Source organism: Kitasatospora sp. NPDC028961, assembly GCF_055564815.1.
Genome location: NZ_JBVHVO010000009.1, coordinates 136,480 through 193,193 on the forward strand (window position 1 = coordinate 136,480; position 56,714 = coordinate 193,193).

Consider the following 56,714-nt stretch of genomic DNA (forward strand, 5'->3'; position numbering starts at 1 on the left):
TGTGGGGGGGGGGGGGGTGGGTGGGGGGGGGGGGGTGGGGGGGGGGGGAGGGGGGGGGGGGGGGGGGGGGTGGGCGGGGGTGTCCCCCCCCCCCCCCCCGCGGGGACACCCGGCTGCGGGACCGGGCGTCGGCGGGGCACTCAGCCCATGTGCGGGTAGCGGTAGTCGGTCGGCGGGACGAAGGTCTCCTTGACCGAACGGGTCGAGGTCCAGCGCGCCAGGTTCTGCTTGGCGCCGGCCTTGTCGTTGGTCCCGGACGCCCGGCCGCCGCCGAAGGGCTGCTGGCCGACGACCGCGCCGGTCGGCTTGTCGTTGATGTAGAAGTTGCCGGCCGCGAACCGCAGCTTGTGCATCGCGTCCTGGGCGGCCGCGCGGTCCTGGGAGATGATCGAGCCGGTCAGGCCGTAGGGCGACACCGACTCCATCTGGGCCAGCATCTCCTCGTACTTCTCGTCCTCGTAGACGTGGACGGCGAGGATCGGGCCGAAGTACTCGTCCTTGAAGTACTCGCTCGCCGGGTCCGCGCAGACCAGCACGGTCGGGCGGACGAAGTAGCCCACCGAGTCGTCGTACGTGCCGCCGGCCAGCACCTCGACGGAGTCGTCCGCCCGGGCCCGGTCGATCGCGGCCTTGTTCTTGGCGAACGCGCGGTCGTCGATGACGGCCGACATGAAGTTCGACAGGTCGTTGACGTCGCCCATGGTGAGGCCCTCGACCTCGTCGCGGAAGGCGTCCTTGAGGCCGGCCCAGAGCGAGGCCGGGACGTACGCGCGGGAGAGCGCCGAGCACTTCTGGCCCTGGAACTCGAAGGCGCCGCGGGTCATCGCGGTCTTCAGCACGGCCGGGTCGGCGGACGGGTGGGCGACCAGGAAGTCCTTGCCGCCGGTCTCGCCGACGATCCGCGGGTAGGTGCGGTAGCCGGAGATGTTCTCGCCGACCGTGCGCCACAGGTGCTGGAAGGTCGGGGTGGAGCCGGTGAAGTGGATGCCGGCCAGCGCCGGGTGCTTCAGCGCGACGGCGGAGACGTCCAGGCCGTCGCCGGTCACCATGTTGATGACGCCCTTGGGCAGCCCGGCCTCCTCCAGCAGCTGCATCAGCAGGTGCGCGGAGAACTGCTGGGTCGGGGAGGGCTTCCAGAGCACCACGTTGCCCATCAGCGCCGGCGCGGTCGGCAGGTTGCCGGCGATGGCGGTGAAGTTGAACGGGGTGATCGCGTAGACGAAGCCCTCCAGCGGGCGGTGGTCGCTGCGGTTCCAGACCCCGTCCGAGGAGATCGGCTGCTCGGCCAGGATCTGCCGGGCGAAGTGCACGTTGAAGCGCAGGAAGTCGACCAGCTCGCAGGGGGTGTCGATCTCGGCCTGCTGCGCGGTCTTGGACTGGCCGAGCATGGTGGCCGCGGCCAGCGTCTCGCGCCAGGGGCCGGCCAGCAGGTCGGCGGCCCGGAGGAAGATCGCGGCGCGCGAGTCGAAGGAGAGCGCCTGCCAGGCCGGAGCGGCGGCCAGGGCAGCGTCGATGGCGTCCTGCGCGTCGGCCTGGGTGGCGTTGCGCAGCGTTCCGAGCCTCGCCGCGTGGTTGTGCGGCTGGACGACGTGGATCTCGGTGCCGCCGCCGAGGCGGCGCTCACCGTTGATCGTCATGGTCAGCTGGACCGGCTCCTGGCCGCCCAGCTCCTTCAGCTTGGCCTCCAGGCGGGCCCGTTCGGGGCTGCCGGGGGCGTAGCTGTGGACCGGCTCGTTCACCGGCGCGGGGACCTGGGTCACAGCATCCATGAGCGCACGCTCTCCTTCGGTTCATGCGGGGGATGCCGACGCGGGTCGCACGTCGGCCACAGGACGAACGCTATTCCTGCACCGGGCTCCACTTGATTGGCCGGGCGGCTAAAGTCCCCCGTACGGCGTTGTCCGGCCCGACGAAGGGGTCACGGCGCGGTCACGGCTACCGCCGGGCGGGCCACCGGACCGGCCGGCCGCCGGCCGGGCCGCTCGCCCACTCCCGAGGCCTGTCCGCCCCGCTAAAATCGGCGGTACGCGATGGTCCGTTCGCACGATGCGCGACGGTCCGTTCGCACCATTCGCACTGATCCGCCCCGGTTCGCACGAGCGTGAAGGAGCCTCCGGTGTCGCAGCCCGCCGGCCTCCCGCTCCGTCAGCTGCTGATGTCCCTCGGCGAACCGCTGGTCGAGCTCCAGGCCGCCCCGCTGGGCCTGGACGTCGCGGTGCGCGACGTCGCGATCCTCGACCCGGAGGACCCTCCCACCGCCGCTCCCGGCGAACTCGTGCTCGCCATCGGTGCCCGGGGCCGGGCCGCGCTCCCCGCGCTGCGCGCGGCCGGCCGGGCCGGCGCCGCCGCCGTCGCGGTGAAGCTGGACGGCCCCGGCCAGGCCGACGCCCTGCGGGAGGCGGCCACCGAGGCGGGGGTGGCGCTGCTCTCGGTCCGCCGGGAGACCCGGTGGGAGCACCTGGACTCGCTCGCCCGGGCGATCATCGCCGGCCCGGACACCGCGGACGCCGCGGGCGCCCCCGAGCACAACGCGGGCGACCTCTTCTCGCTCGCCCAGACCGTCGCCGTACTCACCCACGGCATCGTCTCGATCGAGGACACCTCCAGCCGGGTACTGGCCTACTCCCGCTCCTCGGACTCCGACGAGGTGGACGACCTGCGCCGGCTCTCCATCCTCGGCTGGCAGGGCCCCGAGCCCTACCTCTCCAAGCTGCGCGAGTGGGGGATCTTCCAGCACCTGCGCACCTCGGACTCGGCCATCGCGGTGGACCCGCACCCGGAGCTCGGCCTGCGCCGGCGTCTGGCGATCGGCATCCGGACCGGCGCCCAGCCGCTCGGGACGATCTGGGTCCAGGAGGGCGCCCAGCCGCTGGCGCCGCTCGCCGAGCAGGCGCTGGTCGGCGCGGCCCGGGTGGCGGCGGCGCAGCTGGTCCGGCGGCGGCGGGAGCTGTCGGCGGACGTCCGGCTGACCCGCACCCTGCTCACCGGCCTGCTGGAGGGCTCGACCGGGCCGCAGTCGCTCGCCACCCATCTGGGCCTGGACCTGCGCCGGCCCGCCACCGTGCTGGCGTACAGCGCGCCGACCACCGAGGCGCTGACCCGCGCCGAGGTGACCGGCCTGATCTCGGTGCACACCGCCGCCCGCCACCGCAGCGCGCTGCTCGCCCCGATCGAGTCCCGGGTCTACGTGCTGCTGCCCGAGCTGCCGGCCGGCCTGCCGATGACGACGGTCCGCGACTGGGCGCAGGAGGTGGTGGAGGCGGCCCGGGACCACCTGGGCGTCCCGCTGCGGGCGGCGATCGGCTCCACGGTGGACGGCCTGGCCCAGGTGCCCGACTCCCGGGCGCAGGCGGACCGGATCCTGGACGCCATGGGCCGGGGCGGGGTGGACCTGGAGGTCGCCGCACTGATCGACGTCCAGGCGGAGGTCCTGGTCAGCGAGATGCTGGCCCTGCTGCAGGAGCGCTCGGGCCTGCGCGACCCGCGGCTGACCGCCCTGACCGCGTACGACCGCCGGCACGGCACCCGGCTCGCGGAGTCGGTGCTGGCCTGGCTGGACGCGCTGGGCGAGGTCCGGGTCGCGGCGGACGCCCTGCACATCCACCCCAACACCCTGCGGTACCGGGTGCGCCGGGCCGAGCAGCTCACCGGTGTCGACCTCGCGCAGCCGCAGCAGCGCCTGCTGGCCATGCTCCAGCTGCGCCTGCCGGAGGAGTGACGCCCGCCTCCGGGGGCTCGGGAAAGCCGGACCAGGAAACACGATCGGGAAAGCACGACCGGGAAAGCCGGGAGGGGCCCGCCGGAGCGGGCCCCCCGGCCTCAGCCTGATCAGGCGCCGTAGCCCTGACCGCGCTTGTGCTCGTTCAGGCGGTGCCACGGGCCGGTGATGGCCAGCTGGATGCCCGGGGTCTGGATGTTGGCGAACAGCGTCTTGCCGTCGTCCGAGAAGGTGACGCCGGTGAACTCGCTGAACTCCGGCTTCTCGGCGGAGCCGATGTTGAGCTCGTTGCGGGCGATCGGGTAGGTCAGCCCGTCCTCGGTGGCACCGAACAGGTGCGAGACGCCCTCACCGTCCTCGGCGATCACGATGCCGCCGTACGGCGAGACGGTGATGTTGTCCGGGCCGTCGAAGTTGTCGTGGTCGCCCCAGACGTCGGTGTTGACGCCGAGCAGCACCTTCAGGGTGATGGTGCGGCGGACGGGGTTGAAGAACCAGACCTGGCCGTCGTGCTGGAGCGGGCTCTCCGAGCGGGCGAAGCTGGAGACGAAGTAGAAGCCGCCGTCACCCCACCACATGCCCTCCAGCTTGCGGGCGCGGGTGACCTCGCCGTCCTTGAACTGCTTGCGGACGGAGACGGTCCTGGCGTCGCGGTCCTGGACCTTGACCCAGTCCACGCCGTAGGTGGTGCCGACCTTGGTGGCGCGCGACAGGTCGTCGATGAACTTGCCCTGCGCGTCGAAGACCTTGAAGGCCTCCAGCGTGCCGGCGTCGTCGGCGAGCTTGCGCAGCTGGTAGCGCCCGTGCTTGAAGCCGGCCGGCGGGGTCCAGCGGAACAGCAGCCCGTTGGGGTTCGAGGCGTCCTCGGTCAGGTAGACGTGGCCGCGCTTCGGGTCCACCACGACGGCCTCGTGCGCGTAACGGCCGAAGGCCTTCACGGGCTTGGGGTCGAGGTTGTACTCGTCGTCGAACGGGTCGACCTCGAAGATGTAGCCGTGGTCCTTGGTGAAGCCGTTCTTGCCGGCCTTGTCCTCGGTCTCCTCGCCGGACAGCCAGGTGCCCCACGGGCTCACGCCACCGGCGCAGTTGGTGGAGGTACCGGCGATGCCGACCCACTGCTCGACCGTGCCGTTGCGCTTGGCGTGCACGATGGTGCAGCCGCCGGCCGCGCCCGGGTCGTAGACGTGGCCCTCGGTCAGCGGCACCGGGTACGCCCAGTTGGAGCGGGCGCCGCTCAGCTCGTGGTTGACGACCAGCAGGTTGCCGCCGCGCTCGTCCTCGAAGGCGGAGGTGCCGTCGTGGTTGCTGGGCGTGAACTCGCCGGTGCGCAGCTTGGTGACGCCCGCGCGGTTCACCACCTTGTAGCTGAAGCCCTTGGGCAGCGCGAGCAGGTTCTCCGGGTCCTTGACCAGCGCGCCGTAGCCGACCGCAGCACGCTCGGCGTCGGCGGTCGCGGCGTCCCGCACCTCGCCGCCGACCGGGGCGGCGATCGCGCCCGGGGCGCTGGCCAGCGCCTCGGCGCTACCGGCGATCAGCACGCCGGCCCCGACGAGGGTGGAACGGTTGACGAAGTCCCGACGGGACAGCGACATGTGAGTCACTCCTGAGAGGTGGGGCGCCGACCGGAGCGGAGCCCGGTACGTGGCGTGCGAGGTGTCGAGGTAGCTCGTCGACGCCTGCAGACTCCGCCGGTGTGATGAACGCCCGGTGAAGCGGACACCGCGTCAGGGTGTTCATTTGCCGACCGTATTCGAATCCATGACCCGTTCTTTGCCCCGTGCACCGCAGGTCACGGCCGCGCCGCAGAACAGAACCGCGGAACAGCCACGGAACAGCGCCACCCCGCGCGGTGGTCCGTCGGCGGCACTCACCGCCCCGCGCGGGCCGCCCGCCACTGCTCCCAGGCCGCGAGCCAGAGCTGCTCGCCGATCCGCTCCTCCTCCCAGCCGTCGCCCGCCGCGCCGGCACCGTCCGCCCGGTCCCGCCAGAGCTGCTCCCACGCACGCTGCGCGGGCAGGCTCGCCACCTCGCTGGCGAAGACCGTGTAGCGGATGACCTCCTCGACCGCGGCCACCCCCTCCACCGTGCCGACCACCCACTGGGTCTGCCGGGACAGCCGGTTGAGGTGGTTGACCATCGCGGTGACCGCCGCGACCGCCTCCTCCCGGCTCTCCGAGCCGAGCCGCATCTGCTGGCGGACCGCGGCCTCCCAGCGCAGCGCGCCGGTCTCGCCGCGCAGCCCCCGCGGCAGCCGCGGCGTGCGCCCGGCCCGGACCTGCGCCTCGATCGCCGCGGACTCGGCGATGCCGTGCTCGATCACCGCCCGGTGCGCCTCCAGCCCGACCGTCGGCGGGAGTTCGCGCTCCTCGACCGGGACGTACCGGGCCCGGCGGGCGGCGAGGCCGCGCAGCAGCGCCGTCCGGCCGCGCAGATGGCGCTCGACGTCCTGGATCGGGGCCAGTTCGAGGCTGCCCGGCACCACGCCGCGCCCGCAGACCGTGACGGTCAGCCCGCCCACCCGGAACCGGCCCGCCCAGACCGGGCCGGCACCGGGGGTGGCGCCGAGGCCGGGCAGCGGGGCGTCCGGCCGGTCCCAGGGGTCGCGCAGGTCCTCGTGGACCTCCACCGCGCACGGCTCGCCGTCCACGGTGATCCACTCGCGCAGCGCCCGGACCCGGCCGGGGCAGTCGCCCTCGTCGACGCCGAGCTGCTCGTAGACCCGGTCGCGCTCGTCCTCGACCACGTCCTCCAGCTCGGGCAGCGCGCCCGGCCGGTCGGCCCCGGGACGGTAGGTGCGCACGGTGACGTACGGGCCGTCGGCGGAGGTCCAGTCGCCGGAGCAGACCTCGACCCAGGACAGCCGGCCGTCACAGGTCTCGAACGCGGTCAGCGCGTCACCGCCCGGGTCGGCGCCGCGCACGACGCCGTACACCGGGAAGCCGGCCGCGGCCAGGGCGCGGCGGGAGAACTCCTCCTGGTCGGTGAAGCGGTCCTCCCGTCCGCACGGGTCCATCCATCGTGCGCCGTCCCCCCGGAGACCGTCCTGCCTGCCACCGCTCTCCCGCGTCATCCCGCGCCGCACCCCCATGTCCTCGCCGCCCGCACACCGCTTGCGGGACACGATACGTGGCCCGACCTGCCGGGTCATCAGCTCCTTTGTCCCGCCTGACGGATCGCCACCCGCGCCGCCGTGTCAGGACGCGCGTTTGTCAGTGCCGCTTCCTACGCTGTCGGGCATGACAGCAACCCAGGACTTTCCCGCCCGCATCAGCATCGTCACCCTCGGGGTGACCGATCTCGACCGCAGCGCCCGGTTCTACGAGGACCTCGGGTGGCGCCGTTCGTCGGTCTCCAGCCCGGAGATCGTCTGGTTCCGCACCGCCGACTCGGTGCTCGGCCTCTTCCCGACCGACGAGCTGGCCGCCGACGCCGGGGTCCCCGCCCTCGGCGAGCCGTCGTTCCGGGGCGTCACCCTCGCGGTGAACCTGGAGTCGACCGAGCGCGTGGACGCCGCCCTGCGGACGGCCGTCGAGGCGGGCGCCACGGTGGTCAAGCCCCCGACCGCGACCAGCTGGGGCGGTTACTCGGGCTACTTCGAGGACCCGGACGGCCACCTGTGGGAGCTGGCCCACAACCCGTTCTTCCCGTTCACCGCGGAAGGCTCACTGGACCTGCCGTGACCGGCCGGGCGTGTCCCGCCCCGGCCGGCCCGGCCCCGCACGCCCCCTGGGCCCTCAGCTCTTCGATCGCGCCTTGAAGGCCGCCTTGCGGGCCTCCTTGGCCACCGTCCGGTCGAGGTGCAGCTCGCCGACCGCCTCCAGCACGTCCGCCGTGTAGGGGTGGTCGACCCGCCAGAGCTCGCCGAAGTAGCTCGCCGGGTTGCCGGTCACCGGCAGGTCGGCGATCAGCTCGCGAAGCAGTTCGGCGTCGCCGCCGGTGTCGAGCAGCTGGGCGGCGAAGGTGTCGATCACCGTCCACAGCGCCATCCCCCGCTCCGGCGCGGGCACATCGGTGGCGCCGAGATCCACCAGCCAGGCCCGCGCGGCCCCGCCCAGCTCCGGGTCGTCCAGCACCTCCCGGACGGCGGGCTCGGCGGGCCGGCCGATCATTCCCAGCGCCAGCCGGCTGAGCATCCGGCGCATCGGGGCGTACGCGTCGTTGCCGCGCGACGCCGCGAGCAGCTCGCGGGCCGCGTCCACCGGCTCCCGGTCGGTCACCCAGACCTGCAGCTCCTCCTCGGGCAGCACGTTGGCGGCCTCGCAGATCCCGCGCAGCAGCTCGGCGGCATCCCCCTGGGCCAGCTCGCCGACCAGCGGCGCGTCGTAGCCGTCCTCCAGCAGCCACTGCCGGATGCCGTACTGGCCGAGCGGGGTGAGCCGGACCAGGCCGAAGCGGGCCGACTCCTCCTCGTCCAGCGGCTCGTCGCCGACCCCGCCGCCGAGGGGCTCCTGCCCCTCCTCCTCGTCGAACAGCTCCGGGTCGATCGGGCGGTAGTCCAGCACGCCGAGTTCGGCGAGGTCGTTCAGCATCGGGTCCAGCGCGACCATCACATCGGTGATGTCGCCGAGCAGCTCCTCGCTCGGCTCCTCGCCCTCCGGGACGACCAGCAGCGCGGCCAGCACGCCCAGCGGCACGGTCTCGGTGCCCGGGTCGGCGAAGGCGGTCGTCTCGTAGAGCACCTGGAGCGCCTCGTCGAGCAGCTCGGCGGCCTCCTCCCGGGCCTCCTCGACCCGCGCCAGCCGCTCCTCGTCGTCGTCATCCTCCGACTCCGGCTCCGGCTCCGCCACGGCCCCGGCGCGCTCGGCCGCCTCCTCGGCGGCCTCCTCCTCCGGCAGCGAGTCGGCCTCCACGGCCAGCTCTCGGACGATCCCGGCGGCGGTCAGCCAGAGCTCCAGGACGGTCTCCGCGTCCCCCCGCTCGGCCGGCTCCAGGTCCGGCCCGGGAATGGCCACGTGCTCACCGGCGGCGGTGGTGCCGATCTCGATGAGGTCCAGGTCGCAGGCCAGCGACCAGGCCCGCATCGCCTCGACCACGGCCTCCTCCGGCGCCTCCCCCTGCTCGGGCGCGAGGCCGAGCAGCCGGGCGGCGGGCGCCCGGTCCGGACCGGTGAGGTCGCCGAACTCGTCCACCTCCCGGTGCGGGGCCGTCCAGCGGGCCAGCTTCAGCGCGTACCCGAACATCGGCACGGCCTTCGCCTGGTCGGCCAGCTCGGACTCGGCCGGCAGCCGGACCGGCGGCACCAGCACGGCGGCGTCGTCCAGGTCTTCGTCGTCCAGCCCGTGCGCGGCGAACGCCCCATAGAGGTCCTGCAGCTCCAGGTCGGCGGGCAGCACAGCGCCGACCGCCCCCTCGTCCGGCGCACCCGCCGACGAAGCCCCAGCGTTCTTACGACGTCGTCCGGCCATTGTCGCGCGTTCTCCCTACAGCCAGCGGTCGGCCGATCCGTTCCGGCCGCAGTGGATCAGCTCCCTGTGCCGGTCCACTACCTCAGCGTATAGGCCGGGCACCCCCGATGCCCGGCCTCCAGGGGCGCGCGCCGCAACCGTGCGCCCACCCCTTATCCTTCGAATCGGCACCGTGCACACCCCGCCCGGGCCACCGGGCAACGAAGCCCCTCCACCCTCCTCGCCCGGCTCCGGGACGGAGGGTCCCATGCTCACCCGCTCCACCAGGAAGTCCCCGCACCGAGGCCACCACCACAGCGCCACCGGACGGGCGCGCCGGCACACCCCGCCGACCTTGGTGGTGCCCGGCCACAGGAGACCCCTGCCATGGCGGACCTCTCCCCTGCCGGCTCCGGCCTGCGCACCGCGCAGTTCGACGGACGCCGACTGTCGGAGGCCCTGCTTCCCCTGGAGCTCGCCCCGCGCGCCCAGCTCCAGCTCGCCGCGATCAGCCGATGGAACGCGCTCCGCGGCGTCCGCGTCGGCCTCGTCGCCGGCGCCCTCCTCCTCATGCTGATCGGTGCCAACCTGGCCACGCCGATCTACCCGCTGCTCCAGCAGCGGCTCTCGCTGACCGCGCTCGACACCACGGTCCTGTTCACGGTGTACGTGTTCGCGCTGGTCCCGGTGCTCGCCGCGGTCGGCCACTGGTCCGACCACCTCGGCCGGCGCGCGCTGATCCTGCCCGCCGTGGCCCTGGCCGCCGCCGGGGATGTCGTCTTCGCCACCTCGGGCAGCTTCTGGCAGCTCGCCCTCGGCCGCGCCGTCCAGGGCGTCGCGGTGGGCCTGTCCACCGGCGCCGCCGGAGCCGCCCTCGGCGACCTGCTGCCCGACCACCCCACGCTGGCGGCCAAGCTCACCCTGGCCTGTTCGGCGGGCGGCGTGGCGATCGGCCCGGTGGTCGGCGCCCTGCTGGCCGGCGGCACCGACCCGCTGATGACGCCCTTCCTGCTGCACGCCGTCGCCCTGCTCGCGCTCTGCGTGCCGCTCGCCCTGGTCCACCCCCGGATGCCCGGCCGCAGCCGCCCGCCGGCCGCCCCGCCGCGCATCACCACCCCGGCGCACCTGCGCCCGCAGCGCCTCGCCCTGCCGTCCACCGGCCGCCGGGCGTTCCTGCTGGCCTCGGCCGCCGGGTTCATCTCCTACGCGGTCTTCGGCGTCTACCTCAGCCTGGCCCCGGCCTTCTCCGCCAAGCTGCTGCACACCGACTCCCGGCTGACCGGCGCCGTGGTGGCCGCGCTGCTGCTCGGCTCCTCCGCCGTGGCCCAGCTGCTCGTCCCGCCGACCGCCGACCGGCTGGTCATCGCCCTCGGCATGACCGGTCTGGCGACCGGCCTCGGCCTGGTCGTCACCGCCCAGTACACCGGCACACCGGCGCTGCTGTTCATCGGCAGCGTCCTCGGCGGCTCCTGCCAGGGGGTCGCCTTCCGCTCGCTGTTCACCGGCGCGGTGGCCGCGATGAACCCGGAACGCCGGGGCTCCGAGCTCAGCTCCCTCTGGGTCATCGTCTACCTCGGCAGCTCGCTGCCGATCGTCGGCGTCGGCGCCCTCGTCCAGCGCTACGGCCTGCTCCCGGCCACCAGCGGCTTCGTCGGCCTCGCCGCCGTCCTCTGCGTCGCCCTGGCCGTCGCCGTCGCCCGCCGGCCCCGCACCGCCTGACCGACGGGAACGCCGCTGCCCGGTACGGATCCCGTACCGGGCAGCGGCGTTCTCGAGCCCTACTCAGCCCAGGGCTTCCAGGTCTCCGTGGACACCTCGAGCCCGAACGGCTCCGGGAGCCGCAGCGGCTCACCGAACTTCCACTCACCGAGCACCCGGTAGCTCCCCTCGCCCCGGTCCGGCTCACCGAACAGGGTGATGCCGGGCTGCCGCGGGTCACGGTCGACCAGGAGGTAGTACGGCACTCCGGTCCGCGCGTACCCGCTCCACTTGGTGGGCTTGAGTCGACGTCCGAGAACGGGACGACGGTCGCGGTACGCGTTCGCGGCGGACGTCACCTCGACGACGAGACTGATCTCGTGCGGTCCCAGGTGCAGCACGTTATCCGCGACACCGCGCCTCTCCACCTCGGCATCCACCACCACGAGGTCCGGAATGTAGCCGTCCCCGATCTCCACGAGGTCGAGATTGATCGTCTGAACCACTCGCCAAGGGCACTCCGGATCATTGAAGCGGGCGCGTTCGATGCCCCGCTGAATGTCCGAGAGAATCACCGCATGGACGAACACAGGCGCCGGTGACACGACGAACTCCCCTCCGATCACCTCGACCCGTGTGCCGTCGTCCGGAATGCGCAGGTACGCCTCCAGCTCCCCCCGGACCCACATGGCATACGGCGAGGCGGGCAACGTCCAGTGCCCGATTGCTTCCACAGCCATCCCGTCGCTCCCTTCGCGGTCGCGGCACCAGCGTGGCCGCCCGCTCGCAGATATACCACTGCCGCGCGAATGATTCCCCCGAAGGAGAGACTCGCGCGGCAGTGGATTGACGCAGGACGTCCGTCAGACGTTGAAGCCGAGGGCGCGGAGCTGCTCGCGGCCGTCGTCGGTGATCTTGTCCGGGCCCCACGGCGGCATCCAGACCCAGTTGATGCGCAGGTCCTGGACGAGGCCGTCGGTGGCGGTCTTCGCCTGGTCCTCGATGACGTCGGTCAGCGGGCAGGCCGCCGAGGTGAGCGTCATGTCGATGGTGGCCACGTCGGACTCGTCGATGTGGATGCCGTAGATCAGGCCCAGGTTGACGACGTCGATGCCCAGCTCGGGGTCGACGACGTCCATCAGGGCCTCGGTCAGGTCCTCGACGGAGACGGTGCCGGCGGTGGTGCCGACGATGACGGTCGGACCCTCCTCAGCGGAAGGGGCGGGCGTCTCGGTGTCACTCATGTGTCTGTCCTCCTCTTCTGCTTCAGTCGTTCAGGTCGTGCACGGCGGGCTGCTCGGCCAGGGCCTTGGCGGTGGCGTCCTTCCAGGCCATCCAGCTGAGCAGCGCGCACTTGACCCGGGCCGGGTACTTGGAGACGCCGGCGAACGCGACCGCGTCCTCCAGCACCTCCTCGTCCCCCTCGCCCTGGCCCTTGCTCTGCATCAGCTCCAGGAAGGCCTCCTGGACGGCCTGCGCCTCGCCGACGGTCTTGCCGACCACCAGGTCGTTCAGCACCGAGGCGCTGGCCTGGCTGATGGAACAGCCCTGCGACTCGTACGAGACGTCCACGACCGTGGCCCCGTCGAGCCGCACCCGCAGGGTGATCTCGTCCCCGCAGGTCGGGTTGACGTGGTGCACCTCGGCGTCGCCGTCCCGCAGCCCCTTGCCGTGCGGGTTGCGGTAGTGGTCCAGGATGATGTCCTGGTACATCGAGTCGAGCTTCATGTCGTGGGCCGTCCCGTCAGCCGAAGAAGTTCCGGACGTGGTGCAGGCCGTCGATCAGGGCGTCGACCTCGCCCGGCGTCGAGTACAGGTAGAACGACGCCCGCGTGGTCGCGGGAATTCCGTACCGCAGGCAGACCGGCCGCGCGCAGTGGTGGCCGACGCGCACGGCGATGCCCTGCTCGTCCAGCACCTGACCCACGTCGTGCGGGTGGATGTCGCCCAGCGTGAAGGAGATCGCGGCGCCCCGGTCGACGGCCGTGCGCGGACCGATGATCCGCAGGTCCGGGACCTCCAGCAGCCGCTCCACCGCGTACGCGGTGATGGCGTGCTCGTGCGCGGCGATCCGGTCCATGCCGATGTTCGACAGGTAGTCGATGGCCGCGCCGAGCCCGACCGCCTGGGCGATCGGCGGGGTGCCGGCCTCGAACTTGTGCGGCGCCGGGGCGTAGGTGGACGAGCCCATGGTGACGGTCTCGATCATCTCGCCGCCGCCGAGGAACGGCGGGAGGTCCTCCAGCAGCTCCTGGCGGCCCCAGAGCACGCCGATGCCGGTCGGGGCGAGCATCTTGTGGCCGGTGAAGGCGACGAAGTCGGCCTCCAGCGCCTGCACGTCCAGCACCATGTGCGGCGCGGCCTGCGAGGCGTCGATGACGACCAGCGCACCGACGTCCTGGGCCTTGCGCACGATGGCCTCGACCGGGTTCACCGTGCCGAGCAGGTTGGAGACCAGGGTGAACGAGACGACCTTGGTCTTCTCGGTGATCAGCTCGTCGATGTTGGACAGGTCGAGCCGGCCCTCGTCGGTCAGCCCGAACCACTTCAGCTTCGCGCCGGTGCGCTGCGAGAGCAGCTGCCACGGGACGATGTTGGAGTGGTGCTCCATCTCCGTGATGACGATCTCGGAGTCGGCGTCCACCCGGTACGGCTCGTCCGCCCAGGTCAGCATGTTGGCGACCAGGTTGAGCGACTCGGAGGCGTTCTTGGTGAAGACCACCTCGTTGCGGCTCGGCGCGATGACGAAGGCCGCGACCTTGTCACGGGCGCCCTCGTACAGCGCCGTGGCCTCCTCGGCGAGCACGTGGACGCCGCGGTGCACGTTGGCGTTGTGCCGCTCGTAGTAGGCGTTCAGCGCCTCCAGCACCTGGCGCGGCTTCTGCGAGGTGGCGGCGTTGTCCAGGTAGACCAGGGGCTTGTCGTCGTGCAGCAGGCGCTGCAGGACGGGGAAGTCCTTGCGGATCGCGTCGGTGTCGAGCAGACCCGGCAGGCCCGTGGCGGGGCCACTCGTCTCGGGGGTATGGATCACTCGGAAGCGCCACCCTTCACGTAGGACTCGTAGCCCTCTTCCTCCAGCTTGTCGGCGAGCTCGGCGCCGCCGGACTCGACGATGCGTCCGGCCGAGAAGACGTGGACGTAGTCGGGCTTGATGTAGCGCAGGATGCGGGTGTAGTGGGTCACCAGCAGGGTGCCGACCTCGCCGGTCGAGCGGACCCGGTTGATGCCCTCGGAGACGACCCGCAGCGCGTCGACGTCCAGACCGGAGTCGGTCTCGTCGAGGATCGCGATCTTCGGCTTGAGGAGCTCCAGCTGGAGGATCTCGTGGCGCTTCTTCTCACCGCCGGAGAAGCCCTCGTTGACGTTGCGCTCGGCGAAGGCCGGGTCCATCTGGAGGGCCGCCATCGCCGCCTTGACCTCCTTGACCCAGAGCCGCAGCTTCGGGGCCTCGCCGCGGACGGCGGTGGCGGCGGTGCGCAGGAAGTTGGAGACCGAGACGCCGGGGACCTCGACCGGGTACTGCATGGCCAGGAAGACACCGGCCCGGGCCCGCTCGTCGACGGACATCTCCAGGACGTCCTCGCCGTCCAGCAGCACCGAGCCGCTGGTGACGGTGTACTTGGGGTGTCCCGCCAGCGAGTACGCCAGGGTCGACTTGCCGGAGCCGTTCGGACCCATGATCGCGTGGGTCTCGCCCTGCTTCACGGTCAGGTCGACGCCCTTCAGGATCTCCCGGGGGCCGTTCTCCGCCTCGACGGAGACGTGCAGGTCGCGGATTTCAAGGGTTGCCATATGTACTCAGGACTCCTGGTTGACGGAGACGAGCACATCGTCCCCTTCGATCTTTACGGGGTAGACAGCGACCGGCTTGGTGGCGGGCAGTCCGGAGGGCTTGCCGGTGCGCAGGTCGAAGCTGGAGCCGTGCAGCCAGCACTCGATCATGCAGTCCTCGACCTCGCCCTCGGACAGCGAGACGTTCGCGTGCGAGCAGGTGTCGTTGATCGCGAACACCCCCTCGTCGGTGCGGACGACGGAGACGGGCACGCCGTTGAGGTCGACGCGCCGGGGCACGTCCTCCTGGAGCTCGCTCAGCGCGCAGGCACGGAGAAAACTCATCGGCCTCAGACCGCCGCTTCCAGCTCGGCCTCGATCTTCTCCATGAGCTGCTCCTGGATCTCGGCGACGCCGATCTGCTGGACCAGTTCGGCGAAGAAGCCGCGCACCACCAGGCGGCGGGCCTCGTCGGCCGGGATGCCGCGGGCCCGCAGGTAGAACAGCTGCTCGTCGTCGAAGCGGCCGGTCGCGGAGGCGTGGCCGGCACCGACGATCTCGCCGGTCTCGATCTCCAGGTTGGGGATCGAGTCGACCCGGGCACCGTCGGTGAGCACCAGGTTGCGGTTGAGCTCGTAGGTGTCGGTGCCCTCGGCGGCGGCGCGGATCAGCACGTCGCCGACCCAGACGGCGTGCGCGTCCTGGCCCTGCAGCGCGCCCTTGTAGACGACGTTGGAGCGGCAGTGCGGGGTGTCGTGGTCGATGACCAGACGGTGCTCCAGGTGCTGGCCGGCGTCGGCGAAGTACAGACCGAACAGCTCGGCCTCGCCGCCGGGAGCGGAGTAGGAGACCCGCGGGTGGATGCGGACCACGTCGCCGCCGAAGGTGACCACGACGGACTTCAGCGAGGCGTCCCGGCCGACCAGGGCGGTCTGCTGGGCGGTGTGCACCGCGTCGCGGTCCCAGTCCTGGACGGAGACGAAGGTCAGCTTGGCGCCGTCGCCGAGCAGCAGCTCGACGTTGGCCGCGCGGGTGCCCGTCCCGGTGTGGTTGATCACCACGACGGCCTCGGCGAACGGCTTGACGTCGATCACCACGTGGGCGAAGCGGGTGCCGCCCTCGCCGTGCACGTCGATCTTGACCGGCTCGGTGAGCACCGTCTCCTTGGGCACGGTGACCACGAGCGCCTGCTCGAAGGCGCTGAACGCCTGGGCGGCGACCCGGTCGACCGGCTTGCCGGCCTTGCCCAGGCGCGCGTCGTCGCGGCCGACGGTCTCGGCGGTGACGCCGTCCGGCAGGCTCAGCTCGACCTTGTCCGCGCCCTTCTCCGCCTCGGCGGCGCTGCCGTCGTGCAGGCCCTTCAGGCGGTGCAGCGGGGTGAACCGCCAGTCCTCCTCGCGGCCGGTCGGCACCGGGAAGTCGCCGACCTCGAAGGAGGGCTGGACGGCGACGCGGGCGTCGATCGGCTGCTGGACGGTCGCGCGGCCGGTGCCGGGGCCGGCGAGCTGCGCGCCCGCCCCGGCGGTGCCGACCTCGATCGAACCGGCGGTGGTGGAACCGGCGGTGGTCCCAGCGACATTCAAAGGCGTGTCAGCCATGGCTGTCGTAGTGCTCTCTTCCTCAAAGTTGGTGGCTGGACTGCGTGCGGCTGTGCGTCAGCCGACGGAGCCCTCCATCTGCAGCTCGATCAGCCGGTTCAGCTCCAGCGCGTACTCCATCGGCAGCTCGCGCGCGATCGGCTCGACGAAGCCGCGGACGATCATGGCCATCGCCTCGAACTCGGTCATGCCCCGGCTCATCAGGTAGAAGAGCTGGTCCTCGCTGACCTTGGAGACGGTCGCCTCGTGGCCCATCGACACGTCGTCCTCGCGGACGTCCACGTACGGGTAGGTGTCCGAGCGGGAGATGGTGTCGACCAGCAGGGCGTCGCAGAGCACGTTGGACTTCGCGCCCTTGGAGCCCTCGCCGATCTCGATCAGACCGCGGTAGGAGGTGCGGCCGCCGCCTCGCGCCACCGACTTGGAGACGATGTTGGAGGAGGTGTTCGGCGCCATGTGGACCATCTTGGCGCCGGCGTCCTGGTGCTGGCCCTCACCGGCGAAGGCGATCGACAGGGTCTCGCCCTTGGCGTGCTCGCCCATCAGGTAGACAGCCGGGTACTTCATGGTGACCTTGGACCCGATGTTGCCGTCGATCCACTCCATGGTCGCGCCCTCGTACGCCACGGCGCGCTTGGTGACCAGGTTGTAGACGTTGTTCGACCAGTTCTGGATCGTCGTGTAGCGGCAGCGGCCGCCCTTCTTGACGATGATCTCCACGACCGCGGAGTGCAGCGAGTCCGAGGAGTAGATCGGCGCGGTGCAGCCCTCGACGTAGTGGACGTAGGCGTCCTCGTCGACGATGATCAGCGTCCGCTCGAACTGGCCCATGTTCTCGGTGTTGATCCGGAAGTAGGCCTGCAGCGGGATGTCGACGTGGACACCCTTGGGCACGTAGATGAAGGAGCCGCCCGACCACACCGCCGTGTTCAGCGCGGCGAACTTGTTGTCGCCGGCCGGGATGACGGTGCCGAAGTACTCCTCGAAGATCTCCGGGTGCTGCTTCAGCGCGGTGTCGGTGTCCAGGAAGATGACACCCTGCTCCTCCAGGTCCTCACGGATCTGGTGGTAGACCACCTCGGACTCGTACTGCGCGGCCACACCGGCCACCAGCCGCTGCTTCTCCGCCTCCGGGATGCCGAGCCGGTCGTACGTCGCCTTGATGTCGGCGGGCAGGTCCTCCCAGGACTCGGCCTGCTTCTCGGTCGAGCGCACGAAGTACTTGATGTTGTCGAAGTCGATGCCGGTGAGGTCCGAGCCCCAGGTGGGCATGGGCTTCTTGCCGAACAGCTTGAGGCCCTTGAGCCGCAGGTTCAGCATCCACTCGGACTCGCTCTTCTTCGCCGAGATGTCGCGGACGACGTCCTCGCTGAGCCCGCGCTTGGCGACGGAGCCGGCGGCATCCGGGTCCGCCCAGCCGTACTCGTAGGTGCCCAGGCCTTCGAGCTCCGGGTGCGAAACGGTGTCAGTCATGCGAGCTTCCTAACGCGCGGACGCTGAATCTTCGGTGGACGTACCGGCAGTCGGCACTGCACCGGAACCCGGACCCGCGCTGCGCAGGGAGGGCGACGATGCGGCACCGGGTGCCGGCACATAGGTGGTGCAGACCCCGTCGCCGTGGGCGATGGTGGCCAGCCGTTGCACATGGGTGCCCAGCAGTTGGGAGAAGACCTCGGTCTCCGCCTCGCAGAGCTGCGGGAACTGCTCGGCGATGTGCGCGACCGGGCAGTGGTGCTGGCAGAGCTGGGCGCCCGCCGGGGCTTTCGCCGCGGCTGACGGAACCCGCCGCACCGTGGCAGCGTACCCGTCGGCGCTGAGCGCCCGGGCGAGTGCCTCGGTCCGCTCACCGGCCTCGGCCTGGCGCAGGGCGTCCAGGTACTTCTCACCCTGCTTGCCGAACCGGGCGCGGGCAAAGGCGGCGACCGCCTCCTCGCCCGCCGCGCCGCCGCCCACCGCGTCGGAGATCCAGCGCAGCGCGTCGGCCGCGAGCTGGTCGTACGCCTGGTAGAAGGCGTCCCGACCGGACTCGGTGAGGGCGAAGACCTTGGCCGGGCGACCCCGGCTGCGGCTGCCGTAGACCCGCTGTTCACGGGCGTCGACCAGTCCTGCGGCGGCTAGGCCGTCCAGGTGACGGCGGACGGCGGCGGTCGTCAGACCGAGCCGGTTCGCCAGGTCGGCGGCGGAGGACGGACCGTGGTCGAGGATCGACCGGGCCACCCGGTCCCGGGTCGCGCGGTGACCGTCGAGCAGCACCTCGGTCGCGTTCGCGGGCACGGCGCAGCCGGGGGCCGACTCGGCCTCCTGCTGCGGGGAGTGCTCGCGCATGTTTTTCACAACACGATTGTTGCGTAATTACTTCCGCCGGGACAAGCCGTGATGCAGGCCTCACTCGTGTCATCTGTCACGCAGGTAAGCCTTACCTGACCTGCGAAAACGATCACCGGGCACCGGTTCCGGCGGTCGTTCCGGCCCTCCTCGCCCCCCGGCGGACCCCCGGACGGCCCGCCGTCCAGGCCATCGACCCGCTCCACCCACCACCCCTTCGGCCGCCCGTCCGGTGCCGCGTCCGGCCCCGGCGCGGCCTCCCGCTCCGGGCCGCCGTGTTCGCGCCTCATACACTCGCCGGTATGCATTCCGAACCCGCGGTCCGGGTCACCGGGCTGGTCAAGCGCTACGGCACCAAGACGGCGGTGGACGGTCTCGACCTGACCCTCGCGCGCGGCGCCGTCACCGCCGTGCTCGGTCCCAACGGCGCCGGCAAGACCACCACCATCGAGATCTGCGAGGGCTACCGCCGCCCGGACGCCGGCACCGTCCGCGTCCTCGGCCTCGACCCGGTCGCCCAGGGCGCCGAGCTCCGCCCGCGGATCGGCGTGATGCTGCAGTCCGGCGGCGTGTACGCGGGAGCGCGCGCCGTCGAAATGCTCCGGCACACCGCCAAGCTGCACGCCCACCCGCTGGACGTGGACGCCCTGGTCGAACGCCTCGGCCTCGGCTCCTGCGGCCGGACCACCTACCGCCGGCTCTCCGGTGGCCAGCAGCAGCGGCTCGCCCTGGCGATGGCCGTGGTCGGCCGGCCCGAGCTGGTCTTCCTGGACGAGCCGACCGCCGGCCTCGACCCGCAGGCCCGCCGCGCCACCTGGGAGCTGGTCCGCGACCTCCGCCGGGACGGCGTCACCGTGGTCGTCACCACCCACCACATGGACGAGGCCGAGCAGCTCGCCGACCGGGTCGCCGTCGTCGACCGGGGCAAGGTCATCGCCGAGGGCACCCCGGACGAGCTCTGCCGCGGCGGCGCCGAGTCCTCGCTGCGCTTCGACGGCCCGCCCGGGCTCGACCTCGCCCCGCTGCTCAAGGAGCTGCCCGACGGCGCCACCGCCACCGAGGCCTCCCCCGGCAGCTACCGCATCGAGGCGCCCGTCGATCCGCAGCTGCTGGCCACCGTCACCGGTTGGTGCGCGGCCTCCGGCATCCTCCCCGAGCGGCTCGCCGTGCAGCGCCGCAGCCTCGAAGACGTCTTCCTCGACCTGACCGGACGGGACCTCCGCTCGTGACGACCACCGACTACTCGCCCGCGCCCGGCGCCGCCCCGGTCGGCCGGATGCTGCTCGCGCAGACCGCCTTCGAGACGAAGATGCTGCTGCGCAACGGCGAACAGCTGCTGCTGACCGTCATCATCCCGACGGTGCTGCTCGTGCTCTTCTCCGCCGTCGACATCGTCGCCGTCGAGGGCCCCGGCAAGCGCGTCGACTTCCTGGCACCCGGCCTGCTGGCGCTGGCCGTGATGTCCACCGCGTTCACCGGGCAGGCCATCGCCACCGGCTTCGAACGCCGCTACGGCGTGCTGAAGCGGCTCGGCGCCAGCCCGCTGCCGCGCTGGGCGCTGCTCACCGCCAAGACCGGCTGCGTGCTGGTCACCGAGGCGCTCCAGGTCGCCCTGCTGAGCGTGATCGCGCTCGCCCTCGGCTGGTCCCCGCACGGCGACCCGTTCAGCGTCGTCGCCCTGCTCGTCCTCGGCACCGCCGCCTTCTCCGGCCTCGGGCTGCTGATGGCCGGCACCCTCAGGGCGGAGGCCACGCTGGCCGCCGCCAACCTGGTCTTCGTCCTGCTGCTGCTGGCCGGCGGCGTGATCGTGCCGCTGAGCAGGTTCCCGGCCGCCGTCCAGTCGGTGCTGGAGCTGCTCCCGATCGCCGCGCTGTCGGACGGCCTCCGCTCGGTCCTCCAGACCGGCGCCGGTGTGCCCTGGGCCGACCTCGGCATCCTGGGCGCCTGGGCGGTCGTGGCCCTGGCCGCCGCCGCCCGCTTCTTCCGCTGGGAGTGACCCTCGGGGCGCGCCCCGAGGGTCAGGGCCCGCCCGGCTCGTCCGGGTCCTTGGACCGGCGGTAGCGGGCGATCTGCCGCCGGGTGGTGTGCCACCGCGACCGCGCCTGCTCGATCACGGTGTGCCACTCGCGGCGGATCTCGTCGTCGGGCGGACGCTCACCCCGGGCGATACCGACGAGCTCGTCGCGCACCTCCCGCCCGAGCGCGGCCGAGCCGACGGTGACGAGCATGGCGCCGAAGAGTCCCGAGAGCGTCGCGAAGACGGCGCCCACGGCGCCGTACCGGGCGGCCGAGGAACTGAACAGGTGCGGCAGGTAGACCGTCGCGCCCACCGAGTAGACCGCCGCCAGGACGCCCCCGACGACACCGAACGGGAGCAGGGCCCGCCAGGCGACCCGCCGCGCGGTGAGGATCCAGCCGCCCCAGACGAGGAAGGCCGCGGTCACCGGTGCCTCGGCCGCGGCCGCCCCCAGCTGCAGGCGCCCCCGGCCGAGGAAGCCGTAGACCAGACCGGTGGCCATCAGGTAGCCGGTGAGACCGGCCACCCACCACAGGTCGTTCAGCGTGTTGCGCACACTGAGCGGTCTGAGCTCCCAGGTCTGCTCGAACAGGCGCTGGACCGCCCGGGCGAAGCTCAGCACCGAGATCACGAGGAACACCGCTCCGAAGACACCGATGGTCGCGGCCGTGCCGGACGAGGGCGCGAACACCTGCCGGATGGCGTCGGCGCCCTCACCGGTGAGCTGGTAGCGGCCGATGATCCGCTCCGCCGTGTCCGCGTGCCCCGTGCGCGCCAGGACGCCACCGGTGAGGATCGAGAGCGGGACGGTCGCCGCCAGCGCGCCGGCGGCGAGGGCCATCGAGCGGTCGAAGCCCACGAGCTTCTGGAAACGGCTGACGCAGCGCAGGGCGAAGGCCGGGCGAAGCCAGAACGTCAGCGTTCTGATGACGCGTTCGCGGCTGGTCCGGGCCGTCGCGCCCTCCTCGGTTCTCCTCGGTCCCGTGCTGGCTGCGAGCGTAGCCCGCCCGGCCGTCGGCGGGAGCCCGCGACGCGGCCGTACCGGCGGGTCCCGCCCTACGGGGCGAAGCCGGTCCCGCGTTCGGCGAAGACGCCCATCGCCTCCCCCAGGAACTCCACCATCCTGGGGTGGTAGGAGTTGTGGAAGTCCCTCATGTCGTCGTTCTCCGCGTAGAAGAGCGCCATGCCGACGTAGGCCTTCCTGGTGGGGACGTAGAACCGGCAGGCGATGTCGAAGTGCCTGCCGACCAACTCCTGGATCTGCGGGTCCCCGGGCAGGGAGCCCTCCAGAACGGCCGCGATCTCCTTGTACAGCCCGTCCCAGTCCTGGTGGACCCGGTCCCGGTCCACGTGCTCCCAGTGGTCGGTCTCGGCAAGGCTCTTCGCCTGCTCCCCGGCCAACGCCCGGCGACACTCGTCTTCGTACTGATTCCCCATGGCACCGATTCCCGTGATTCCCGTGCCCCGTCGGCGAATTCCCCGGGGCCCGACCGACCTGCCGACGTTGATCAACTGCTCGGTCCCGGCCGAACAGTGGCACACCCCCGCAGGGGCGGCAATCCGTTTTGTTCAGCCCGGCGCCGAGCGCCCGGCCCGGTTCGGCACCGCCCCCGCCCGCGCCGGGTGATGCCGTCCGATACGTTCGACCGCATCCCGTGGCAGGACGGGGCCGGATCTACGCGCGAGGGAAGTCATGGCCGCCATCCACCGCACCACCATGAAGCCCACCAAACTGGAGCTGCTCACCGGCTGGCTGCCGAAGCAGAGCTGGTACCTGGGCACCGCAGGCACCCCGGAACTGACGACGGCCGGCGGGTTCCGGCTGGACGATCCGGAGGGCGAGGTCGGGATCGAGTTCATGGTCGTGGTGGACACCTCCGCGCCGGAACCGGTCGCGTACCTGGTGCCGCTGGCCTACCGGGGTACGGCGCTGGCGGACGCCCCAGCCGAGGCGCTGATCGGCACCTCCGAGCACGGGGTGCTCGGCACCCGGTGGATCTACGACGGCGCCCACGACCCGGTGGTGTCGGCGCAGTCGCGCGCGCTCCTGCGCGGCGGGGCCGTCCCGCAGCACCAGAGCCTGAGCGACACCCCCGACCCCGGCGTCACCGTGCACGGCGCACCGGCCGCCGAGGCGTTCGACGTCCGGCTCAACCGCGTCCTGCGGCCCACGGAGGCCGCGGATGCCGCGGAGGGCCCTGCCGCGCGCCTGGTCGCCGGGTGGACCTGGCCGGACGGCACACCCGCCCGGGGCGTCTTCGCGACCGTCACCCCGGGCTAGCAGGCCGCGCGGGGCCTCGGCACAGAGCACGGTGGCCCCCGCTCGTCGTGCGAGCGGGGGCCACGGTGCGATCGGCGTGGGCGTCAGCTCTCGCTGCCGCCGCTGCGGCGCTTGCGGGCCAGCAGGACGAGCGCGCCGCCGAGCAGGACGACGCCGCCACCGGCCGCGGCGATGATCGGGGTGGCGTCACTGCCACCGGTCTGGGCGAGCACCGGGCCCGGGGTGGCGGTGCTCGGCGCCGGGGTGGGCGTCCGGGTCGGGGTGGGCGTCGCCGTGGGGGTCTTGGTGGGGGTCGGCGTCGGGCTCGACGTCGGGGTGCTGGTGGGCGTAGGGGTCAGGGTGGGCGTCGGCGTCGGGGTCGCCGTGGGGGTGGGGGTGGGAGTCGGGGTCTTGGTGGGCGTGGGGGTCGGGGTGGGCGTCGGGGTCTGGCAGACCTCGATCGTCTTGGTCTCCGTCTTGTTCCAGTCGGCGTTCTTCGGGTCCTCGGTGGTGGTGACCACGAAGGTCGCGCTGACCGGCTTGGCGTGGTCCTTCACCGGGAACGTCCCGTGGAACTCCTTGCCGAACGGCTTCTGGTCGAGCACCTTCTCGCCGTCGACGGTCAGGCTGACGACGTTCTTCACACCGCTCGCGTCGCTGTAGTTGGTCAGATCGATCACGATCTTGTCGCAGGTCACCTGCCACTTGGGCGCGTGCGCCGAGGCGCTGGTCGCCAGTGCCAAGGGCAGCAGGACGGCGGCTGCCGCCGTCCCCGCCAGTGCCGCGTTCCTGATGCCGATCTGCCGCCGCTGTCGCGCCATTTCGTTGTCCCCTCCGAACGGTCTTGCGCAGCAGGCTTGTTGAAAGGCTCGCGGTGGCCCGCCACGACTGTCCGGGGGACTCTACCGGCACACCCTCACCTCCCCACACCCCGCCGTACGACCGGATTTCGACTGTCCGTCCGGCCTCGGTTGTGCAAGGAGCAGCCCATCACGGCGGCGACCTCGCACGACACCCGTTCGGCGAACTTGAACGTATTCCGTCACAGTGGCGCAAACGCACTGCCCCCGGCGGTCGAATCCGACCACCGGGGGCAGCACTACGGTCGCCCGGCGGGCCGTCAGGCCTTCCTGGCCGCCCGGCGACGGGTGGCCACCACGATCGCGCCACCGGCGGCGATCACGACGGCGCCGGCGATCGTCAGCGGGACGACCGGGCCGGAGCCGGTGTGGGCGAGGCCGCCTCCGGTGGTCGCCTCCGCTGACGGGGCGGCCGAGGCGCTCGGCACCACCGCCGCCGACGGGGAGGCGGAGGCCGCCGGGCTGCCCGTGGCGCCCGGGCCCGGGGTGCCGGTCGTCGGGGCGGACGGGCTGCCGGAGCCGCCCGGGGTCACCGAGGCGCCGGGCGTCGCCGGCGTGCTCGGGGTCACCGACGCGCTCGGCGTGGAGGACGGCGACGGCGAACCGCTCGGCACCACCGGCGGCACGGTCGGCGCGGTGGTCGGCGGCACCTCGGTGTTCAGGCAGCCGGTGAACGGGTAGTGGTGCGTCTCCGCGCCGCCCTTGCCGGTCAGCGACTTGGCGATCACCGAGCCGTTGACCGGTCCGCCGCTGCCGAGGTCGAAGGCGGCGTTCGGCGCCAGCACGGTGCCGGCCCAGGCGGCCTGGCTGTTCTTGACCACCTTGGTGGCGGTCGGGAAGTTCCAGAGGAGCTTGGCCCGGACCGCCCCGCCCGACGCGCTCTGCAGCTTGTCGTCCAGGACGTAGGCCTTCTTGCCCTCGTCCCACAGGTGGAAGCCCGTGGTCCGGGCGGCGGCCATGTCGTAACTGTCGCCGGTCACGGTGACGACGGTGACCGAACCGACCGGCACCTTCACGAAGACGTCGGTGGCGCCCTGGAGCGTCGCCGCGCTGACGGTGAAGCTGTTGAGCGTGGCGTCGGCGCTGCTCAGGTAGAGCTGCGCGCCCTTCGCCTCGACCTTGGCGCCGGCGGTCTGCGCCCCGGCCGCGAGGGCGGTGGCGGCCGAGCGGAGCTTGGCGAACTCGGCCTTGAAGTCGATCGGGGAGGCGCCCTGGCTGATCTTGCCCTGGTGGGCGTCCACCACGGCGCCGGGGGCCTTCGAGCCGTAGACGCCGTTGCCCTTCATCACCTGGGTGTTGTGCCCGGTGATCTTGCCGGCGACGACCAGCGCGTTGCCGCCGGGAAGCGCCGCGACCTGGTCCGCGGTCAGTTCCTGGCCGACCGAGAAGCCGCCGGTGAAGTCCGCGTTGCCGCCGACCGCCACCGCGCCCTCGGCGTCCGGCGTGTGGGTGTCGTCGCCCTCGATGAACTCCCCGTAGAGATTGGCGACGCCGAGGCTCTGGCACTGCCGGCCGGGCTCGGCCGCGTGCGCGGCCGGGGCGACCAGACCGGCCAGGGCGAGGGATCCGCCGAGAGCGAGCGCTGCGGCGGGTGTGGGTATGCGCATGTGCAGGATCTCCGCTTACGTGCGGGGGTGGGAGCGGTCCCGGAAAAAGGTATGGACCAAGCCGCACTCTTTCGGCCAACCGAGTGATTGGTCAAGACCAATGTCCGCCTTGCCCGAACAGTCCCGTTCGGGCCGAACGGCCTGCCCCGGGGCCCGCCGGACGGCCCCCGGGGCGACGGACCGGCGACGGGCCGGACGGCGCCCGCCCGGCGCGACCCCGCCCCGCCCCAAGATCGGCTGTAAGGCCGCCTACGATTGACCCCGTGCCTACCCCCTTCTCCCTGCTCGCCGACCGCTGGCAGCCGTCCGCCGCCATGGTCCGGCGCGCCGCGTTCGCCGCGCTGGTGATGAGCGTGGTGATCGTCGTGACCGGCGGAGCCGTCCGGCTCACCGCCTCCGGCCTCGGCTGCACCACCTGGCCCCGCTGCACCGGCGAGAGCATCACGCCGACGCCCGAAATGGGCCTCCACGGCATCATCGAGTTCACCAACCGGATGCTGACCTACGTGCTGAGCGCCGCGGTCGGCTGGGCGATCCTCGCCGCCCGCTGCCACCGGCCCTGGCGGCGCGGTCTGAGCAGGCTCGGCTGGGCCCAGTTCTGGCTGGTGATGAGCAACGCCGTGATCGGCGGCATCACCGTGCTGACCGGCCTCAACCCCTACACGGTCGCCGTCCACCTGATCTCCGCGATGGCCCTGGTCTGGGTCGCGCTGCTGATGTGGGAGCGCTCGCGCGAGGGCGACGGCCCGCCGCGGCCGGCGGTGGCCGGTCCGATCGTCCGGCTCTCCTACGTCCTGGTCACCGTGATCGGCCTGCTGGTGGCGGCCGGGACGCTGGTGACCGGCGCCGGGCACCACCCCGGGACGCCCAAGGACAACAAGCTGGTGCCGCGGATCCCCCTCGACTACGACCGCCTCGCCCAGGTGCACGCCGACCTGGCGTTCGTCTCGGTCGGCCTGGCGGTCGCGGTGCTCTTCGTGTTCGCCGCCGTGAAGGCCCCGCCGGCCGCCCGCGCGCGGGCCCGCGAGCTGCTCGCGGTGCTGCTGCTCCAGGGCGTGCTCGGCTTCGTCCAGTACTTCACGGACGTCCCGGAGCTGCTGGTCGGCATCCACATGCTGGGCGCCACGCTCACCTGGATCGCCGTCCTGCGCATCCCGCTGGCGCTGCGCGTGCGCGAGGGCGCCGCGCCCACCGCGCCGCTGCCCGCCCAGGCGCCGCGGACCGCCGCGGTCTGAGCGTGCGAGAGGGGCCCCGGGGAGACCCGGGGCCCCTCTCGCGTGCTCGTCGCGGCCTCAGCCGCCGATCTGGATACCGGCCATCCGCTTCCACTCGTACGGGCCGGTCCTGACCTTCAGGCCCAGCTCGCCCTCGAAGCTGTCGTGCAGGGTAACCCCGGCCAGCTCGGCGGCCCGGCGGCCGACGGCGTAGCTCGGGGCGACCTGGTCGCCCCAGGCGCCGTCCGCGCCGACCACGACGATCCGGGTGGCGACGGTGCCCACGTACTCGACGACGCCGTCGGCGCTGCCGCCGTGCTGCTCGGCGAAGGCGGTCAGGTGCTTGGCGATGCGCTTGGCGCGGCGCTCGACGCGGGCGTCCGGCGCGGCGGGGGTGGCGGTCTCTGCGCTGCTCATGCCCGCATGCTACCGATCGGTAGCCGAGCTGGCGACGGGACCGGGCTGTGCACCGGACCACATACTGGAGCGGTGACCTTCCAAGGCTGGCCGGCCGAGGCCCTAGAGTTCTACGAGCACCTGGAGACCGACAACTCCAGGACCTTCTGGCAGTCCCACAAGGACCGGTACGAGCACGCCGTCCGGGAGCCGATGGAGCGACTGCTCGCCGAGCTGGAGCCCGGGTTCGGGCCGGGCAGGATCTTCCGCCCCAACCGGGACGTCCGGTTCAGCGCCGACAAGTCCCCGTACAAGACGCACATCGGCGCCCACCTGGAGAGCGGCGGCTACATCCAGCTCTCCGCCGACGGCCTGGCCTGCGGCAACGGGCTGTACCGGCTCGCCCCGGACCAGCTGGCGCGCTACCGGGCCGCCGTCGCCGAGGAGGTCGGCGGCGCCGAGCTGGAGCGGGTGATCGCCCGGGTCCGCGCGGCCGGGCCGGAGGTGGTCGGCCGGGACAGCCTCAGGTCCGCCCCGCGCGGCTACCCCCGGGACCACCCGCGGATCGAGCTGCTCCGCCACAAGGGGCTGGTCGCCTGGCAGGAGTGGCCGCCGGCGGCGTGGCTCGGCACCCGGGCCGCCCACGACCGGATCACCGGCTTCCTGCGGGCCTCCCAGCCCCTGCGGGACTGGCTGGACGACCGGGTGGGACCCTCCGAACTGCCCCCGCGCTGAGACGCGGAAGGGGCCCCGGTCCGAAGACCGGGGCCCCTTCTCCACGTCGGCGGCTACTTCACGAACGGATCCACCGCGATCACCACGAACAGCAGCGTCAGATAGGTGATCGACCAGTGGAAGAGGCGCATCTCCTTGAGCTTCGCGCCGACCACCCCGGCCTTGGCGCGGGCGTACAGTCCGTGCGCCTCCTTCAGCCAGGCCACACCCAGCACGACCGCCGAGACGGGGTACAGCCAGCTGGTCTCCGCCAGCGGCCAGAGCGCCAGCGAGACGGCGACCATCACCCAGGAGTAGAGGACGATCTGCTTGGCGACCGCCAGGTTGCCCTTGACCACCGGGAGCATCGGCACGCCGGCCCGCTCGTAGTCCTCGCGCACCTTCATCGACAGCGGCCAGTAGTGCGGCGGCGTCCAGAAGAAGATGACCAGGAAGAGCACCAGCGCCGACCAGGACACCGAACCGGTGACCGCCGCCCAGCCGACGAAGACCGGCATGCAGCCGGCGATCCCGCCCCAGACGATGTTCTGCGCGGTGCGCCGCTTCAGCCCCAGCGTGTAGACGAACACGTAGAACAGCAGGGCCGACAGCGCCAGCAGCGAGGAGAGCGCGTTGACCAGGAAGCCGAGCCAGAGCGTGGAGCCGACCGCCAGCGCGATGCCGAAGACCAGCGCCTCGCGCGGTGACACCATCCCGGTGACGAGCGGCCGCCGCTCGGTGCGCGACATCACCGCGTCGATGTCGCGGTCGATGTACATGTTGAGGGCGTTGGCGCCACCGGCCGACAGGTAGCCGCCGATGACCACCTTGAGGACCAGCAGCGGATCCGGGACACCGCGCTGCGCCAGGAACATCACCGGGACGGTGGTGATCAGCAGCAGTTCGATGATCCGAGGCTTGGTCAGTGCGACGAATGCGCCGACACGGGCCCCGAACGGCCGGTGCGCAGGCGTCGCCCCGGTGACCCCGGCGGGACGGGATTCGACGGCGGTCACTAACACCCCAACTGAAGATGAATCTTCGCAGGCGTCCACCGGAACGATGTTCCCGAATCGTCCGCTCTGCGCGTACCACGCCACCTTAGACGCTCCATATCTCCCCACCGGCTCCGGGGTCCCCCGGGCGGGGCGGAACGCACACCCCTGGGTGAACCCCTGGGCGAACACACGAAGCCGACCTGCTGCGATACCTGTCCCCCGTCCCGGCCCCCGAACGGGCAGAGGCCGTGAAACCGGGAGAGGCTGGGACAAAAGAACCCTTCGAACCCTCGTGGGAATCGCCATACGGAAATGCCCGTTGTCTCAGCACGGAGGGTGATCCCCGACCCGGACGGTAGGCTCGCACCGAGAAGCGGGATCTACCCTCCGTGACCGGCACCACCCAGCGTCCGGCCCCATCGACGTGGCCGACCCGGTCCCCTTCACGGGGTCACTCTTCACAACGGAAGGAGCCCTGAGACAGGGTGAGCACGACGCCGACGAATGCATTCGAGTGGTCCGAGCTGGACGAGCGGACGGTCGACACCGCCCGCGTCCTGGCCATGGACGCGGTCCAGAAGGTCGGCAACGGACACCCCGGGACGGCCATGTCGCTGGCCCCGGCGGCGTACCTGATCTTCCAGCGCTTCCTGCGCCACGACCCGACCGACCCGGCCTGGGTGGGCCGCGACCGTTTCGTCCTCTCTCCCGGGCACACCAGCCTGACCCTCTACACGCAGCTCTACTTCTCGGGCTACGGCCTGGAGCTGGACGACCTCAAGGCGTTCCGGGTCGCGGGCAGCCGCACCCCGGGCCACCCCGAGCACGGTCACACCGCGGGTGTCGAGACCACCACCGGCCCGCTCGGCCAGGGCATCGGCAACGCCGTGGGCATGGCGATGGCCGCCCGCTTCGAGCGCGGTCTGTTCGACCCGGACGCCCCCGCCGGCGAGTCGCCGTTCGACCACACCATCTGGGCCATCGTCTCCGACGGCGACCTGGAGGAGGGCATCTCCGCCGAGGCGTCCTCGCTGGCCGGCCACCAGAAGCTGGGCAACCTGGTCGCGCTCTACGACGACAACCACATCTCGATCGAGGGCGACACCGAGACCGCCTTCTCCGAGGACGTGCTCAAGCGCTACGAGGCGTACGGCTGGCACGTGCAGCGGGTCGCCCCGAAGTCCAACGGCGACATCGACGTGGCCCTCGTGGCCGAGGCGCTGGCCGCGGCCAAGGCCGAGACCTCCCGCCCGTCGATCATCGCGATGCGCACCATCATCGCCTGGCCGGCCCCGGACGCGCAGAACACCGCCAAGGCGCACGGTTCCGCGCTCGGCGCCGCCGAGATCGCCGCCACCAAGAAGGTCCTGGGCTTCGACCCGGAGAAGACCTTCGAGGTCAGCGACAAGGTCATCGAGCACGCCCGCCAGGTGATCAAGCGCGGCAAGGCCGCCCGCGACGAGTGGCAGCGCTCCCTCGACGCCTGGCGCGCCGCCCACCCGCACCGCGCCGCCGAGTTCGACCGCATCCAGGCCGGCGAGCTCCCCGACGGCTGGAAGAAGGCCGTCCCGGTCTTCGCGGCCGGCAAGGACGTCGCCACCCGCAAGGCCTCCGGCGAGACCCTCAAGGCGCTCGGCGCGGTGATCCCGGAGCTGTGGGGCGGCTCGGCCGACCTCGCGGAGTCCAACCTCACCACCATCGACGAGGACAGCTCCTTCCTCCCCGAGGGCAACCCGCTGAAGTCGGCCAGCCCCTACGGCCGGACGATCCACTTCGGCATCCGCGAGCACGCCATGGGCTCGACCATGAACGGCATCGCGCTGCACGGCGGGACCCGGGTCTTCGGCGGCACCTTCCTGGTCTTCGCCGACTACATGCGCCCGGCCGTCCGCCTGGCCGCGCTGATGAAGCTGCCGGTCACCTACGTCTGGACGCACGACTCGATCGGCCTCGGCGAGGACGGCCCGACCCACCAGCCCGTCGAGCACCTCGCCTCGCTGCGCGCCATCCCGGGCCTGTCGATGGTCCGCCCGGCCGACGCCAACGAGACGGCCGTCGCCTGGCGCACGATCGTCGAGCGGCACAGCAGCCACCCGGGCCCGGTCGGCCTGGCGCTCACCCGCCAGAACGTCCCGACCTACGACCGCGAGGTCTTCGGCTCCGCGGAGGGCACCGCGAAGGGCGGCTACGTCCTGGCCGAGGCGTCGACCGGCGACCCGCAGCTGATCCTGCTCGCCACCGGCTCCGAGGTCCAGCTGGCCGTCAGGGCCCGCGAGGTCCTGGAGGCCGAGGGCGTCGCGACCCGCGTGGTCTCGCTGCCGTCCTTCGAGTGGTTCCAGGAGCAGGACCAGGCCTACCGCGACAGCGTGCTGCCGCCGTCGGTCCGGGCCCGCGTCTCGGTCGAGGCCGGCATCGCCCAGGGCTGGCGCGAGCTGGTCGGCGACCACGGCCGGATCGTCTCGCTGGAGCACTTCGGCGCCTCCGCCGACTACCAGGTGCTCTTCGAGGAGTTCGGTCTGACCGCCGAGCGGGCCGTCGCGGAGGCGCACAACGCCCTGCGCTCGCTCGAAGCCGTCAACCGCTAGTACCGCCTGGGCCGCGTGCCCGCCCGCACAGCGGGTACGCGGCCCGTCTGACGACCCCACAGACAGATGAAGACAGAAGAAGGACTGAGCACCATGACTGACGCACTGAAGCGCCTCAGCGACGAAGGCGTGGCGATCTGGCTGGACGACCTCAGCCGGAAGCGACTGAACACCGGCAACCTCGCCGAGCTGGTACAGAACAAGCACGTGGTGGGCGTCACCACCAACCCCACCATCTTCCAGAAGGCCATCGGCGGCGGGGACTCCTCCTACGACGGCCAGCTGCGCGACCTCGCCGTCCGCAAGGTCACCACCGACGAAGCCGTCCGCATGATCACCACCTCGGACGTCCGGGACGCCGCCGACGTGCTGCGCCCGGTCTACGACGCCTCCAACGGCCGCGACGGCCGGGTCTCCATCGAGGTCGACCCGCGGCTGGCCCACGAGACGGCCGCGACCGTCGCCGAGGCCAAGCAGCTCTGGTGGCTGGTCGACCGCCCGAACATCTTCATCAAGATCCCCGCCACCAAGGCCGGCCTGCCCGCGATCGCCGAGGTCATCGGCAAGGGCATCAGCGTCAACGTCACGCTGATCTTCTCGCTGGAGCGCTACCGCGCGGTGATCGACGCCTTCCTGACCGGTCTGGAGGCCGCCAAGGCCAAGGGCCTGGACCTCTCGCAGATCGAGTCGGTCGCCTCCTTCTTCGTCTCCCGCGTGGACACCGAGATCGACAAGCGCCTCGACGAGGTCGGCGGCGACGCCAAGCAGCTGCGCTCCAAGGCCGCCCTGGCCAACGCCCGCCTGGCCTACCAGGCGTACGAGGAGGTCTTCGGCAGCGTCGACGGCAAGACCGCCGGCAGCGACCGCTGGAAGGCCCTGGAGGCCGCCGGCGCCAAGCCGCAGCGCCCGCTCTGGGCCTCCACCGGCGTCAAGGACCCGGCCCTGCCGGACACCCTCTACGTCACCGAGCTGGTCGCCCCCGGCACCGTCAACACGATGCCCGAGGCCACCCTGGAGGCCACCGGCGACCACGGCGTGATCACCGGCGGCACCATCGTCCCCAACTACGCCGACGCCACCGAGGTGATGGCCGCCATCGCCGCCGCCGGCGTGGACTACGACGACGTGGTCCAGGTCCTGGAGGACGAGGGCGTCCAGAAGTTCGAGCAGTCCTGGAACGAGCTGCTCGACACCGTCACCGCCTCGCTCGCCTCGTTCGCCGACGAGAAGTGACCCCTGCTCACAGCCAGCGCACGAAAGCGGAGCACATCCAGTGAGCACTGATTACCCTGAGTTGACGTCGGACTCGGACCCGAGCGACGCTCCCGCCGCTCCCGTCAACCCGCTTCGTGACCCCACCGACCGGCGGCTTCCGCGCATCGCGGGGCCGTCCGGCCTGGTCATCTTCGGGGTCACCGGCGACCTGTCCCGCAAGAAGCTCATGCCGGCCATCTACGACCTGGCCAACCGCGGCCTGCTGCCGCCGGGCTTCTCGCTCGTCGGCTTCGCCCGCCGCGAGTGGAAGGACGAGGACTTCGCCAAGGAGGTCCACGACGCGGTCAAGGAGCACGCCCGGACCCCGTTCCGCGAGGAGGTCTGGCAGCAGCTCGCCAAGGGCATGCGCTTCGTCCACGGCACCTTCGACGACGACGACGCCTTCGACAAGCTCCGGGCGACCATCGAGGAGCTCGACAAGGCCCAGGGCACCGGCGGCAACTTCGCGTTCTACCTCTCGGTACCGCCGAAGTTCTTCCCGACCGTCGTCCAGCAGCTGAAGAAGCACGGCCTGACCGACCCGCCCCAGGGCTCCTGGCGGCGCGCCGTCATCGAGAAGCCCTTCGGCCACGACCTGGAGAGCGCCCAGGAGCTGAACCGGATCGTCCACGAGGTCTTCCCCCGTGACGAGGTCTTCCGGATCGACCACTACCTGGGCAAGGAGACCGTCCAGAACATCCTGGCGCTGCGTTTCGCGAACCAGATGTTCGAGCCGATCTGGAACCGGTCGTACGTCGACCACGTGCAGATCACCATGGCCGAGGACATCGGCATCGGCGGCCGGGCCGGCTACTACGACGGCATCGGCTCGGCCCGCGACGTCATCCAGAACCACCTGCTCCAGCTGATGGCGCTCACCGCCATCGAGGAGCCGGCCTCGTTCCACCCCAAGGCGCTGGTGGCCGAGAAGCTCAAGGTGCTCAGCGCCGTCAAGCTCCCGGCCGACCTGGGCAAGCACACCGTGCGCGGCCAGTACGCGGCCGGCTGGCAGGGTGGCGAGGAGGTGCTCGGCTACCTCGACGAGGACGGCATCAACCCGGACTCCAAGACCGACACCTACGCGGCCATCAAGCTGGAGATCAACAACCGCCGCTGGGCCGGGGTGCCGTTCTACCTGCGCACCGGCAAGCGGCTCGGCCGCCGGGTCACCGAGATCGCGGTGGTCTTCCAGCGCGCCCCGTACCTGCCGTTCGACTCCTACGCGACCGAGGAGCTGGGGCAGAACGCCCTGGTCATCCGGGTCCAGCCGGACGAGGGCGTGACGGTGCGGTTCGGCTCCAAGGTGCCGGGGACCTCCTTCGAGGTCCGGGACGTCACGATGGACTTCGCCTACGGCGAGTCCTTCACCGAGTCCAGCCCGGAGGCCTACGAGCGGCTCATCCTCGACGTGCTGCTCGGCGACGCCAACCTGTTCCCGCGCCACCAGGAGGTCGAACTCTCCTGGCAGATCCTCGACCCGATCGAGAAGTACTGGGACGACCACGGCAAGCCCGCCCAGTACCCGGCAGGGACCTGGGGTCCGGTCGAGGCCGACGAGATGCTCGCACGAGACGGCAGGAGCTGGCGCCGGCCATGAAGATCGACCTCACGGACACCACGTCCAGCAAGATCAACGCAGCCCTGATGGAGGCGCGCCGGGCCAGCGGCTCCACCGCCGCCGGCATGGTGCTCACCCTGGTGATCGTGACCGACGAGGGCAGCGCCTACGACGCCCTCAAGGCCGCCAACGACGCCTCCCGCGAGCACCCCTCGCGCACCCTGGCGGTCATCAAGCGCGCCGGGCGCTCGCCCCGGGCGCGCGCGGAGACCCGCCTGGACGCCGAGATCCTGGTCGGCACCGCCGCCGGCTCCGGCGAGACGGTCGTCCTGCGCATGCACGGCGAGCTCGCCGCGCACGCCCAGTCGGTCGTCCTGCCGCTGCTCCTGCCGGACGCCCCGGTGGTGGTCTGGTGGCCCGAGAATGCGCCGCTGCACCCGGCACAGGATCCGCTGGGCTCGATCGCCCAGCGCAGGATCACCGACGCCGTCACCGCCGAGTCGCCGGTGGGCCAGCTCGCCCAGCGGGCCCAGAGCTACACCCCGGGCGACACCGACCTGGCCTGGACCAGGATCACCGGCTGGCGCTCGATGCTGGCCGCCGCACTGGACCAGCGACCCTCCGAGGTCACCTCCGCGGTGGTCGAGGGCGAGTCGTACAACCCCAGCGTCGAACTGCTCGGCCTCTGGCTGCACAACCGGCTGCACGTGCCGGTCGAGCGGGTCGTCACCGGCGGCCCGGGCATCACCGCGGTGCACCTGCGCACCAAGGACGGGGACATCACCCTGGACCGCCCGGACGGCCTGATGGGCACCCTGTCGATGCCCGGCTCGCCGGACCGCCAGGTGGCGCTCAAGCGGCGCGAGACGTCCGAGCTGATCGCGGAGGAGCTGCGCCGGCTCGACCCGGACGACATCTACGCGACGGCCGTCCGCACGCCGGTCGAGCGGCTGAGCCAGCCGGACACCGCCGAGACCGAGGCGGCCGAGGAGGCCACCCGGGCGGTGGTCTCCGAGGCCGCGGTGGCCAACCCGACCCGGGTGACCGCCAAGGTCCAGGACGCGTCGGAGCCGGCCGGGGAGGCCGCCCAGGCGAAGAAGGCCCCGGCCAAGCGCACCGGCAAGAAGGCGTCCTCGTGACGGCGGCGACCCCGCAGCTGGTCGTCCACCGGGACAAGGAGCTGATGGCCCAGGCGGCCGCGGCCCGGCTGATCACCCGGATCGTGGACGCCCAGGCCGCCCGCGGCACCGCCTCGGTGGTGCTCACGGGCGGGCGCAACGGCAACGCGCTGCTCGCCGCCATCGCCGCCTCCCCCGCCCGGGACGCGGTCGACTGGGCCCGGCTGGACCTCTGGTGGGGCGACGAGCGCTTCGTCGCCGCCGACAACGCCGAGCGCAACGCCGTCCAGGCCCGGGCGGAACTGCTCGACGCCGTCCCGCTCGACCCGGCCCGGGTGCACGAGATGCCCGCCTCGGACGGCGTCGACGGCTCGGACGTCGAGGCCGCCGCGGCCCGGTACGCGGAGGAGCTGGCCAAGGCCGCCGGTCCGGGTGACCGCCTCGGCGTGCCCGCCTTCGACGTGCTGCTGCTCGGCGTCGGCCCGGACACCCATGTCGCCTCGCTCTTCCCCGAGCACCCGGGCGTCCGGGAGACCGGGCTGACGGTGGTCGGCGTGCGCGGTGCGCCCAAGCCCCCGCCGACCCGGATCTCGCTCACCCTCCCGGCCATCCGGGCGGCCCGCGAGGTCTGGCTGCTGGCGGCCGGCGAGGACAAGGCCGGCGCCGTGGCGCTGGCCCTGTCCGGTCCGGGCGAGCTCCAGGCGCCCGCCTCGGGCGCCCACGGACGGAGCCGGACCCTGTGGCTGCTGGACCGCGCGGCGGCGGCTCAGCTCCCGCCGCAGCTGTACCCGCCGGCCTCGGCCTGACCGCGTTCGGCCCGACGGCATGACGAAGGGCGCCACCGTTCTCCACGGTGGCGCCCTTCGGCGTCGGTCAGGTGCTCAGATCTCACCGCGCAGCTTGGCCAGCGCCTCGGCGAGGATCGCCTCGCCGTCGGCGTCGGTGCGCCGCTCACGGACGTAGGCGAGGTGGGTCTTGTAGGGCTCGTTGCGCGAGGGGGCCGGCGGGTTGTGCTCGTCCTGGCCGGCCGGAAACCCGCACCGCGGGCAGTCCCAGGTGTCCGGGATGACCGCCTCCGCGGCGAAGCTGGGACGGGTCTCGTGCTTGTTGGCACACCAGAAGGAGATCCGGTTGCGGGGGGCGGATTCGCCGCGCTCCGCCTCGCCCATCGGGCCGGCTCCGACCCTGCTGCCACGGATGGCGTTGCCACTTGCCACGGTCTGACTCCCTGCGTGCTGGTGCGCCGACCCGCCGCGGTGCGCGTCGGTGGCTAAAGTCGTCCTAGTGTAAGCAGGAGTTAAGGATGCACCGTCACCGACTCCGCCCCGGACCGTTCCAGCATAGGCCGCGGGGCGACAGGGCGTCAGAGATACGTCAGCTCTTGTACTTGAGCACCAGGCCGAGCACGATGATGCACGCGAACCAGGCGAAACCCACGATGACCGTGATGCGGTCCAGGTTGCGCTCGGCCACGGCCGAGCCGCCGCCGGTGGACATCGCGCCGCCACCGAACATGTCGGACAGGCCGCCGCCCTTCCCCTTGTGCAGCAGCACCAGGAGGACCATCAGCAGGCTGAAGATGATCAGGGCAATCGAGAACCCGAGAACCACGGCGGGACCAACTCTCTCGTATCTTCGGCGAAGGGGCCGGGCCGCACGATGCGGTCCGGCCCCAAAGCCTACGTTGCTGCGGCGGCGTTAGCCTACTGCCTGGTCACGGTACCGCACGATCTTGACGAACTCGTCGGCGTCCAGGGAGGCACCGCCGATCAGGCCGCCGTCGACGTCCGGCTTGGCCATCAGGCCGGCCGCGCTGGAGGACTTGACCGAGCCGCCGTAGAGCACCCGGACCTTCTCGGCCAACGGGGCGTCGTACAGCTCGGCGATCCGCTTGCGGATGGCCGAGCAGACCTCCTGGGCGTCCTCGGGGGTCGCCACCTCGCCGGTGCCGATCGCCCAGACCGGCTCGTAGGCGACCACGACGGACTCGGCCTGGTCGGCCGGGACGTCCTGCAGGGCGCCGTCGAGCTGGGCCAGGGTGTACTCGACGTGGGTGCCGGCCTTGCGGATCTCCAGCGGCTCGCCGATGCAGAGGATCGGGGTGACCCCGCTGCGGTAGGCGGCCTTGACCTTGGCGTTGACGATCTCCTCGTTCTCGCCGTGGTACTGGCGGCGCTCCGAGTGGCCGATCACCGCGTAGGTGCACTTCAGCTTCGACAGCATCGGGCCGGAGATCTCGCCGGTGTAGGCACCGGAGTCGTGCTGCGAGATGTCCTGCGAGCCGTACTTGATCTTCAGCTTGTCGCCGTCGACCAGGGTCTGCACCGAGCGCAGGTCGGTGAACGGCACCAGAACGGCGACCTCGACCGACTCGTAGTCCTTGTCGGCCAGCGCGAACGCCAGCTTCTGGGTGTGCTGGATGGCCTCAAGGTGGTTGAGGTTCATCTTCCAGTTGCCCGCCATCAGCGGGAGACGCTCAGTCATTGCCTCAGCCTTCCAGGGCGGCGAGACCGGGGAGCGTCTTGCCCTCCAGGTACTCGAGGCTGGCGCCACCGCCGGTCGAGATGTGCCCGAACTTCGTCTCGTCGAAGCCCAGGATGCGGACGGCCGCGGCGGAGTCGCCGCCACCGACCACGGTGAACGCGTCGCTGTCGAGCAGGGCCTGCGCGACGGCCTTGGTGCCCTCGGCGAAGGTCGGGTGCTCGAAGACACCGACCGGACCGTTCCAGAACACCGTCTTGGCGTCGGCCAGCTTCGCCGCGAACAGCTCCCGGGTCTCCGGGCCGATGTCCAGGCCCTCCTTGTCCGCGGGGATCTTGTCGGCGTCGACGACCGCGAAGTCCTCGACCGGCTTGTGGGTCTTGGTGTCGGGGAACGACCCGGAGATCGCGATGTCCACCGGCAGCACGAACTCGACGCCGTTCGCCTTCGCCCGCTCCAGGTAGTCCAGGACGACCGGGATCTGGTCCTTCTGCAGCAGCGAGATGCCGACCTCGTGCCCCAGGGCCGCGAGGAAGGTGTACGCCATACCGCCGCCGATGAGGATGCGGTCGGCCTTGCCGAGCAGGTTCTCGATCACGCCGACCTTGTCGGACACCTTGGACCCGCCCAGGACGACCACGTACGGCCGCTCGACCTCCTCGGTGAGCCGCTTGAGCACGGCCACCTCGGCGGCGATCAGGTCGCCGACGGCGTGCGGCAGGCGGGCCGGCAGGTCGTACACCGAGGCGTGCTTGCGGTGCACGGCGCCGAAGCCGTCACCGACGTACAGCTCGGCCAGCGCGGCCAGCTCGTCGGCGAAGGCGCCGCGCTCGGCGTCGTCCTTGCTGGTCTCACCGGCGTTGAAGCGCAGGTTCTCGAGCAGCGTGACCTCGCCGTCGGCCAGGGCGGCGACGGTGGCCTTCGCGCTCTCGCCCACGGTGTCGGTCGCGAACGAGACCGGCGTACCGAGGATCTCGCCGAGGCGGGCGGCCACCGGCGCGAGGGAGAACTGCGGGTCGGGCTCGCCCTTCGGGCGGCCGAGGTGGGAGGCGACGACGACCTTCGCACCGCGCTCGACGAGCTTGGCGATGGTCGGGGCGACGGCGCGGATCCGGCCGTCGTCGGTGATCGTGCCGTCGGACAGCGGGACGTTGAGGTCGGCGCGGACGAACACGCGCTTGCCCGCGACGTCGAGGTCTTCGATGGTCTTCACGGTCTTCGGTCTCCTGGGGAGATGGTTGCGCTGTTGGCAGCGGCACAACGGCGGGCCGCCTGGGAGTTGAGTTTCGAGGGTGCGCAGACGGAGGGCCCGGACGGCGTGCGGTGTCCGGGCCCTCCCCCCTACTTCACGTCAGCTCCCGCTGCGTCAGAGCTGGCCGCCGACGAGGGTGGTCAGGTTGACGAGGCGGTTCGAGTAGCCCCACTCGTTGTCGTACCAGCCGAAGACCTTGACCTGGTTGCCCTGGACCATGGTCATCAGCGAGTCGAAGATCGTGGAGAACGGCGAGTTCACGATGTCGGAGGAGACGATCGGGTCCTCGGTGTACTGCAGGATGCCCTTGAGGGAGCCCTCGGAGGCCTTCTGGAAGGCCGCGTTGACCTCCTCGACGGTGACGTCGCGCTCAAGGGTGACGACCAGGTCGGTGATCGAACCGGTCGGGACCGGGACGCGCAGCGAGGTGCCGTCCAGCTTGCCCTTCAGCTCCGGCAGGACCAGCGCGGTGGCCTTGGCGGCACCGGTGGACGTCGGGATGATGTTGAGGGCCGCGGCGCGGGCGCGACGCAGGTCCTTGTGCGGGAAGTCCAGGGTGACCTGGTCGTTGGTGTACGCGTGCACCGTGGTCATCAGACCCTTGACGATGCCGAAGTTCTCGTTGAGCACCTTCGCCAGCGGCGCCACGCAGTTGGTGGTGCAGGAGGCGTTGGAGATCACGTCGTGCTTGGCGGCGTCGTACTTCTCGTCGTTGACGCCCATCACGATGGTGACGTCCTCGTCGGTGGCGGGCGCCGAGATGATGACCTTCTTGGCACCGGCGGTGATGTGCTTCTTGGCCGCCTCGGCCTTGGTGAAGATGCCGGTGGACTCGATCACGATGTCCACGCCCAGCTCGCCCCAGGGGAGGTTGGCCGGGTCACGCTCGGCGATGACCTTGAAGGTCTTGCCGTCGACGGTGATGCTGTTCTCGGTGTGCGAGACCTCGCCCGGGAAGGTGCCCAGGATGGAGTCGTACTTGAGCAGGTGCGCCAGGGTCTTGGTGTCGGTCAGGTCGTTGACACCGACGATCTCGATGTCCGCGCCCTGAGCCTTGACCGCACGGAAGAAGTTGCGGCCGATGCGGCCGAATCCGTTGATGCCTACCCGGATCGTCACGAACCGATCTCCTCGTTAGGTACGCCGGAGCTATGCCGACGGGGTGGAATTTGGGAGGTCCCCGACCGCCTATGACCCTACCTCTCCAAGGCCTGGGAGGGCACATCAGGCCGGGTCGGACGCCTTGGCGTGGCGTGTCAAGAGGGTGCGAGCAGGGCTTCCGTCCTTGCCGTCGGGGGCAGTTGGTCGCGGCCCGCGCGGACCGGTCCGGAGCCCCCCGGCCGCGCCGTCCGGACACGGCACAGCCGGTGCCCGGAATCCGGACACCGGCTGGTCTGCCGTCACTGGCTGTGATCGCTAGTTGAGCGCCATCTCGTCGGTCAGATTGGCCTCGGTGCTCGGCAGGCCGAGCTCGGAGGCGCGCTTGTCGGCCATCGCCAGCAGCCGGCGGATCCGGCCGGCCACCGCGTCCTTGGTCAGCGGCGGGTCGGCCAGGGCGCCCAACTCCTCCAGCGAGGCCTGCTTGTGCTGCATCCGCAGCTGGCCGGCGGCGGCCAGGTGGTCCGGCACCTCCTCGCCGAGGATCTCCAGCGCGCGCTGCACCCGGGCGCCGGCCGCGACCGCGGCCCGGGCCGAGCGGCGCAGGTTGGCGTCGTCGAAGTTGGCCAGGCGGTTGGCGGTGGCCCGGACCTCGCGCCGCATCCGCCGCTCCTCCCACGCCAGCACCGACTCGTGGGCGCCGAGGCGGGTCAGCAGCGCGCCGATGGCGTCGCCGTCCCGGATCACCACCCGGTCGACGCCGCGCACCTCGCGGGCCTTGGCCGGGATGCCGAGCCGGCGGGCCGCGCCGACCAGGGCGAGGGCCGCCTCGGAGCCGGGGCAGGTGATCTCCAGCGAGGAGGAGCGGCCCGGCTCGGTGAGCGAGCCGTGCGCCAGGAAGGCGCCCCGCCAGGCCGCCTCCGCGTCACAGGTCGCCCCGGAGACGACGGCCGGGGGCAGGCCCCGGATCGGCCGGCCGCGGCCGTCCACCAGACCGGTCTGCCGCGCCAGCAGCTCGCCGTCCTTGACCACCCGCACCACGTAGCGGCTGCCGCGCCGCAGACCGCCGGGCGCCATCACCACCAGGTCCGAGGAGTGTCCGAAGATCTCCAGGAGGTCCTTGCGCAGGCGTCGCGCTGCCGCCCCGGTGTCCAGCTCCGCCTCGATCACGATGCGGCCGCTCACGATGTGCAGCCCGCCCGCGAAACGCAGGATCGCCGAGACCTCCGCCTTGCGGCAGCAGGCCCGGGTGACCGGGAGCCGGCTGATTTCGTCCTTCACCGCTGGAGTCATCGCCATGGCCCGATCCTTCCATGTGTCCGGAAAATCCGGTCGTACGCGGCGGCCAAGAGCTCCGGGTCGTGTCGCGGCGTGCCGTCGGTACGGGCGACCCGGCCGAGCACCAGGGCCGCGCCCATCCGCTCCGCGGCCTTCTCCAGGCCGGCCAGGTCCGCCTGGCCGAAGGCGCCGCCGGTGACGGCGCGCTCGTCGACCAGGATCGCATCCACCGCGAGGGCGGGTGCGTGGTCGGCGATGACCTCCAGGTGGCGCTGCGGGGTGAAGCCCTCCGTCTCGCCGGGCTGGGGGGCCAGGTTCAGGGTGAGCAGCCGGCGCGCGCGGGTCTCGGTGAGCGCCTCGGCGAGCTCGGGGACGAGCAGGTGGGGCAGCACGCTGGTGAACCAGGATCCGGGCCCGAGCACCACCCAGTCCGCCTCCCGGACGGCCGTGACGGCCTCCGGGACGGCCGGCGGCCCGTCCGGCAGCAGCCGGATGGACTGCACGGTGCCGGGCGTCACGGCGACGCTCGCCTGGCCCCGGACGGCGGACAGCTCGCCCGGGCTGGCCGGGTCGTGGCCGCGCACGACCGCCTCGATGTCCAGCGGTACCGCCGACATCGGCAGCACCCGGCCCTGGACGTTCAGCAGCCGGCCCACCCAGTCCAGGGCGGCGACCGGGTCCCCCAGCTTCTCCCAGAGCGCGACGATCAGCAGGTTGCCGACGGCGTGGCCGCCCAGGCCGCCGGAGCCGGTGAAGCGCTGCTGGATCACCTCGGACCAGGTCCGGCCCCAGTCGTCGTCGCCGCAGAGCGCGGCCAGCGCCTTGCGGAGGTCGCCCGGGGGCAGCACCCCGAGCTCCTCGCGCAGCCGGCCGCTGGAGCCGCCGTCGTCGGCGACGGTGACCACGGCGGTGAGCTCGGTGGTGAGCCGGCGGAGGGCGGAGAGCGAGGCCGAGAGCCCCTGACCGCCGCCGAGGGCGGCGATCCGGGGCGCCTGGTTGCCGCGGGGTGCCTGGTTGGTACGGGCCGGGCTGGTGCGGACCTGGCCGGTCCGCGGCCGGTTGGGCGACGCGCCGCGCGACGGGACCCCCGTCCGGTCGGCGGTCTTGTTCTGCAGCTGCCGCCCGGGCACGTATCCCGTCACACCTACCTCGCGTTCCTCTTGCCCGCCGCCGGCCTCCACCGGCGGCCCGGCAGGGGGTGAGGCGGCTACTCCCGTCCCATGTCACGGTGGACCAGCACCGTTTCGACGCCGTCCGCGATCAGACGCTTGGTCAGCCGCTCGGACATCGCGACGCTGCGGTGCTTGCCACCGGTGCAGCCTACGGCAAGGGTCATGTAACGCTTCCCCTCGCGGCGGTACCCCTCGGTGATGATGCGCAGCAGCTCCGCGTAGCCGTTGAGGAACTCGTTGGCACCGGGCTGCTGGAACACGTAGTCGGCGACGTCGGCGTCGGTGCCCGTCCGGGCGCGGAGCTCCGGCACCCAGTGCGGATTCGGCAGGAAGCGGCAGTCCACCACGAGGTCGGCGTCGACCGGGAGGCCGTACTTGAAGCCGAAGGACATCACGGTGGCGCGCAGCTCGGGCTCGTCGTGGTCGGCGAACTGGGCGTCCAGCTTGGCCCGCAGCTGGTGCACGTTGAGGTTGGATGTGTCGATCACCAGGTCGGCCTCGCCGCGCAGCTCGCGCAGGAGGTCGCGCTCCTGGGCGATGCCGTCCACGATCCGGCCGTCGGCCTGGAGCGGGTGCGGGCGGCGCACGCTCTCGAAGCGCCGGACCAGGGCGTCGTCGGAGGAGTCCAGGAAGACCACGCTCAGCCGGACGCCGCGCTTCTCCAGCTCGTCCAGCGAGGTGAGCAGGTCGTCGAAGAACTGGCGGCCGCGGACGTCGACCACGGCGCCGATCCGGGCGACGTTCCCCTGGGAACGGGCGCCGAGGTCGACCATGGTCGGGATGAGGGCCGGCGGCAGGTTGTCCACCACGAACCAGCCCAGGTCCTCCAGGCACTTGGCCGCCGTCGACCGGCCGGCTCCGGACATCCCGGAGATGATCACCAGCTCCGGCACGTTCTCGCCCGCGGCCAGTGGTCGGGCGGTGCCGCCATCGTCGGACATCGTCACTTCGGTTCCCCGCTCTCGGTGGTTCTGCTGTGGAGAACGCGCGCGGCACGGTCACGCTTCCCCTGCTCACTCGGGCGAGTGAACGCGGGGCGCGCCGGCTGACGGACGGCGTCGGCCGTCATGGCGTCTCCTGGAATGGTGCGGTCTGGGGTGCGGCGTCGGTCCCGGTGCCGGCCGCCGGGCCGGCCGGGTCGGCGCTGTCATCGATGATCTCGCCGGTGGCGGTGTTCACGGCGAGTGTCGCGGATGGACGGGACGACAACGCTGCCGCAACAGTCTCCGCCGTCCGGCGTCCGATGCCGGGGACGGCGCAGAGTTCGTCGACGGTGGCCAGCCGGAGCTTCTTCAGCGAGCCGAAGTGCTTGAGCAGCGCCTGGCGGCGAGTCTCGCCGAGGCCGGGGACGGAGTCCAGCTCCCCGGCGGTGAGTCGCTTGGACCGCTTGCTGCGCTGGTAGGTGATGGCGAACCGGTGCGCCTCGTCGCGGACCCGCTGGAGCAGGTAGAGGCCCTCGCTGCTGCGTGGCAGGACCACCGGGTCCTCCTCACCGGGCAGCCAGACCTCCTCCAGCCGCTTGGCCAGGCCGCAGAGGGCGACGTCGTCGATGCCGAGCTCGTCCAGGGCGCGCTTGGCGGCGGCGACCTGCGGCTGGCCGCCGTCGACGACCAGCAGCTGCGGCGGGTAGGCGAAGCGGCGCGGGCGGCCGGTCTCCGGGTCCACCGGGCCGACCACGACCTCCGGGCCGTCGGGGTCGTCGGACCCGCGGGCGGCGCCGTGCGGCCCGGGTCCGCCGGCTTCCGCGGGCGCCCCCGGGTCGTCCGCCTCGGGAACGGCCCACTCCCCGGTCTGCTCGCGCTCCTGGAGGTAGCGGCGGAACCGGCGTCCGATCACCTCGTGCATCGAGCGGACGTCATCCTGGCCCTCGAAGCCCTTGATCTGGAACCGGCGGTACTCGCTCTTGCGGGCCAGGCCGTCCTCGAAGACCACCATCGAGGCGACCACGTCCTCGCCCTGGAGGTGCGAGATGTCGAAGCACTCGATCCGCAGCGGGACGGAGTCCAGCTCCAGCGCGTCGGCGATCTCCTGGAGGGCGCGGCTGCGGGTGGTGAGGTCGGAGGCGCGCTTGGTCTTGTGCAGCGCCAGCGCCTGCTGGGCGTTGCGCTGCACGGTGGCCATCAGGTCCTTCTTGTCGCCGCGCTGCGGGATCCGCAGGTCGACCTGGCTGCCGCGCAGGCCGGTCAGCCACTCCCGGACCGGCTCGGCGGGCTCCGGCAGCGCGGGCACCAGCACCTCGCGCGGCACGGCGCCGTCGCCGCCGCCGTAGAGCTGCTGCAGGGCGTGCTCGACCAGGGCCGCGGTGTCGACGTCCTCGACCTTGTCGGTGACCCAGCCGCGCTGGCCGCGGACCCGGCCGCCGCGGACGTGGAAGATCTGGACGGACGCCTCCAGCTCGTCCTCGGCGAGGGCGAGCAGGTCGGCGTCGGTGGCGTCGGCGAGGACGATGGCGTTCTTCTCCATCGCGCGCTTCAGCGCCCCGATGTCGTCCCGCAGCCGGCCCGCCTTCTCGTACTCCAGGTCGGCGGCGGCCTCCCGCATCTGCTCTTCCAGCCGGCGCAGGTAGTTGCCGGTGCGGCCGGCCATGAAGTCGCAGAAGTCCTCGGCCAGCTCGCGGTGTTCCTCGGCCGAGACCTTGCCGACGCAGGGCGCGGCGCACTTGCCGATGTAGCCGAGCAGACAGGGCCGGCCGACCTGGCGGGCCCGCTTGAAGACGCCGTTGGAGCAGGTGCGGACGGGGAAGACGCGCAGCAGCAGGTCGACCGTCTCGCGGATCGCCCAGGCGTGCCCGTAGGGTCCGAAGTAGCGCACGCCCTTCTTGTGCGCCCCGCGCATCACCTGGACCCGCGGGTACTCCTCGTTGAGGGTGACCGCGAGCTCCGGATAGCTCTTGTCGTCGCGGTACTTGACGTTGAAGCGGGGATCGAACTCCTTGATCCAGGAGTACTCCAGCTGGAGCGCCTCGACCTCGGTGGCGACGACCGTCCACTCCACCGAGGCGGCCGTGGTGACCATCGTCGCAGTCCGCGGGTGCAGCCCGGCGAGGTCCTGGAAGTAGGACGACAGCCGGGGCCGCAGGCTCTTGGCCTTGCCGACGTAGATGACCCGCCCGTGGGCGTCGCGGAACTTGTAGACGCCCGGCGAGGTCGGGATCGCGCCCGGTGCGGGGCGGTAGGTGGACGGGTCAGCCATGGGTCCACCGTACCGAGTCGGGCCGGGGCTGCGGAGGGGAGATCAACTGGTTCAGCTCGGGGTCACCTTGAGGTTGCCGCCCTCGACCGCCACGGAGTAGGCGGGGAGCGGGGTGGGCGCCGGTCCGTCCAGCACCGCGCCGTCGGTGATGGCGAACATGCTGCCGTGACAGGGGCATTGGATCTTCTGGTTCTTGACCTGGTCGACGATGCAGCCGGCGTGGGTGCACGTGGCGCTGAACGCCTTGTACTCGCCGGCGTTGGGCTGGGTCACCACGATCTTCTTGTCCCGGTAGACGGTGCCGCCGCCGACCGGCACGGCGGTGGCCGGGCCGACGTCCACCGGGGTCTTGGGCCCGGAGGAGGTGGAGGTGGACGAGGACGACGAGGAGCAGCCGGCGACCGCCAGCGTGCCGCCGCCTGCGGCGAGGACGGCCGCGGCACCGCAGAGCAGGGTGCGGCGGGAGGTGGCGGGGTTCTCGCCCAGCGGGCTCTCGAGGGCCTCGGACATGTGGTTCGCTCCTGGAGTCGCTGCGGTTCGCCGCGGGTCCCCCCGCGGCGCCGGTCGGCGGTGATTCTATGCGGCCCTTACCCGGCCGCCCCCCGAACGGGGGTCGGCCGGGCCGGTGTCGTGCCGCCGACCTCGCGGCGCTACTTCTTCTTGGCGACCGCCCGCTTGCGCGGGGCCTTCACCGGCGCCGGGGCGTCGGTGAACTCGCCCGGGAGGATGTCCCGGAGGAACTTGCCGGTGTGGCTCTCGGAGACCGCCGCGATCTGCTCCGGCGTGCCCTCGGCCACCACCATGCCGCCGCCGGAGCCGCCCTCGGGGCCCATGTCGACGATCCAGTCGGCGGTCTTGATCACATCGAGGTTGTGCTCGATGACGATCACCGTGTTGCCCTTCTCCACCAGACCCGAGAGCACCTTGATCAGCTTGCTGATGTCCTCGAAGTGCAGACCGGTGGTGGGCTCGTCCAGCACGTAGACCGTCCGCCCGGTGGAGCGCTTCTGCAGCTCGGAGGCGAGCTTGACGCGCTGCGCCTCACCACCGGAGAGGGTCGGCGCGGACTGGCCGAGCCGGACGTAGCCGAGGCCGACGTCGTTGAGCGTCCGCAGGTGCCGGGCGATCGCCGGGACGGCCTCGAAGAAGTCCATCGCCTCCTCGATCGGCATGTCCAGGACCTCGGCGATGGACTTGCCCTTGAAGTGGACCTCCAGCGTCTCCCGGTTGTACCGGGCGCCGTGGCAGACCTCGCACGGCACGTAGACGTCCGGCAGGAAGTTCATCTCGATCTTGATGGTGCCGTCGCCGGAGCAGTTCTCGCAGCGGCCGCCCTTGACGTTGAACGAGAACCGGCCGGGCAGGTAGCCGCGGACCTTGGCCTCCTGCGTCTCGGCGAAGAGCCGCCGGACGTGGTCGAACACGCCGGTGTAGGTGGCCGGGTTGGAGCGCGGGGTGCGGCCGATCGGCGACTGGTCGACGTGCACGACCTTGTCCACCTGGTCGGTGCCGGTGATCCGGGTGTGCCGGCCCGGCACGCTGCGGGCGCCGTTCAGCTCCCGGGCGAGGTGGGTGTAGAGGATGTCGTTGACCAGCGTCGACTTGCCGGAGCCGGAGACCCCGGTGATCGCGGTGAACGTCCCGAGCGGGAAGCCGACCGTGACGTCCTTGAGGTTGTGCTCGCGGGCGCCGTGGACGGTCAGTTGGCGCTTCTTGTCCCGCTCGCGGCGGGTGGCCGGGATCGGGATGGACCGCTTGCCGGAGAGGTACTGGCCGGTCAGCGACTCCTTGTTGGCGAGCAGCTGCTTGAGCGAGCCGGAGTGCACCACCTTGCCGCCGTGCTCACCGGCGCCCGGGCCGATGTCGACCACCCAGTCGGCCATCTTGATGGTGTCCTCGTCGTGCTCGACGACGATCAGGGTGTTGCCGATGTCCCGCAGCCGGACCAGGGTCTCGATCAGCCGGTGGTTGTCCCGCTGGTGCAGGCCGATCGAGGGCTCGTCCAGCACGTAGAGCACGCCGACCAGGCCGGAGCCGATCTGGGTGGCGAGCCGGATCCGCTGGGCCTCGCCGCCGGACAGGGTGCCGGCCGCGCGGTTCAGCGAGAGGTAGTCCAGGCCGACGTCGACCAGGAACCGGAGCCGCTCGTTGACCTCCTTCAGGACGCGCTCGGCGATCTGCTTGTCCCGCGCGTTGAGCTTCATCGCGCCGAGGAAGTCCGAGCAGTCGCTGATCGACATCGCCGAGACGTCCGCGATGGACCGGCCCTCGACGGTGACGGCCAGCACGACCGGCTTGAGCCGGGTGCCCCGGCAGGTCGGGCAGGGCACCTCGCGCATGTAGCCCTCGAAGCGCTCGCGGCTGCTGTCGCTCTCCGCCTCGGTATGCCGGCGCTGGATGAACGGCACCGCGCCCTCGAAGCCCGTGGTGTAGGAGCGGTCCCGGCCGTAGCGGTTGCGGTAGCGCACCTCGACCTGGTGCTTGTGCCCGTACAGCAGCGCCTTCCTGGCGCGGGCCGGCAGCCCGGCCCAGGGGAGGTCCGTCCGGAAGCCCAGCTCGCCGGCGAGGGCGTCGATCAGGCGCTGGAAGTACTCCTTGGTGTGGCCGCCGGACCACGGGTGGATGGCCCCCTCGTCCAGCGACTTCTCCTCGTCGGGGACGACCAGCTCCGGGTCGACCTCCATCCGGTTGCCCAGGCCGGAGCAGTCCGGGCAGGCGCCGAACGGCGAGTTGAAGGAGAACGAGCGCGGCTCCAGCTCCTCGAACGACACGTCGTCGTACGGGCAGTAGAGGTGCTCGGAGTACATCCGCTCGCGCTCCGGGTCGTCCTCCGGGAGGTCGACGAAGTCGAGCACGACCATGCCGCCGCCGAGCCGCAGGGCCGTCTCCACCGAGTCGGTCAGCCGGCGCTTGGCGCTGCTCTTCACGGTGAGGCGGTCGATGACCACCTCGATGGTGTGCTTCTCCTGCTTCTTGAGCTTGGGCGGCTCGGCGAGCTGGACCGTCTCGCCGTCCACCCGGGCCCGGGCGTAGCCCTTGGACTGGAGGTCGGCGAAGAGGTCGACGAACTCGCCCTTGCGCTCGCGCACCACCGGGCTGAGCACCTGGAACCGGGTGCCCTCGGTGAGCTCCAGCACCTTGTCCACGATCGCCTGCGGGGACTGCTTGGCGATCGGGCGGCCGCAGTGCGGGCAGTGCGGCTTGCCGATCCGCGCGAACAGCAGGCGCAGGTAGTCGTAGACCTCGGTGATGGTGCCGACGGTCGAGCGCGGGTTCCGGTTGGTGGACTTCTGGTCGATCGAGACGGCCGGGGAGAGGCCTTCGATGAAGTCGACGTCGGGCTTGTCCATCTGCCCGAGGAACTGACGGGCGTAGGAGGACAACGACTCGACGTATCGGCGCTGGCCCTCGGCGAAGATCGTGTCGAAGGCGAGCGAGGACTTGCCGGAGCCGGAGAGGCCCGTGAAGACGATGAGGGAGTCGCGGGGCAGGTCGAGCGAGACGTTCTTGAGGTTGTGCTCGCGAGCACCGCGGACGATGAGGCGGTCGGCCACTGCTTCTGGCGCCTTTCTCCGGGGCGAGATGGCTTTGCGTGAGAGGTGTACTTCTTCCAGGATGCGCCTGCCAGCCTATAGCTCAGGCGTTCGATTCTCGACCTTGTCCAGCGGAGTCCACCCGATCGAGTGAGAGACCTGCTCGACCTTGACCGGGTCTGTTCGAGAAAAGCCCTGCTCAGCCGTGACATCGGAGATAGCGTCACCCTCGTCAACGAGCGAGTGCCCGTGCGGGCAACGCTGCCGACCACTCCGACGGAGGCCGCCACCGATGACCGACCCCCAGACCGCCGCCGACCTCGCCGACGAGCGGCTCCGGCTGGTCGCCACCAGCACCGGGCACCTGCTGCACACCGTGGCCGGGCTGAAGCCCGAGGCCCTCGCGGAGCCCTCCGCCCTGCCGGGCTGGACCAGGGGCCACGTCCTGGCCCACCTGGCCCGCAACGCGGACTCGCTGGTCAATCTGCTCGACGGCGCCCGGACCGCCACCGACATCCCGCAGTACCCCAGCGACGAGGCCCGTGACCAGGGCATCGAGGACGGCGCCGACCGCCCGCTCGACGTCCAGCTCGACGACCTGCGCGACTCCGACGAGCGGTTCGCCGCGGCCGCCGCGGCGCTGGCGCCCGGGGCCTGGACGGCCTCGGTGCGCCACCGCACCGGCTACGTCTTCCCGGCCGCCGACATCCCGTGGAAGCGGCTGATGGAGGTCGAGTACCACCACGTCGACCTGGCCGCCGGCTACTCCCCCGCGCACTGGCCGGAGCTCTTCGCGGTGGCCGAGTTCCGGCGCCTGTCCGACCGGCTGGCGGGCGCCGAGGGCCTGCCCGCGGTCGAGCTGGTCGCCGACGACACCGAGGACCGGGCCGTGATCGGCACCGCCGGCGAGGGGCCCGGACTGACCGCCGAGGGCCCGGTGCGGGCGCTCGCCGCCTGGCTCTCCGGCCGCTCCGACGGCGACGGCCTGCAGGTCCACCGCGGCGGCGACCAGCTCGCCGACGGCCGCGCCGCGCTGCCCGCGCTCCCGCCGCTCGGCTGACGCGGGGCGGGCACCCGCACCGGGCCGGGCCCCGGCGCGGGAAGATCCACAAGACGCGGCCCGGCCGCGCGACGATGCTGGCAGCAGGGGCGATGCCGACGGCGGCCCCGGAACGACGAGGAGCGGACGGATGACGTACCACGGAGCGGTCAAGGTCGGCGGGCCGCCGGACGTGCGCGAGCTGGCCCACCTGATCATCACCAAGGCGGCCGTCGGCCCGTACGACAACAACGCCTACCTGCTGCGCTGCCGGGCCACCGACGAGCAGCTGCTGATCGACGCCGCCGCCGACGCGCCGGTGCTGCTGGAGACGGTCGGTGCCGAGCTGACCACCGTGGTCACCACGCACCGCCACCACGACCACTGGGGCGCGCTCGCCGAGGTGGTCGCGGCGACCGGCGCCCGCACCGCCGCCGGGCGGTACGACGCCGAGGGCATCGACGTCCCGACCGAGCTGCTGCTGGAGGACGGCGAGCCGCTGCGGTTCGGGCAGATCGAGCTGACCGTCCGGCACCTGGTCGGACACACCCCCGGCGCCATCGTGCTGGTCTACGACGACCCCCAGGGCCACCCGCACGTCTTCACCGGCGACTGCCTCTTCCCCGGCGGCGTCGGGAACACCTGGGACGACAGGGCCGCCTTCGAGAGCCTCTACCGGGACGTCAACGAGAAGATCTTCGACGTGCTGCCGGACGAGGCCTGGGTGTACCCCGGCCACGGCAAGGACACCACCCTCGGCGCCGAGCGCCCGCACCTCCAGGAGTGGCGCGAGCGCGGCTGGTAGCCCCGGTACGACGAACGGCGGGCCCGCGACCACTGCTCGGTCGCGGGCCCGCCGCCGTGGCCCCCCGGGGGTCCCGGGGGAACAGGGGATCAGGCGTCGATCTTCTCCGGGGCCTCGTCGGCCCGCTCCTGCTTCTTCGCGGCGATCAGGCTGGTCACCGTGGTGACGGCCAGCACCACCACGATGAAGCCCAGCGAGAACGGGATGCCGATCTCGGGGACGTGCACACCCTGCTCGTGCAACGCGTGCAGCACCAGCTTCACGCCGATGAAGCCGAGGATCACCGACAGGCCGTACGAGAGGTGGACCAGCTTCTTCAGCAGCCCGCCGATCAGGAAGTACAGCTGGCGCAGCCCCATCAGGGCGAAGGCGTTCGCGGTGAAGACGATGTACGGGTCCTGGGTCAGGCCGAAGATCGCCGGGATCGAGTCCAGCGCGAACAGGACGTCCGTGGTGCCGATCGCCAGCATCACGATCAGCATCGGCGTCATCAGCCGACGGCCGTTCTCCCGGATGAAGAGCTTGGTGCCGTGGTACTTGTCGGTCGACGGGAAGCGCTGCTCGATCGACTTGAGCAGCCGGTTCTCCTCGAACTCCTCGTCCTCCTCGTCGGCCCGGGCCTCCTTGATCAGCTTCCAGGCCGTCCAGACCAGGAAGCCGCCGAAGATGAAGAACACCCAGGAGAACTGCGCCACCAGGGCCGCGCCGCCGGCGATGAAGACCGCCCGCAGCACCAGGGCGATGATCACACCGAACATCAGCACGCGCTGCTGGTAGATCTTCGGCACCGCGAACTTGCCCATGATCAGGATGAACACGAACAGGTTGTCGACGCTGAGCGACTTCTCGGTGATGTACCCGGCGAAGAACTCACCGGCCGGCTTGGAGCCGGAGTGCCACCAGAGGAACCCGCCGAAGACGGCGGCCAGCACGATCCAGACCGTGGTCCAGACACCGGCTTCCTTGACCGACACCTCGTGCGGCTTGCGGCCGCCGATGAAGAAGTCGGCCACGATCAGGGCCAACAGCACACCGATCGTGCCGATCCACAAACTTACGGAAACGTCCACTACTGCTCCTCCGGCAGGTAGGCGAGACAGTCATCGTCACTGCCGGAGGTCTCTTCCGCCCGCCGGGCGCATGTGCGGCGCCCGCGGACCAGCGCCCCGGGACGCCGCCAGGTGGGCGCCCGTGATGACGGGACAACTGCGAGGGAATACTCCCCTCCGCTCCCACGAGGCTAACAGAAGAACCAAGAGAAGGTAAAGAAGGTAAAGAACGACCCGGGGCGTCCGCCGCCGGCTTGTGCCCCGCCCGCTAGAGGAAGGGCTCGATGGCCGGCAGCAGGTCCTGGAAGGTCCGGCCCCGGGCCGGCGCGCCGATCGCCTGCATCCCCCAGCCGCCGGACGGCTCGCGGAACACCTTCGCCATGATCTGCCCGGTGTGCGGGCCGCCGCCGGCCAGCTCGTAGCGGGCCAGCTCCAGCCCGGTCGAGTCGTCCACCAGCCGGCAGTACGCGTTCTGCACCTCGGCGAAGGTCTGCCCGGTGTACGAGCTGACCGTGAACACCACCTGGGTGATGTGCACCGGTACGTGGGCCAGGTCGACCAGGATCGACTCGTCGTCCTCGCCCGCCCCGGTGCCGCCGACCAGGTTGTCCCCGGTGTGCCGGACGGAGCCGTCGTTGCTCTCCAGGTGCTGGAAGAAGACCACGTCGGACGGGGTCTGCTCGGCGTACAGCAGCGCCGAGGCGTCCAGGTCGATCTGTCGCGTCCGGCTGCCGAAGAGGCCGCGCTTGGGCGCCGCCTTCCAGCCCAGCCCCATCCGGACGACCGTCAGCGACTCGCCCGAACCCTTCTGCAGGCTGACCTGCTGCCCCTTGGCAAGGTTCACCGACACGGCATTGTCCTCTCTGCCCAGCCGGGCGGTCGGTATCCGCGCCGGCTTCACGGTGGAACACCCCCTTGCCGTCCCCCGGCTGAGGCCCCCTGATGCGACCGCCCGTCCCGGGCGGCACCGCAGGCCAGCCTAGGGCCTGCGGTCGGCCGCGTCCGTCAGCGTCTACCCGTTTGTGGCAAGGCTGAGACACCGCCGGGCTTGACCGGTACCGGATCCGGCCAAGCCCGGCGCGGGCCGCGACCGGCCCTACGCGATACCCGCCTCGCGCATCTGGCGGAGCTCCTTCTTCAGCTCCTTGACCTCGTCGCGCAGCCGGGCCGCGACCTCGAACTGGAGGTCCGTCGCGGCCGCGTGCATCCGCTCGGTCATCGACTGGATCAGCTCGGCCAGCTCGGCCGCCGGCAGGCTCTTCGCTGGCTTGCGGTCCGTGCCCAGCGCCGGCACCGGGGCCTTGCCCTTGCCCCCCGCCCGGTAGCCGGAGGAGAGCAGCTCGTCGGTGTCGACCTCCTCGCGGGCGAGGGTGTCCAGGATGTCGCCGATCTTCTTGCGGAGCGGCTGCGGGTCGATCCCGTGCTTCTTGTTGTAGGCCTGCTGCACGGCCCGGCGGCGGTTGGTCTCGTCGATCGCCTTCGCCATCGAGGGGGTGATCCGGTCCGCGTACATGTGGACCTGGCCGGAGACGTTGCGGGCCGCGCGGCCGATGGTCTGGATCAGCGAGGTGCCGGAGCGCAGGAAGCCCTCCTTGTCCGCGTCCAGGATCGCCACCAGGGAGACCTCGGGCAGGTCGAGGCCCTCACGGAGCAGGTTGATGCCGACCAGCACGTCGTACCGGCCGGCCCGCAGCTCGCGCAGCAGCTCGACCCGGCGCAGCGTGTCGACGTCGCTGTGCAGGTACCGGACCCGGATGTCCAGACCGAGCATGTAGTCGGTGAGGTCCTCGGCCATCTTCTTGGTGAGGGTGGTGACCAGGACGCGCTCGTCCCGCTCCACCCGCGTCCGCACCTCGTGCACCAGGTCGTCGATCTGGCCCTCGGTCGGCTTGACGATCACCTCGGGGTCGATCAGGCCGGTCGGGCGGATGATCTGCTCGACCTGGCCGTCGCCGCGGGACAGCTCGTACGCGCCGGGGGTGGCCGAGAGGTAGACGGTCTGGTCGGTCCGCTCCAGGAACTCCTCCCACTTGAGCGGGCGGTTGTCCATCGCGGAGGGCAGCCGGAAGCCGTGCTCGACCAGGGTGCGCTTGCGGGAGGCGTCGCCCTCGTACATCGCGCCGATCTGCGGGACGGTGACGTGCGACTCGTCGATGACCAGGAGGAAGTCCTCCGGGAAGTAGTCGAGCAGGGTGTTCGGCGGGGAGCCGGGCGCGCGGCCGTCGAAGTGCATCGAGTAGTTCTCGACGCCCGAGCAGGTGCCGATCTGGCGGAGCATCTCGATGTCGTAGGTGGTGCGCATCCGCAGCCGCTGGGCCTCCAGCAGCTTGCCCTGCTTCTCCATCCGGGCCAGCGTCTCGGCCAGCTCCTTCTCGATGTCGTTGACCGCCCGCTCCATCCGCTCCGGGCCGGCCACGTAGTGCGAGGCGGGGAAGACGTGGACGGAGTCGTCCTGGCTGATGATCTCGCCGGTCAGCGGGTGCAGGGTGTACAGCGACTCGATCTCGTCGCCGAACATCTCGATCCGCAGGGCGAGCTCCTCGTAGACCGGGAAGATCTCGATGGTGTCGCCGCGGACCCGGAAGGTGCCGCGGGTGAAGGCGAGGTCGTTGCGGGTGTACTGGATGTCGACGAAGCGGCGCAGCAGCACGTCGCGGTCGATCTCCTCGCCCACCTTGAGCCGGACCATCCGGTCGACGTACTCCTGCGGGGTGCCGAGGCCGTAGATGCAGGAGACGGACGCGACGACGACCACGTCCCGGCGGGTGAGCAGCGAGTTGGTCGCGGAGTGGCGCAGCCGCTCGACCTCCTCGTTGATCGAGGAGTCCTTCTCGATGTAGGTGTCCGTCTGCGGGACGTACGCCTCGGGCTGGTAGTAGTCGTAGTACGAGACGAAGTACTCGACCGCGTTGTTCGGTAGGAGTTCCCGGAACTCGTTGGCCAGCTGGGCGGCCAGGGTCTTGTTCGGCGCCATCACCAGGGTGGGGCGCTGCAGCTTCTCGATCATCCAGGCCGTGGTGGCCGACTTGCCGGTGCCGGTGGCGCCGAGCAGGACGACGTCCTTCTCCCCCGCGCGGATCCGGCGCTCCAGCTCGGCGATCGCCGCCGGCTGGTCGCCATTGGGCTGGAAGGGGCTGACGACCTCGAAGGGCGTCTCTGAGCGCTCAATACTCGTGATGGGTCGCACGTGTCCACCGTACGACCCACCACTGACAACCGGCGCCTACTTGGCGCTGTCCCGGGCCAGCGCGACCAGCCGGGAGACCGCCCGGAGGTACTTCTTGCGGTAGCCGCCGCGCAGCATCTCCTCGGGGAAGACCTGGTCGAAGGGGATCCCGGAGGCGGTGATCGGCAGCTCGCGGTCGTACATCCGGTCGGCGAGGACGACCAGGCGCAGCGCGGTGGACTGGTCGTCGACCTGCCGCACGCCGCGCAGGCAGACCGCCTGCACGTCGTCCAGCAGCGCGCCGTAGCGGCTCGGGTGGACGGCGGAGAGGTGGTCGAGCAGCCCGGAGAACTCGTCCAGCGAGGCGCCCGGGGTGCGGGCGGCGACGGCGGCGACGGTCTCGTCGTCGTACGGCGGCGGGGCGGCCGGCAGGCCGCGGTGGCGGTAGTCCTGGCCGTCGATCCGCATCGGGCGGAAGTGCGCGGAGAGGCCCTGGATCTCGCGCAGGAAGTCGGCGGCGGCGAACCGGCCCTCGCCGAGCTTCTCCGGCAGGGTGTTCGAGGTGGCGCAGAGCTTGACACCGTTGTCGACCAGGCGGCCGAGCAGGGTGGAGACCAGCACCGTGTCGCCCGGGTCGTCCAGCTCGAACTCGTCGATGCAGAGCAGGCGGTGGTCGGAGAGGGTCCGGACGGCCTGCTGGAAGCCGAGCGCGCCGACCAGGTTGGTCAGCTCGACGAAGGTGCCGAACGCCTTGGGGCCGGGGGCGGCGTGCCAGAGCGAGGCCAGCAGGTGGGTCTTGCCGACGCCGTAGCCGCCGTCCAGGTAGACGCCGGCCGGGCCGGTGGGCACGGGGGCCGTACGGCGGAACCAGCTGCGCTTGGGGGCGCCGCCGTCTCCGGCGTTGAGCGTGCCGGCGAACTGCTCCAGGACCTGGACCGCCTCGTACTGGCTGGGCTGGTTCGGGTCCGGGAGGTACGTTCCGAAGCTGACGAGGGAGAAGCGCGGTGGCGGGACCATCTCGGCCACCAGGCGCTCGGCGGGGACGACGGGGCGCCGGTCGGTGAGCGCGAGGGGAGCGGTGGCCACGTCTGCGGTCGCTATCGGCTCGGTCGGCGCGTCGGGGAGTGGGGCTGCGGGCACGGTACTAGAGGGTACGCCTGCCGGCGCACCGCTCGGGCCGAGGGCCGCCGGTGGATCGCCGGGCCCCGGGCGACGAGACTGGACGGCATGCAACAGTTGATCAGTCCGCTGTCCCGGCCGTTCGCCGATCCCGCGTCGCTGGAGTCGCTCGCCGCCGTCTACGCGTACCCCGAGCAGGTGAATCACGGCCGCCCGTGGCTGCGGGCCAACATGGTGGCCGGCCTGGACGGCGGGGCGAAGCTGGCGGGCCTGTCCGAGGGGCTCTCGGGGGACGCCGACAAACGGATCTTCGGAGTGCTGCGGGCGCTGTCGGACGTGGTGCTGGTGGGCGCCGAGACGGTCCGCGCCGAGGGGTACCGGCCGGGCCGGGCCCGGGCCGACTTCGCCGCGGCGCGGGCGGCGGCCGGGCAGGCCCCGGCCCCGGTGATCGCGAT

50 protein-coding genes (1 of these 50 running past the window's edge) are annotated in these 56,714 nt (G+C 71.7%); 16 read left to right on the forward strand and 34 right to left on the reverse strand.

The genetic code is table 11. The features are described 5' to 3' along the window. Positions 1–140: 140 nt before the first annotated feature. Positions 141–1,769 carry an L-glutamate gamma-semialdehyde dehydrogenase gene (pruA, locus tag ACZ4UX_RS18810; protein ID WP_359804415.1) on the reverse strand — a complete coding sequence of 543 codons (1,629 nt, stop codon included), beginning with the start codon at positions 1,767–1,769 and terminating at the stop codon, positions 141–143. A 347-nt stretch (positions 1,770–2,116) separates the two neighbouring features. Here pruA and ACZ4UX_RS18815 point away from each other — a divergent pair, with 347 nt between their 5' ends. Beyond that, positions 2,117–3,718: a PucR family transcriptional regulator gene (locus ACZ4UX_RS18815; protein ID WP_380386645.1), complete on the forward strand. Its 1,602-nt coding sequence runs from the start codon at positions 2,117–2,119 to the stop codon at positions 3,716–3,718. Between the two features lie 110 nt (positions 3,719–3,828). Here the strand turns inward: ACZ4UX_RS18815 and ACZ4UX_RS18820 are convergent, their stop codons facing one another. Both ACZ4UX_RS18820 and ACZ4UX_RS18825 read right to left on the reverse strand, forming a co-directional pair. Then, positions 3,829–5,310, reverse strand: a complete 1,482-nt coding sequence (locus ACZ4UX_RS18820) for an alkaline phosphatase PhoX (RefSeq protein ID WP_465707459.1) — start codon at positions 5,308–5,310, stop codon at positions 3,829–3,831. Between the two features lie 275 nt (positions 5,311–5,585). Further along, positions 5,586–6,731, reverse strand: a complete 1,146-nt coding sequence (locus tag ACZ4UX_RS18825; RefSeq protein ID WP_465707460.1) for a hypothetical protein — start codon at positions 6,729–6,731, stop codon at positions 5,586–5,588. A 223-nt stretch (positions 6,732–6,954) separates the two neighbouring features. Between ACZ4UX_RS18825 and ACZ4UX_RS18830 the strand changes: the two genes are divergently transcribed. Next, positions 6,955–7,398, forward strand: a complete 444-nt coding sequence (locus ACZ4UX_RS18830) for a VOC family protein (protein WP_329490036.1) — start codon at positions 6,955–6,957, stop codon at positions 7,396–7,398. Between the two features lie 54 nt (positions 7,399–7,452). Here the strand turns inward: ACZ4UX_RS18830 and ACZ4UX_RS18835 are convergent, their stop codons facing one another. Beyond that, the gene (locus tag ACZ4UX_RS18835) at positions 7,453–9,123 is read right to left on the reverse strand and encodes a hypothetical protein (protein WP_465707461.1); all 1,671 of its coding nucleotides are present in this window, start codon (positions 9,121–9,123) and stop codon (positions 7,453–7,455) included. Positions 9,124–9,489: 366 nt separating this feature from the next. On the opposite strand from ACZ4UX_RS18835, the gene ACZ4UX_RS18840 reads away from it, so the two are divergent. Further along, positions 9,490–10,821 (forward strand): MFS transporter, encoded by a 1,332-nt coding sequence (locus ACZ4UX_RS18840; RefSeq protein WP_465707462.1) that lies wholly within the window; start codon positions 9,490–9,492, stop codon positions 10,819–10,821. Positions 10,822–10,880: 59 nt separating this feature from the next. Here the strand turns inward: ACZ4UX_RS18840 and ACZ4UX_RS18845 are convergent, their stop codons facing one another. The 9 genes from ACZ4UX_RS18845 to ACZ4UX_RS18885 form a co-directional block, all read right to left on the reverse strand. After that, a complete protein-coding gene (locus ACZ4UX_RS18845) occupies positions 10,881–11,540 on the reverse strand; it encodes a Uma2 family endonuclease (protein ID WP_465707463.1) in 660 nt (219 codons plus the stop codon). Positions 11,541–11,663: 123 nt separating this feature from the next. After that, positions 11,664–12,044 (reverse strand): metal-sulfur cluster assembly factor, encoded by a 381-nt coding sequence (locus ACZ4UX_RS18850; protein WP_329490032.1) that lies wholly within the window; start codon positions 12,042–12,044, stop codon positions 11,664–11,666. A 22-nt stretch (positions 12,045–12,066) separates the two neighbouring features. Continuing rightward, positions 12,067–12,528 (reverse strand): Fe-S cluster assembly sulfur transfer protein SufU, encoded by a 462-nt coding sequence (sufU, locus tag ACZ4UX_RS18855; protein WP_329490031.1) that lies wholly within the window; start codon positions 12,526–12,528, stop codon positions 12,067–12,069. A 16-nt stretch (positions 12,529–12,544) separates the two neighbouring features. After that, a complete protein-coding gene (locus ACZ4UX_RS18860) occupies positions 12,545–13,828 on the reverse strand; it encodes a cysteine desulfurase (RefSeq protein WP_465707529.1) in 1,284 nt (427 codons plus the stop codon). Then, on the reverse strand, positions 13,828–14,592 hold the full coding sequence (gene sufC / locus ACZ4UX_RS18865) for a Fe-S cluster assembly ATPase SufC (protein WP_465707464.1): 765 nt from the start codon (positions 14,590–14,592) through the stop codon (positions 13,828–13,830). The genes ACZ4UX_RS18860 and sufC overlap by 1 nt, the downstream gene beginning before the upstream one ends. Before the next feature lie 6 nt (positions 14,593–14,598). After that, positions 14,599–14,916: a bifunctional 3-phenylpropionate/cinnamic acid dioxygenase ferredoxin subunit gene (locus ACZ4UX_RS18870; RefSeq protein WP_352288157.1), complete on the reverse strand. Its 318-nt coding sequence runs from the start codon at positions 14,914–14,916 to the stop codon at positions 14,599–14,601. Between the two features lie 5 nt (positions 14,917–14,921). After that, the gene (gene sufD, locus ACZ4UX_RS18875; protein WP_465707465.1) at positions 14,922–16,169 is read right to left on the reverse strand and encodes a Fe-S cluster assembly protein SufD; all 1,248 of its coding nucleotides are present in this window, start codon (positions 16,167–16,169) and stop codon (positions 14,922–14,924) included. A 57-nt stretch (positions 16,170–16,226) separates the two neighbouring features. Then, on the reverse strand, positions 16,227–17,642 hold the full coding sequence (gene sufB, locus ACZ4UX_RS18880) for a Fe-S cluster assembly protein SufB (RefSeq protein ID WP_329490027.1): 1,416 nt from the start codon (positions 17,640–17,642) through the stop codon (positions 16,227–16,229). Between the two features lie 9 nt (positions 17,643–17,651). Then, on the reverse strand, positions 17,652–18,494 hold the full coding sequence (locus ACZ4UX_RS18885; RefSeq protein ID WP_465707530.1) for a helix-turn-helix transcriptional regulator: 843 nt from the start codon (positions 18,492–18,494) through the stop codon (positions 17,652–17,654). Positions 18,495–18,796: 302 nt separating this feature from the next. Here ACZ4UX_RS18885 and ACZ4UX_RS18890 point away from each other — a divergent pair, with 302 nt between their 5' ends. After that, positions 18,797–19,723 carry an ABC transporter ATP-binding protein gene (locus tag ACZ4UX_RS18890; RefSeq protein WP_465707466.1) on the forward strand — a complete coding sequence of 309 codons (927 nt, stop codon included), beginning with the start codon at positions 18,797–18,799 and terminating at the stop codon, positions 19,721–19,723. A gap of 47 nt (positions 19,724–19,770) precedes the next feature. After that, positions 19,771–20,490, forward strand: a complete 720-nt coding sequence (locus ACZ4UX_RS18895; RefSeq protein WP_329492288.1) for an ABC transporter permease — start codon at positions 19,771–19,773, stop codon at positions 20,488–20,490. Positions 20,491–20,512: 22 nt separating this feature from the next. Here ACZ4UX_RS18895 and ACZ4UX_RS18900 read toward each other — a convergent pair whose 3' ends face one another. Both ACZ4UX_RS18900 and ACZ4UX_RS18905 read right to left on the reverse strand, forming a co-directional pair. After that, positions 20,513–21,370 carry a YhjD/YihY/BrkB family envelope integrity protein gene (locus ACZ4UX_RS18900; RefSeq protein ID WP_329490024.1) on the reverse strand — a complete coding sequence of 286 codons (858 nt, stop codon included), beginning with the start codon at positions 21,368–21,370 and terminating at the stop codon, positions 20,513–20,515. 197 nt (positions 21,371–21,567) lie between these two features. Beyond that, the gene (locus tag ACZ4UX_RS18905; RefSeq protein ID WP_465707467.1) at positions 21,568–21,948 is read right to left on the reverse strand and encodes a TipAS antibiotic-recognition domain-containing protein; all 381 of its coding nucleotides are present in this window, start codon (positions 21,946–21,948) and stop codon (positions 21,568–21,570) included. A gap of 256 nt (positions 21,949–22,204) precedes the next feature. On the opposite strand from ACZ4UX_RS18905, the gene ACZ4UX_RS18910 reads away from it, so the two are divergent. After that, a complete protein-coding gene (locus tag ACZ4UX_RS18910; protein WP_465707468.1) occupies positions 22,205–22,792 on the forward strand; it encodes a maltokinase N-terminal cap-like domain-containing protein in 588 nt (195 codons plus the stop codon). An 83-nt stretch (positions 22,793–22,875) separates the two neighbouring features. Here ACZ4UX_RS18910 and ACZ4UX_RS18915 read toward each other — a convergent pair whose 3' ends face one another. Further along, positions 22,876–23,592, reverse strand: a complete 717-nt coding sequence (locus ACZ4UX_RS18915) for an LAETG motif-containing sortase-dependent surface protein (RefSeq protein WP_465707469.1) — start codon at positions 23,590–23,592, stop codon at positions 22,876–22,878. Between the two features lie 299 nt (positions 23,593–23,891). Further along, positions 23,892–25,238, reverse strand: a complete 1,347-nt coding sequence (locus ACZ4UX_RS18920) for a choice-of-anchor A family protein (RefSeq protein ID WP_465707470.1) — start codon at positions 25,236–25,238, stop codon at positions 23,892–23,894. Positions 25,239–25,492: 254 nt separating this feature from the next. Between ACZ4UX_RS18920 and ACZ4UX_RS18925 the strand changes: the two genes are divergently transcribed. Then, positions 25,493–26,473, forward strand: coding sequence for a COX15/CtaA family protein (locus ACZ4UX_RS18925; RefSeq protein WP_380386699.1), 981 nt, complete (start codon positions 25,493–25,495; stop codon positions 26,471–26,473). 57 nt (positions 26,474–26,530) lie between these two features. On the opposite strand, the gene ACZ4UX_RS18930 is transcribed toward ACZ4UX_RS18925, so the two are convergent. Next, on the reverse strand, positions 26,531–26,869 hold the full coding sequence (locus ACZ4UX_RS18930; protein WP_352288142.1) for a hypothetical protein: 339 nt from the start codon (positions 26,867–26,869) through the stop codon (positions 26,531–26,533). A gap of 72 nt (positions 26,870–26,941) precedes the next feature. On the opposite strand from ACZ4UX_RS18930, the gene ACZ4UX_RS18935 reads away from it, so the two are divergent. Then, positions 26,942–27,583: a DUF2461 domain-containing protein gene (locus ACZ4UX_RS18935; RefSeq protein ID WP_352288140.1), complete on the forward strand. Its 642-nt coding sequence runs from the start codon at positions 26,942–26,944 to the stop codon at positions 27,581–27,583. 53 nt (positions 27,584–27,636) lie between these two features. Here ACZ4UX_RS18935 and ACZ4UX_RS18940 read toward each other — a convergent pair whose 3' ends face one another. Then, entirely contained in the window at positions 27,637–28,578 is a 942-nt protein-coding gene (locus ACZ4UX_RS18940; protein WP_465707471.1) for a heme o synthase, read from the reverse strand. A gap of 467 nt (positions 28,579–29,045) precedes the next feature. Here ACZ4UX_RS18940 and tkt point away from each other — a divergent pair, with 467 nt between their 5' ends. The 5 genes from tkt to pgl all read left to right on the forward strand — a co-directional run bounded on the left by tkt (position 29,046) and on the right by pgl (position 35,881). Continuing rightward, complete coding sequence (gene tkt / locus ACZ4UX_RS18945) at positions 29,046–31,145, forward strand: transketolase (RefSeq protein WP_465707472.1); 2,100 nt, start codon at positions 29,046–29,048, stop codon at positions 31,143–31,145. A 93-nt stretch (positions 31,146–31,238) separates the two neighbouring features. Further along, positions 31,239–32,378, forward strand: a complete 1,140-nt coding sequence (gene tal / locus ACZ4UX_RS18950) for a transaldolase (protein ID WP_465707473.1) — start codon at positions 31,239–31,241, stop codon at positions 32,376–32,378. A 61-nt stretch (positions 32,379–32,439) separates the two neighbouring features. Then, positions 32,440–33,996, forward strand: coding sequence for a glucose-6-phosphate dehydrogenase (zwf, locus tag ACZ4UX_RS18955; protein WP_465707474.1), 1,557 nt, complete (start codon positions 32,440–32,442; stop codon positions 33,994–33,996). Beyond that, entirely contained in the window at positions 33,993–35,096 is a 1,104-nt protein-coding gene (gene opcA / locus ACZ4UX_RS18960) for a glucose-6-phosphate dehydrogenase assembly protein OpcA (RefSeq protein WP_465707475.1), read from the forward strand. The genes zwf and opcA overlap by 4 nt, the downstream gene beginning before the upstream one ends. Then, the gene (gene pgl, locus ACZ4UX_RS18965) at positions 35,093–35,881 is read left to right on the forward strand and encodes a 6-phosphogluconolactonase (protein ID WP_329490013.1); all 789 of its coding nucleotides are present in this window, start codon (positions 35,093–35,095) and stop codon (positions 35,879–35,881) included. Before opcA ends, pgl begins: the two co-directional genes overlap by 4 nt. Before the next feature lie 75 nt (positions 35,882–35,956). Here the strand turns inward: pgl and ACZ4UX_RS18970 are convergent, their stop codons facing one another. The 11 genes from ACZ4UX_RS18970 to uvrA form a co-directional block, all read right to left on the reverse strand. Beyond that, entirely contained in the window at positions 35,957–36,244 is a 288-nt protein-coding gene (locus tag ACZ4UX_RS18970; RefSeq protein ID WP_030308030.1) for an RNA polymerase-binding protein RbpA, read from the reverse strand. A 205-nt stretch (positions 36,245–36,449) separates the two neighbouring features. Further along, positions 36,450–36,686, reverse strand: a complete 237-nt coding sequence (gene secG, locus ACZ4UX_RS18975; protein WP_359804430.1) for a preprotein translocase subunit SecG — start codon at positions 36,684–36,686, stop codon at positions 36,450–36,452. 87 nt (positions 36,687–36,773) lie between these two features. Next, positions 36,774–37,559 (reverse strand): triose-phosphate isomerase, encoded by a 786-nt coding sequence (tpiA, locus tag ACZ4UX_RS18980; RefSeq protein ID WP_329490011.1) that lies wholly within the window; start codon positions 37,557–37,559, stop codon positions 36,774–36,776. 4 nt (positions 37,560–37,563) lie between these two features. Next, positions 37,564–38,769, reverse strand: coding sequence for a phosphoglycerate kinase (locus ACZ4UX_RS18985; protein ID WP_465707476.1), 1,206 nt, complete (start codon positions 38,767–38,769; stop codon positions 37,564–37,566). 153 nt (positions 38,770–38,922) lie between these two features. After that, on the reverse strand, positions 38,923–39,927 hold the full coding sequence (gap, locus tag ACZ4UX_RS18990) for a type I glyceraldehyde-3-phosphate dehydrogenase (RefSeq protein WP_329490009.1): 1,005 nt from the start codon (positions 39,925–39,927) through the stop codon (positions 38,923–38,925). 297 nt (positions 39,928–40,224) lie between these two features. Continuing rightward, positions 40,225–41,205, reverse strand: coding sequence for a DNA-binding protein WhiA (whiA, locus tag ACZ4UX_RS18995; protein WP_329490008.1), 981 nt, complete (start codon positions 41,203–41,205; stop codon positions 40,225–40,227). Continuing rightward, positions 41,196–42,167 carry a gluconeogenesis factor YvcK family protein gene (locus tag ACZ4UX_RS19000; protein ID WP_465707531.1) on the reverse strand — a complete coding sequence of 324 codons (972 nt, stop codon included), beginning with the start codon at positions 42,165–42,167 and terminating at the stop codon, positions 41,196–41,198. Before ACZ4UX_RS19000 ends, whiA begins: the two co-directional genes overlap by 10 nt. A 224-nt stretch (positions 42,168–42,391) precedes the next feature. Beyond that, positions 42,392–43,297: an RNase adapter RapZ gene (gene rapZ / locus ACZ4UX_RS19005; RefSeq protein ID WP_329490007.1), complete on the reverse strand. Its 906-nt coding sequence runs from the start codon at positions 43,295–43,297 to the stop codon at positions 42,392–42,394. A 124-nt stretch (positions 43,298–43,421) separates the two neighbouring features. Further along, positions 43,422–45,548 (reverse strand): excinuclease ABC subunit UvrC, encoded by a 2,127-nt coding sequence (gene uvrC, locus ACZ4UX_RS19010; protein ID WP_465707477.1) that lies wholly within the window; start codon positions 45,546–45,548, stop codon positions 43,422–43,424. A 51-nt stretch (positions 45,549–45,599) separates the two neighbouring features. Further along, positions 45,600–46,058, reverse strand: a complete 459-nt coding sequence (locus ACZ4UX_RS19015; protein WP_465707478.1) for a Rieske (2Fe-2S) protein — start codon at positions 46,056–46,058, stop codon at positions 45,600–45,602. A 140-nt stretch (positions 46,059–46,198) separates the two neighbouring features. Further along, complete coding sequence (gene uvrA / locus ACZ4UX_RS19020) at positions 46,199–49,102, reverse strand: excinuclease ABC subunit UvrA (RefSeq protein ID WP_465707479.1); 2,904 nt, start codon at positions 49,100–49,102, stop codon at positions 46,199–46,201. A 271-nt stretch (positions 49,103–49,373) separates the two neighbouring features. Here uvrA and ACZ4UX_RS19025 point away from each other — a divergent pair, with 271 nt between their 5' ends. Both ACZ4UX_RS19025 and ACZ4UX_RS19030 read left to right on the forward strand, forming a co-directional pair. Further along, the gene (locus ACZ4UX_RS19025) at positions 49,374–50,141 is read left to right on the forward strand and encodes a maleylpyruvate isomerase family mycothiol-dependent enzyme (RefSeq protein WP_396489964.1); all 768 of its coding nucleotides are present in this window, start codon (positions 49,374–49,376) and stop codon (positions 50,139–50,141) included. 130 nt (positions 50,142–50,271) lie between these two features. Further along, positions 50,272–50,925, forward strand: a complete 654-nt coding sequence (locus ACZ4UX_RS19030; RefSeq protein ID WP_352288124.1) for an MBL fold metallo-hydrolase — start codon at positions 50,272–50,274, stop codon at positions 50,923–50,925. Positions 50,926–51,014: 89 nt separating this feature from the next. On the opposite strand, the gene ACZ4UX_RS19035 is transcribed toward ACZ4UX_RS19030, so the two are convergent. From ACZ4UX_RS19035 to zapE, 4 genes are all read right to left on the reverse strand, one after another. Further along, on the reverse strand, positions 51,015–51,995 hold the full coding sequence (locus ACZ4UX_RS19035) for a TerC family protein (protein WP_329490001.1): 981 nt from the start codon (positions 51,993–51,995) through the stop codon (positions 51,015–51,017). Between the two features lie 247 nt (positions 51,996–52,242). Further along, entirely contained in the window at positions 52,243–52,824 is a 582-nt protein-coding gene (locus ACZ4UX_RS19040; RefSeq protein WP_329490000.1) for a TerD family protein, read from the reverse strand. 246 nt (positions 52,825–53,070) lie between these two features. Further along, positions 53,071–55,161: an excinuclease ABC subunit UvrB gene (gene uvrB / locus ACZ4UX_RS19045; RefSeq protein WP_465707480.1), complete on the reverse strand. Its 2,091-nt coding sequence runs from the start codon at positions 55,159–55,161 to the stop codon at positions 53,071–53,073. Positions 55,162–55,197: 36 nt separating this feature from the next. Beyond that, complete coding sequence (gene zapE, locus ACZ4UX_RS19050; RefSeq protein ID WP_396489961.1) at positions 55,198–56,280, reverse strand: cell division protein ZapE; 1,083 nt, start codon at positions 56,278–56,280, stop codon at positions 55,198–55,200. An 87-nt stretch (positions 56,281–56,367) separates the two neighbouring features. On the opposite strand from zapE, the gene ACZ4UX_RS19055 reads away from it, so the two are divergent. Continuing rightward, a protein-coding gene (locus tag ACZ4UX_RS19055; protein ID WP_329489998.1) for a pyrimidine reductase family protein crosses the window boundary here: on the forward strand, positions 56,368–56,714 show its 5' portion. 454 nt of this gene lie beyond the right edge of the window; the window shows 347 of its 801 coding nt (coding positions 1–347); its start codon is at positions 56,368–56,370; its stop codon lies beyond the right edge, outside the window.

What these genes read in the sequence shown, in the direction of transcription:
- pruA (WP_359804415.1), bottom strand. Translation starts at nt 1,769, where the DNA reads ATGGATGCTGTGACCCAGGTCCCCGCGCCGGTGAACGAGCCGGTCCAC.
- ACZ4UX_RS18820 (WP_465707459.1), bottom strand. Translation starts at nt 5,310, where the DNA reads ATGTCGCTGTCCCGTCGGGACTTCGTCAACCGTTCCACCCTCGTCGGG.
- ACZ4UX_RS18825 (WP_465707460.1), bottom strand. Translation starts at nt 6,731, where the DNA reads ATGGACCCGTGCGGACGGGAGGACCGCTTCACCGACCAGGAGGAGTTC.
- ACZ4UX_RS18830 (WP_329490036.1), top strand. Translation starts at nt 6,955, where the DNA reads ATGACAGCAACCCAGGACTTTCCCGCCCGCATCAGCATCGTCACCCTC.
- ACZ4UX_RS18835 (WP_465707461.1), bottom strand. Translation starts at nt 9,123, where the DNA reads ATGGCCGGACGACGTCGTAAGAACGCTGGGGCTTCGTCGGCGGGTGCG.
- ACZ4UX_RS18840 (WP_465707462.1), top strand. Translation starts at nt 9,490, where the DNA reads ATGGCGGACCTCTCCCCTGCCGGCTCCGGCCTGCGCACCGCGCAGTTC.
- ACZ4UX_RS18845 (WP_465707463.1), bottom strand. Translation starts at nt 11,540, where the DNA reads ATGGCTGTGGAAGCAATCGGGCACTGGACGTTGCCCGCCTCGCCGTAT.
- ACZ4UX_RS18850 (WP_329490032.1), bottom strand. Translation starts at nt 12,044, where the DNA reads ATGAGTGACACCGAGACGCCCGCCCCTTCCGCTGAGGAGGGTCCGACC.
- sufU (WP_329490031.1), bottom strand. Translation starts at nt 12,528, where the DNA reads ATGAAGCTCGACTCGATGTACCAGGACATCATCCTGGACCACTACCGC.
- sufC (WP_465707464.1), bottom strand. Translation starts at nt 14,592, where the DNA reads ATGGCAACCCTTGAAATCCGCGACCTGCACGTCTCCGTCGAGGCGGAG.
- ACZ4UX_RS18870 (WP_352288157.1), bottom strand. Translation starts at nt 14,916, where the DNA reads ATGAGTTTTCTCCGTGCCTGCGCGCTGAGCGAGCTCCAGGAGGACGTG.
- sufD (WP_465707465.1), bottom strand. Translation starts at nt 16,169, where the DNA reads ATGGCTGACACGCCTTTGAATGTCGCTGGGACCACCGCCGGTTCCACC.
- sufB (WP_329490027.1), bottom strand. Translation starts at nt 17,642, where the DNA reads ATGACTGACACCGTTTCGCACCCGGAGCTCGAAGGCCTGGGCACCTAC.
- ACZ4UX_RS18885 (WP_465707530.1), bottom strand. Translation starts at nt 18,494, where the DNA reads ATGCGCGAGCACTCCCCGCAGCAGGAGGCCGAGTCGGCCCCCGGCTGC.
- ACZ4UX_RS18890 (WP_465707466.1), top strand. Translation starts at nt 18,797, where the DNA reads ATGCATTCCGAACCCGCGGTCCGGGTCACCGGGCTGGTCAAGCGCTAC.
- ACZ4UX_RS18895 (WP_329492288.1), top strand. Translation starts at nt 19,771, where the DNA reads ATGCTGCTCGCGCAGACCGCCTTCGAGACGAAGATGCTGCTGCGCAAC.
- ACZ4UX_RS18905 (WP_465707467.1), bottom strand. Translation starts at nt 21,948, where the DNA reads ATGGGGAATCAGTACGAAGACGAGTGTCGCCGGGCGTTGGCCGGGGAG.
- ACZ4UX_RS18910 (WP_465707468.1), top strand. Translation starts at nt 22,205, where the DNA reads ATGGCCGCCATCCACCGCACCACCATGAAGCCCACCAAACTGGAGCTG.
- ACZ4UX_RS18915 (WP_465707469.1), bottom strand. Translation starts at nt 23,592, where the DNA reads ATGGCGCGACAGCGGCGGCAGATCGGCATCAGGAACGCGGCACTGGCG.
- ACZ4UX_RS18920 (WP_465707470.1), bottom strand. Translation starts at nt 25,238, where the DNA reads ATGCGCATACCCACACCCGCCGCAGCGCTCGCTCTCGGCGGATCCCTC.
- ACZ4UX_RS18930 (WP_352288142.1), bottom strand. Translation starts at nt 26,869, where the DNA reads ATGAGCAGCGCAGAGACCGCCACCCCCGCCGCGCCGGACGCCCGCGTC.
- tal (WP_465707473.1), top strand. Translation starts at nt 31,239, where the DNA reads ATGACTGACGCACTGAAGCGCCTCAGCGACGAAGGCGTGGCGATCTGG.
- opcA (WP_465707475.1), top strand. Translation starts at nt 33,993, where the DNA reads ATGAAGATCGACCTCACGGACACCACGTCCAGCAAGATCAACGCAGCC.
- ACZ4UX_RS18970 (WP_030308030.1), bottom strand. Translation starts at nt 36,244, where the DNA reads ATGGGCGAGGCGGAGCGCGGCGAATCCGCCCCCCGCAACCGGATCTCC.
- tpiA (WP_329490011.1), bottom strand. Translation starts at nt 37,559, where the DNA reads ATGACTGAGCGTCTCCCGCTGATGGCGGGCAACTGGAAGATGAACCTC.
- whiA (WP_329490008.1), bottom strand. Translation starts at nt 41,205, where the DNA reads ATGGCGATGACTCCAGCGGTGAAGGACGAAATCAGCCGGCTCCCGGTC.
- rapZ (WP_329490007.1), bottom strand. Translation starts at nt 43,297, where the DNA reads ATGTCCGACGATGGCGGCACCGCCCGACCACTGGCCGCGGGCGAGAAC.
- uvrC (WP_465707477.1), bottom strand. Translation starts at nt 45,548, where the DNA reads ATGGCTGACCCGTCCACCTACCGCCCCGCACCGGGCGCGATCCCGACC.
- ACZ4UX_RS19015 (WP_465707478.1), bottom strand. Translation starts at nt 46,058, where the DNA reads ATGTCCGAGGCCCTCGAGAGCCCGCTGGGCGAGAACCCCGCCACCTCC.
- ACZ4UX_RS19025 (WP_396489964.1), top strand. Translation starts at nt 49,374, where the DNA reads ATGACCGACCCCCAGACCGCCGCCGACCTCGCCGACGAGCGGCTCCGG.
- ACZ4UX_RS19030 (WP_352288124.1), top strand. Translation starts at nt 50,272, where the DNA reads ATGACGTACCACGGAGCGGTCAAGGTCGGCGGGCCGCCGGACGTGCGC.